This window comes from Bradyrhizobium sp. ORS 111, assembly GCF_045571485.1.
GTDB lineage: Bacteria > Pseudomonadota > Alphaproteobacteria > Rhizobiales > Xanthobacteraceae > Bradyrhizobium.
In genome coordinates, this window is record NZ_CP120701.1 from 1,771,846 (window position 1) to 1,829,516 (window position 57,671).

General features: G+C 64.5%; 51 protein-coding genes (2 of these 51 only partly in view). 41 read left to right on the plus strand and 10 right to left on the minus strand.

Annotation, left to right across the window (positions count from 1 at the left end; genetic code table 11):
* Positions 1-506, plus strand: the final stretch of a protein-coding gene (locus tag P6U30_RS08210; protein ID WP_407168908.1) for a GMC family oxidoreductase. The gene continues 1,132 nt to the left of window position 1, outside the view; the window shows 506 of its 1,638 coding nt (coding positions 1,133-1,638); its start codon lies beyond the left edge, outside the window; its stop codon occupies positions 504-506.
* 86 nt (positions 507-592) lie between these two features.
* Here the strand turns inward: P6U30_RS08210 and hemE are convergent, their stop codons facing one another.
* A complete protein-coding gene (hemE, locus tag P6U30_RS08215) occupies positions 593-1,639 on the minus strand; it encodes a uroporphyrinogen decarboxylase (protein ID WP_407168909.1) in 1,047 nt (348 codons plus the stop codon).
* Between the two features lie 121 nt (positions 1,640-1,760).
* On the opposite strand from hemE, the gene P6U30_RS08220 reads away from it, so the two are divergent.
* Positions 1,761-1,946, plus strand: coding sequence for a hypothetical protein (locus P6U30_RS08220; protein ID WP_407150862.1), 186 nt, complete (start codon positions 1,761-1,763; stop codon positions 1,944-1,946).
* Positions 1,947-2,111: 165 nt separating this feature from the next.
* On the opposite strand, the gene P6U30_RS08225 is transcribed toward P6U30_RS08220, so the two are convergent.
* Together P6U30_RS08225 and P6U30_RS08230 are read right to left on the minus strand one after the other, a co-directional pair.
* Positions 2,112-3,704: a pilus assembly protein TadG-related protein gene (locus P6U30_RS08225; RefSeq protein WP_407168910.1), complete on the minus strand. Its 1,593-nt coding sequence runs from the start codon at positions 3,702-3,704 to the stop codon at positions 2,112-2,114.
* A gap of 78 nt (positions 3,705-3,782) precedes the next feature.
* The gene (locus P6U30_RS08230; RefSeq protein WP_407168911.1) at positions 3,783-4,196 is read right to left on the minus strand and encodes a TadE/TadG family type IV pilus assembly protein; all 414 of its coding nucleotides are present in this window, start codon (positions 4,194-4,196) and stop codon (positions 3,783-3,785) included.
* Here P6U30_RS08230 and P6U30_RS08235 point away from each other — a divergent pair.
* Together P6U30_RS08235 and P6U30_RS08240 are read left to right on the plus strand one after the other, a co-directional pair.
* Positions 4,195-4,362, plus strand: a complete 168-nt coding sequence (locus P6U30_RS08235; RefSeq protein ID WP_407168912.1) for a hypothetical protein — start codon at positions 4,195-4,197, stop codon at positions 4,360-4,362. The two genes, P6U30_RS08230 and P6U30_RS08235, sit on opposite strands and share 2 nt — an antisense overlap.
* Before the next feature lie 210 nt (positions 4,363-4,572).
* Positions 4,573-5,460 carry a LysR family transcriptional regulator gene (locus tag P6U30_RS08240; protein WP_407168913.1) on the plus strand — a complete coding sequence of 296 codons (888 nt, stop codon included), beginning with the start codon at positions 4,573-4,575 and terminating at the stop codon, positions 5,458-5,460.
* Positions 5,461-5,494: 34 nt separating this feature from the next.
* Here the strand turns inward: P6U30_RS08240 and P6U30_RS08245 are convergent, their stop codons facing one another.
* Positions 5,495-5,710 (minus strand): SlyX family protein, encoded by a 216-nt coding sequence (locus P6U30_RS08245; RefSeq protein ID WP_407168914.1) that lies wholly within the window; start codon positions 5,708-5,710, stop codon positions 5,495-5,497.
* The gene (locus P6U30_RS08250; protein ID WP_407168915.1) at positions 5,703-6,455 is read right to left on the minus strand and encodes a rhodanese-related sulfurtransferase; all 753 of its coding nucleotides are present in this window, start codon (positions 6,453-6,455) and stop codon (positions 5,703-5,705) included. The genes P6U30_RS08245 and P6U30_RS08250 overlap by 8 nt, the downstream gene beginning before the upstream one ends.
* 168 nt (positions 6,456-6,623) lie before the next feature.
* Here P6U30_RS08250 and ggt point away from each other — a divergent pair, with 168 nt between their 5' ends.
* The 5 genes from ggt to P6U30_RS08275 all read left to right on the plus strand — a co-directional run bounded on the left by ggt (position 6,624) and on the right by P6U30_RS08275 (position 11,188).
* Positions 6,624-8,210: a gamma-glutamyltransferase gene (gene ggt / locus P6U30_RS08255; RefSeq protein WP_407168916.1), complete on the plus strand. Its 1,587-nt coding sequence runs from the start codon at positions 6,624-6,626 to the stop codon at positions 8,208-8,210.
* Positions 8,211-8,243: 33 nt separating this feature from the next.
* Positions 8,244-8,702, plus strand: a complete 459-nt coding sequence (locus tag P6U30_RS08260) for an FKBP-type peptidyl-prolyl cis-trans isomerase (RefSeq protein ID WP_407168917.1) — start codon at positions 8,244-8,246, stop codon at positions 8,700-8,702.
* A gap of 28 nt (positions 8,703-8,730) precedes the next feature.
* Positions 8,731-9,720, plus strand: coding sequence for a D-2-hydroxyacid dehydrogenase family protein (locus P6U30_RS08265; RefSeq protein WP_407168918.1), 990 nt, complete (start codon positions 8,731-8,733; stop codon positions 9,718-9,720).
* A 163-nt stretch (positions 9,721-9,883) separates the two neighbouring features.
* A complete protein-coding gene (locus tag P6U30_RS08270; protein ID WP_407168919.1) occupies positions 9,884-10,402 on the plus strand; it encodes a cupin domain-containing protein in 519 nt (172 codons plus the stop codon).
* A 48-nt stretch (positions 10,403-10,450) separates the two neighbouring features.
* On the plus strand, positions 10,451-11,188 hold the full coding sequence (locus tag P6U30_RS08275; protein ID WP_407168920.1) for an enoyl-CoA hydratase/isomerase family protein: 738 nt from the start codon (positions 10,451-10,453) through the stop codon (positions 11,186-11,188).
* Positions 11,189-11,568: 380 nt separating this feature from the next.
* Here the strand turns inward: P6U30_RS08275 and P6U30_RS08280 are convergent, their stop codons facing one another.
* Positions 11,569-13,095 carry an amidohydrolase family protein gene (locus tag P6U30_RS08280; protein WP_407168921.1) on the minus strand — a complete coding sequence of 509 codons (1,527 nt, stop codon included), beginning with the start codon at positions 13,093-13,095 and terminating at the stop codon, positions 11,569-11,571.
* Between the two features lie 228 nt (positions 13,096-13,323).
* Between P6U30_RS08280 and P6U30_RS08285 the strand changes: the two genes are divergently transcribed.
* The 3 genes from P6U30_RS08285 to P6U30_RS08295 all read left to right on the plus strand — a co-directional run bounded on the left by P6U30_RS08285 (position 13,324) and on the right by P6U30_RS08295 (position 15,391).
* Entirely contained in the window at positions 13,324-14,337 is a 1,014-nt protein-coding gene (locus P6U30_RS08285; protein WP_407168922.1) for an alpha/beta hydrolase, read from the plus strand.
* Between the two features lie 104 nt (positions 14,338-14,441).
* Entirely contained in the window at positions 14,442-14,873 is a 432-nt protein-coding gene (locus P6U30_RS08290) for a VOC family protein (RefSeq protein WP_407168923.1), read from the plus strand.
* 29 nt (positions 14,874-14,902) lie between these two features.
* On the plus strand, positions 14,903-15,391 hold the full coding sequence (locus P6U30_RS08295) for a VOC family protein (RefSeq protein WP_407168924.1): 489 nt from the start codon (positions 14,903-14,905) through the stop codon (positions 15,389-15,391).
* A gap of 126 nt (positions 15,392-15,517) precedes the next feature.
* Here the strand turns inward: P6U30_RS08295 and P6U30_RS08300 are convergent, their stop codons facing one another.
* Together P6U30_RS08300 and P6U30_RS08305 are read right to left on the minus strand one after the other, a co-directional pair.
* On the minus strand, positions 15,518-16,678 hold the full coding sequence (locus tag P6U30_RS08300; protein ID WP_407168925.1) for a hypothetical protein: 1,161 nt from the start codon (positions 16,676-16,678) through the stop codon (positions 15,518-15,520).
* A gap of 2 nt (positions 16,679-16,680) precedes the next feature.
* Positions 16,681-17,391, minus strand: coding sequence for a FecR domain-containing protein (locus P6U30_RS08305; protein ID WP_407168926.1), 711 nt, complete (start codon positions 17,389-17,391; stop codon positions 16,681-16,683).
* Positions 17,392-17,593: 202 nt separating this feature from the next.
* Between P6U30_RS08305 and P6U30_RS08310 the strand changes: the two genes are divergently transcribed.
* From P6U30_RS08310 to P6U30_RS08340, 7 genes are all read left to right on the plus strand, one after another.
* Positions 17,594-18,925 carry a phospholipid carrier-dependent glycosyltransferase gene (locus P6U30_RS08310; RefSeq protein WP_407168927.1) on the plus strand — a complete coding sequence of 444 codons (1,332 nt, stop codon included), beginning with the start codon at positions 17,594-17,596 and terminating at the stop codon, positions 18,923-18,925.
* Between the two features lie 130 nt (positions 18,926-19,055).
* Positions 19,056-20,219, plus strand: coding sequence for a winged helix-turn-helix domain-containing protein (locus tag P6U30_RS08315; RefSeq protein WP_407168928.1), 1,164 nt, complete (start codon positions 19,056-19,058; stop codon positions 20,217-20,219).
* 188 nt (positions 20,220-20,407) lie between these two features.
* The gene (locus P6U30_RS08320; protein ID WP_407168929.1) at positions 20,408-21,733 is read left to right on the plus strand and encodes an MFS transporter; all 1,326 of its coding nucleotides are present in this window, start codon (positions 20,408-20,410) and stop codon (positions 21,731-21,733) included.
* Between the two features lie 149 nt (positions 21,734-21,882).
* A complete protein-coding gene (locus P6U30_RS08325; RefSeq protein ID WP_407168930.1) occupies positions 21,883-22,989 on the plus strand; it encodes an efflux RND transporter periplasmic adaptor subunit in 1,107 nt (368 codons plus the stop codon).
* Between the two features lie 138 nt (positions 22,990-23,127).
* Entirely contained in the window at positions 23,128-26,268 is a 3,141-nt protein-coding gene (locus P6U30_RS08330) for an efflux RND transporter permease subunit (RefSeq protein ID WP_407168931.1), read from the plus strand.
* 21 nt (positions 26,269-26,289) lie between these two features.
* Positions 26,290-26,898, plus strand: coding sequence for a TetR family transcriptional regulator (locus tag P6U30_RS08335; RefSeq protein WP_407152455.1), 609 nt, complete (start codon positions 26,290-26,292; stop codon positions 26,896-26,898).
* A gap of 167 nt (positions 26,899-27,065) precedes the next feature.
* On the plus strand, positions 27,066-27,689 hold the full coding sequence (locus tag P6U30_RS08340; RefSeq protein WP_407168932.1) for a flavin reductase family protein: 624 nt from the start codon (positions 27,066-27,068) through the stop codon (positions 27,687-27,689).
* Positions 27,690-28,441: 752 nt separating this feature from the next.
* Here P6U30_RS08340 and P6U30_RS08345 read toward each other — a convergent pair.
* On the minus strand, positions 28,442-29,659 hold the full coding sequence (locus tag P6U30_RS08345) for an IS4 family transposase (RefSeq protein WP_407165572.1): 1,218 nt from the start codon (positions 29,657-29,659) through the stop codon (positions 28,442-28,444).
* Positions 29,660-30,459: 800 nt separating this feature from the next.
* On the opposite strand from P6U30_RS08345, the gene P6U30_RS08350 reads away from it, so the two are divergent.
* From P6U30_RS08350 to P6U30_RS08425, 16 genes are all read left to right on the plus strand, one after another.
* Positions 30,460-31,710, plus strand: a complete 1,251-nt coding sequence (locus P6U30_RS08350) for an SMP-30/gluconolactonase/LRE family protein (protein ID WP_407168933.1) — start codon at positions 30,460-30,462, stop codon at positions 31,708-31,710.
* Positions 31,711-32,380: 670 nt separating this feature from the next.
* Positions 32,381-34,648, plus strand: coding sequence for an acyl-CoA dehydrogenase (locus P6U30_RS08355; RefSeq protein ID WP_407168934.1), 2,268 nt, complete (start codon positions 32,381-32,383; stop codon positions 34,646-34,648).
* Complete coding sequence (locus tag P6U30_RS08360; protein ID WP_407168935.1) at positions 34,648-35,931, plus strand: acetyl-CoA C-acetyltransferase; 1,284 nt, start codon at positions 34,648-34,650, stop codon at positions 35,929-35,931. The genes P6U30_RS08355 and P6U30_RS08360 overlap by 1 nt, the downstream gene beginning before the upstream one ends.
* Before the next feature lie 2 nt (positions 35,932-35,933).
* Complete coding sequence (locus tag P6U30_RS08365) at positions 35,934-38,030, plus strand: 3-hydroxyacyl-CoA dehydrogenase NAD-binding domain-containing protein (RefSeq protein ID WP_407168936.1); 2,097 nt, start codon at positions 35,934-35,936, stop codon at positions 38,028-38,030.
* Positions 38,027-38,458: an acyl-CoA thioesterase gene (locus P6U30_RS08370; RefSeq protein WP_407168937.1), complete on the plus strand. Its 432-nt coding sequence runs from the start codon at positions 38,027-38,029 to the stop codon at positions 38,456-38,458. Before P6U30_RS08365 ends, P6U30_RS08370 begins: the two co-directional genes overlap by 4 nt.
* 176 nt (positions 38,459-38,634) lie before the next feature.
* Positions 38,635-38,829, plus strand: a complete 195-nt coding sequence (locus P6U30_RS08375; RefSeq protein ID WP_407150890.1) for a hypothetical protein — start codon at positions 38,635-38,637, stop codon at positions 38,827-38,829.
* Positions 38,830-38,909: 80 nt separating this feature from the next.
* Positions 38,910-39,584 (plus strand): HAD family hydrolase, encoded by a 675-nt coding sequence (locus tag P6U30_RS08380; protein WP_407168938.1) that lies wholly within the window; start codon positions 38,910-38,912, stop codon positions 39,582-39,584.
* A 125-nt stretch (positions 39,585-39,709) separates the two neighbouring features.
* On the plus strand, positions 39,710-40,540 hold the full coding sequence (locus tag P6U30_RS08385) for a DeoR/GlpR family DNA-binding transcription regulator (protein WP_407168939.1): 831 nt from the start codon (positions 39,710-39,712) through the stop codon (positions 40,538-40,540).
* Between the two features lie 173 nt (positions 40,541-40,713).
* Positions 40,714-42,258 (plus strand): glycerol-3-phosphate dehydrogenase, encoded by a 1,545-nt coding sequence (gene glpD / locus P6U30_RS08390; RefSeq protein WP_407168940.1) that lies wholly within the window; start codon positions 40,714-40,716, stop codon positions 42,256-42,258.
* Complete coding sequence (locus P6U30_RS08395) at positions 42,255-43,394, plus strand: ABC transporter ATP-binding protein (protein WP_407168941.1); 1,140 nt, start codon at positions 42,255-42,257, stop codon at positions 43,392-43,394. Before glpD ends, P6U30_RS08395 begins: the two co-directional genes overlap by 4 nt.
* A 12-nt stretch (positions 43,395-43,406) precedes the next feature.
* Positions 43,407-44,492 (plus strand): ABC transporter ATP-binding protein, encoded by a 1,086-nt coding sequence (locus tag P6U30_RS08400; protein WP_407168942.1) that lies wholly within the window; start codon positions 43,407-43,409, stop codon positions 44,490-44,492.
* The gene (locus P6U30_RS08405; protein WP_407168943.1) at positions 44,492-45,394 is read left to right on the plus strand and encodes a carbohydrate ABC transporter permease; all 903 of its coding nucleotides are present in this window, start codon (positions 44,492-44,494) and stop codon (positions 45,392-45,394) included. The genes P6U30_RS08400 and P6U30_RS08405 overlap by 1 nt, the downstream gene beginning before the upstream one ends.
* A complete protein-coding gene (locus P6U30_RS08410) occupies positions 45,394-46,200 on the plus strand; it encodes a carbohydrate ABC transporter permease (RefSeq protein WP_407168944.1) in 807 nt (268 codons plus the stop codon). Before P6U30_RS08405 ends, P6U30_RS08410 begins: the two co-directional genes overlap by 1 nt.
* Before the next feature lie 191 nt (positions 46,201-46,391).
* Positions 46,392-46,718 (plus strand): DUF2160 domain-containing protein, encoded by a 327-nt coding sequence (locus P6U30_RS08415; RefSeq protein ID WP_407168945.1) that lies wholly within the window; start codon positions 46,392-46,394, stop codon positions 46,716-46,718.
* 117 nt (positions 46,719-46,835) lie between these two features.
* Entirely contained in the window at positions 46,836-48,578 is a 1,743-nt protein-coding gene (locus P6U30_RS08420) for an ABC transporter substrate-binding protein (protein ID WP_407170402.1), read from the plus strand.
* 146 nt (positions 48,579-48,724) lie between these two features.
* On the plus strand, positions 48,725-49,435 hold the full coding sequence (locus P6U30_RS08425; RefSeq protein WP_407168946.1) for a hypothetical protein: 711 nt from the start codon (positions 48,725-48,727) through the stop codon (positions 49,433-49,435).
* Positions 49,436-49,725: 290 nt separating this feature from the next.
* Here the strand turns inward: P6U30_RS08425 and P6U30_RS08430 are convergent, their stop codons facing one another.
* The gene (locus P6U30_RS08430; protein ID WP_407168947.1) at positions 49,726-50,547 is read right to left on the minus strand and encodes a tetratricopeptide repeat protein; all 822 of its coding nucleotides are present in this window, start codon (positions 50,545-50,547) and stop codon (positions 49,726-49,728) included.
* Between the two features lie 274 nt (positions 50,548-50,821).
* Between P6U30_RS08430 and P6U30_RS08435 the strand changes: the two genes are divergently transcribed.
* The 6 genes in view from P6U30_RS08435 to P6U30_RS08460 are tightly spaced (at most 46 nt apart) and all read left to right on the plus strand, a layout consistent with a single transcriptional unit that may run on beyond the window.
* Positions 50,822-52,294, plus strand: a complete 1,473-nt coding sequence (locus P6U30_RS08435) for an FAD-binding oxidoreductase (RefSeq protein WP_407168948.1) — start codon at positions 50,822-50,824, stop codon at positions 52,292-52,294.
* Between the two features lie 3 nt (positions 52,295-52,297).
* Entirely contained in the window at positions 52,298-53,377 is a 1,080-nt protein-coding gene (locus P6U30_RS08440) for an ABC transporter substrate-binding protein (RefSeq protein WP_407168949.1), read from the plus strand.
* 24 nt (positions 53,378-53,401) lie between these two features.
* Positions 53,402-54,502 carry an ABC transporter ATP-binding protein gene (locus P6U30_RS08445; RefSeq protein ID WP_407168950.1) on the plus strand — a complete coding sequence of 367 codons (1,101 nt, stop codon included), beginning with the start codon at positions 53,402-53,404 and terminating at the stop codon, positions 54,500-54,502.
* A gap of 10 nt (positions 54,503-54,512) precedes the next feature.
* Positions 54,513-56,279, plus strand: coding sequence for an ABC transporter permease subunit (locus P6U30_RS08450; protein WP_407168951.1), 1,767 nt, complete (start codon positions 54,513-54,515; stop codon positions 56,277-56,279).
* Between the two features lie 32 nt (positions 56,280-56,311).
* Positions 56,312-57,217, plus strand: coding sequence for a 4-hydroxy-tetrahydrodipicolinate synthase (gene dapA, locus P6U30_RS08455; protein ID WP_407168952.1), 906 nt, complete (start codon positions 56,312-56,314; stop codon positions 57,215-57,217).
* A 46-nt stretch (positions 57,218-57,263) separates the two neighbouring features.
* Positions 57,264-57,671 carry the 5' end (the start) of an IclR family transcriptional regulator gene (locus tag P6U30_RS08460; protein WP_407168953.1) on the plus strand. 471 nt of this gene lie beyond the right edge of the window, so only the first 408 of its 879 coding nucleotides appear in the window; its start codon is at positions 57,264-57,266; the stop codon falls past the right edge of the window.

A 57,671-nucleotide genomic window follows, 5' to 3' on the forward strand; every position in this document is an offset into this window, starting at 1 on the left:
TGGGTGAGAATCTCCATCCATTTTCAGGCTTCAGCGCATCGGTCTGCCAGCTTCGGCCCGAGAGTCGCGGCACGCTGCGGATCAAGAGTGCCGACCCCAGCGTGCCGCCGGAGATCCGCATCAACTATCTCGCGACCGAGACCGATCGGCGCGCGTTCATCGACGGCATTCGCATCCTCCGCAAGATCCTGGCGGCGCCGGCGCTGAAGGATTATTGCGCGGAGGAGGTCTATCCGGGGTCGAAGGTCGTCAGCGATGAAGATCTGCTCGCGTTCTGCCGCAGCACCGGCAGCACGGTCTATCATCCGACGTCGACCTGCCGGATGGGCAATGACCCGCTCGCGGTCGTCGACCAGCGGCTCAAGGTGCACGGCATCGACGGCCTGCGCGTGGTCGATGCGTCGATCATGCCGGACTTGATGTCGGGCAACACCAATGCGCCGACGATCATGATCGCGGAAAAGGCCTCGGACATGATCCTGGAGGATGCGAGGTCGGCGATGTAGCCTGGATGGAGCGAAGCGAAATCCGGGTATTTCTGCGCGGCTGAAGGGTCCCCGGATTTCGCTGCGCTCCATCCGGGCTACACACTTCACCCTTTATACGCCCGCACCCGTTTGACCATCTGCTCGACATGGGCGATCGGCGTCTCCGGCAGGATGCCGTGGCCGAGATTGAAGATCAGCCGCCCGTTGCCGAAATTCTCGAGGACGTCGTCCACCGCGCGGTCGAGCGCTGCGCCGCCGGTGATCAGTGCCAGCGGATCGAGATTGCCCTGCACGGCGACGCGCGACTGCACGCGGTCGCGGATCATTGAGGGCTCGGCAGTCCAATCGATCGACACGGCATCGACGCCGGTTTGCTCGGCATAGGCCGGCAGCATGCCGCTGGCGCCGCGCGGAAAGCCGATGATCCGGGCGTTCGGGACCTGCCTGCGTACACCCGCGACGATGCGCCTGGCCGGCTCGATCGACCAGCGCGCGAACTCGCGCGGCGGCAGCACGCCGGCCCAGGTGTCGAAGATCTGCAAGCAGTCGGCGCCGGCTTTGAGCTGCCCGACCAGATACTGGATCGAGTTCTCCACCAGTACGTCGATGATCTCCGCGAACGCGTCCGGATGACGATAGGCCAGCATGCGCGCCGGCGCCTGGTCCGGCGTGCCCTGTCCGGCCACCATGTAGGTGGCGACCGTCCAGGGAGCGCCGCAAAAGCCGATCAGCGTGATCTCCGGTGCAAGCTGGCTGCGGACGCGGCGCAGCGTTTCATAGACCGGCTCGAGCATGCTGAAGTCCGCTTCCGTGGCGAGCGTCGCGATCTGCTCGGGTGTCGCCAGCGGGTCGAGCCGGGGACCTTCGCCGGCCTCGAAGCGTACCGAGCGGCCGAGCGCGTGAGGCATCACCAGGATGTCGGAAAAGATGATCGCGGCGTCGAAGCCGAACCGGCGGATCGGCTGTAGCGTCACTTCGGTCGCATAGTCCGGAGTGAAGCAGAGATCGAGAAAGCTGGCCGCTTTCGCGCGCAACGCACGGTATTCCGGCAGATAGCGGCCGGCTTGGCGCATCATCCAGAGCGGTGGCCTGTTCTGGCGGCGGCCCGACAAGACCTCGATAAGCGGTTTCGTCGCGGAATCCTGGGGCACGCGAAAGTTCCTGAGCACGAAAGAAAGTTGCAGCCCTGATACACGGTGCGCCGCTGTGGGCCAAGTCGGATCTGGAACCCGCATTCAAGCGGGTGCGTTGACTTGGGTAACGGAGGACCACATGGCCGATAAATTCAATCCTGCGGCGCATGACAAGCTCGCAGAGGATCCGCGCAAGGCGGAGGCGGCCGACCGCGAGGCACATATCCGGTTGCAGGCCGGCCTTGAGGACACCTTTCCGGCATCCGATCCGGTCAGCGCGACGCAGCCTGCGCCGTCGCGGCATGATAGCGACCGGGATGGCTAGATTGGAGAAGGCGCGGACAACGGCGCTCGCCTCCTGAGCCGCTGCCGTGGCAGCGCTCGCCGTTCTGGCGACACTGCCGACGTGATGCTGCGCGCCTGCCTACATCGGGGCCTCGTGTCTTGTCAGCGCCTAACCCGGCCTTGCTCGGGGCGCCGCGGACGTCCCCTAGTTGACCAGCACCGCACCATCGCAACGAATACCCATGACCCACAGATCGGCCTGGCCGATGCTCACGCCGAGCGTTGCGAGCAGGGATGCCAGCACCTGATCGACCGGAGAGGTCACGGCGTTCAGGATGCTGGCAACCGTCGCGCCAAGCCCCGGGATGGGCAGGGCGAGCGGGCCGACATTGACGTTCAGCGCCAGGTTGCCCAGCAGGCTCGACGTTAGCGACGAGGTGAAGTTGGTCGTCGTCACCGTCTTCATGTTCAACGACTGAATGTCGCTGTAGCTGAAGTTCACGCTCGTCGGCGTGGTGTTGCCCATATGGGCGTTGGCCCGGCCCGTGACCGTGACGCCGAGGACGGTGACCAGCGTTGCCGGGGGCGGGCTCGGCGTGGTGGTGAAGTTCGTCATATCAGCGGTGGTGACGCCGCCGATCCATGCATTGACGATTCCCGGCGCGGCGCCGAGCGTGACCTGCGAGGTGTTGATGTTCGGATAGCCGCAGGACACTGCGTTGAGCGTCGCAGTGCCCGAGGCGACCTCGACATAAACCGGCAGGTTGATGGCCGGGACGCTGCCGCTGCCGAGCACCTGGACCGTCGCCAGGAGCCTGGTCTGTGCCGTATGGACGCTCGCGCCCTGGCTGCCGAGTGCCACCCAGCTCGATCCGACCGGTCGCTCGCCGACGGTTGCGAGCACGGTGACTTTGGCAAGGCCGGGCAGGGTGAGGTCGATCCCCGTCGAGATCTGGTTCGTGCCGTTCGCGAGCTGCGCGACCGTGGACAACAGGTCGAAGAGCGAAACGGTGGCGCTGAGCTTCGGCTTCTGCCCCACCGTAAGGTTGGCGAAGGGCCCAAGGTCGATCAAAGAGCCGGTCGTGATCTTGGTCGTGAGGCTACTCACGGCCTGGGAAACCGTCGACAGCGCGGTCGTCGCGGAGTTCGCGCCGTTGGTGGCCTGTTGCGCCGCCAGCGCGGCAGCGATGATGTCAGGAAGCTTGATGTTGCTGCTCAGCAGCGTGTTGTAGGTGACGCCGGTCATATTGATCCGCGTCGCCAGTGCCGACAGGAAGTCCAGCGCGTCGATCTTCGCACTGAGCAGGGCATTATAGTCCATCACCGAGAGGGATAGCGTCGTGCCGAGCATGCTCCCGAGCATGGCGTTGATCACGCCGCCATTGAGCGAGAGCAGCCGTGAACCTATCGCGAAGGAGGCCATGGCGGTCGAACTCGCTGTAGCAGACGTGCGGATGCTGTAGCTGTTCGCGCCGGTCAGATAGCGTGCGAAATAGAGCGGCGTCTGCGTGTTCAGAGTGACTCGTGCGGCGTTGGCGGTGCCGACTGCAGGTGTCACGAACCGGGACTGCGGCGCGATCGCGCTATTTGCCGTGTAGGTGCCGAGCTGCACGCTGACGAGCGCGCTGGCTGGATAGTTATTCTGGGTCACGGTTGCGGTGGCGGCGTTGACCGCATTGTTGAGGTTGGCGGCGGCAGTGATCGCGGCAAGGTCCGCAGTGGACTGCGTCTTGCGCCGGTCCGCGAAGATTGTGCCGAGATCGACAGCCAGTCCCGCGCAGCCGACGACGAGGGTCATGAGAGCCGCGCTCATGATGGCAAAATTGCCTCGATGATCAGCGCGGAAGCGTCGCAGCAGGGTCGGGATTGCGACCATCTAGAATCCTCCGTACTGGATCGCGGCCGAGCGGATGATCGTTGCAGAAGGAGCAGGGACGAACGGCAGGCTGTAGATGAAATTGCCAGACGCGTTGTAGTTGACGGTCACGACGTAGACATTTGCGTTCGATGGCGATGGCGCAGCGCTGACGGTGAGATTGTTGGGGACCAGCAACGGATATGTTGAAGCATTGGCGGCGATGTATCTGGCCGCCAGGCTGCTGCGTTCGCTGTCGGTCATTCCGGCCACCGACGAGCGTGCTGCTTCGGCGGCGAGCTGCTGCACGCCGTGCACCATTGCGAGATACGAGCCGAACACGACGATGCCGAATATGAAGGCGAGAAATAGCGGCAACATCAGCGCAAATTCGACGGCTGATGCGCCACTTCGGCAGCGGAAAAACCTGGTCATGGACACCTCGACACGCAATACGGTTCCGCATCGTGGCGAGGCGTTGATTAAGGAAAACTATGAGAACACTTTCACGAATCGGTGCCAGCTATCGGCGCAAATAGCCGCACCGGCCTTTATGGGATGCTTTCTGCTTTATGAGGAAATCAAAAACTTTGATGCTTGATCCGGAGAAATGCGGGGGAGATCCGGTATGCCATCGCCCGTTCGGTCATTCGATACCATGGCGACGGGCGGCAATGCACGTAACGATGCATATGAGCGCACATTGCTGCAAATTGAAACGAATGCGATCTGCAACCAAATGTTAGCATAGCTCGATCACATAATGTGGAGATCGTTTTTTGCGTCCCGTGCTAGGATTGGAGGGCTCGCGATGCACAGACCACGTCAGTATTTGAATATTCCTACTGAGATTATTCGCACCGTTGTTGCCATTGCCGAAACCGGAAGCTTGTCGAAGGCTGGCGAGCGTCTTGGCCTCAGTCAGCCGGCGATAAGCTCGCAGGTGAAGCGCTTGCAGAATCTGGTCGGCGGTGCGCTTTTCGTCAGGACGGCGAACGGCACGACGACCACCGAACTCGGCAAAGTCGCCGTGCAACAGGCGAGGCGTATCCTCGAAGCGAACGATCAACTGTTGCGGCTGGGCGGCAACAACGAAGGTCCGCAACCGCTGCGGCTCGGGATCAGCACGCTACTCGCCGAAGAATTCCTCAAACTGCAGCCAGTCGACGCGCTCGCTGATATGCTGGTTCATGCCGACATGTCGTCGGCTATCATCAGAGGACTGATCGACGGCTACATCGATATTGCACTCGTCTATGGCAATCCGTTGCTTGAGGCGGAAGACGAAGTCACCATCGCCAATGAGGCCGAAGAGCGCTCGATGTGGGTGCGGTCGCGGGACTTCGTTCTGCGTCCGGGCGCGCCGATCCCGATCCTGGCCTGGCCGGGCGACGACTGGATGATCCGTACGCTCACCAAGCACAACATTTCGTACAAGATCGTCTTCAGGAGCCCGAACCATCAGTTGCGGCTCGAGGCTGCGCGGGCCGGATACGGCTTGACGGCGTGTTCGGAGCGAATGATCCCGCCGTTCCTCGTTTCGGCGAAGGATTACTATCTGCCGGAGCTGCCGCCTCACAAGCGCTTGCTCTGCGTGCGCCCGGGCCTCGAAGGCAGCCGTGCGACCGCCGTGGTGCAGCGGTTGTCGAGCCTGTTCTTCAGTGGCACGAAGTCGATACGCAAGGTGAGCAGCATGTAGCTCGGCCGCTGCCGCGGTGTCGAAGCGACACCGGTCAGTAGTGCGGCGGGCGCTCGTTGGCTGGGCCCGGCGTATGGCGCTCCGCTTCCTGCAGCCGGTCGCGCAGCTCGGAGATCTGGCGCGTCAGCGCGTCGATCTGCTTCCACTGTGCGGTAATGGTCTGGTTCAGCGTTTCGATCGTCTCATCCTGGTAGGTCAGCCGCACCTCCAGTGCATCGATCCGTTCGCCGAGTTTCGTGGCGTCATTCATGGGGCGTGCCTTCGGATCCGCGCTCGCGCAAGCCGTGACCAAGCGCGACACGTGCGTCGAACACGAAGCATTCGCCGCGCCAGCGGCTTTGCTGCTCCGGCATCGCCTCGAGATATTTCAGAATTCCCCCCTTGAGGTGATAGACCTCGGCAAAGCCGTGCGCGAGCAGATAGGCGCTCGCCTTCTCGCAGCGGATTCCGCCGGTGCAGAACATCGCGATCCTGCGGTGCTTGGCGGGATCGAGGTGACGTGCCGCAAAATCCTTGAACTGTCCAAAGCTCGCGATCTTGGGATTCACCGCGCCCTCGAAGGTGCCCATCGCGACCTCGAAGGCGTTGCGGGTGTCGAGGAGCAGCATGTCGGGGGAGGCGATCAGCGCGTTCCACTCGGCGGCATCGACATAGGTGCCGACGCGCCGCGTCGGGTCGACCGTGGTGTCGCCAAGCGTGACGATCTCCTTCTTCAGCCGCACTTTCAGCCGCTGGAACGGCATCTGCGCGGCGTCCGAAAATTTCAGCTCGAGATCGTCGAGGCGGCCACCGAACAACGGTCCGCGCTGCAGCTCTGCGACCAGCGCATCGATGCCCTCGGCGGCGCCCGCAATGGTCCCATTGATGCCCTCGTGCGCCAGCAGCACGCTGCCCTTGAGACCGAGGCCGGCGCAGAGTGCGCGCAGGGGCTCGCGCAGCACGCGGAAATCGGGCAGCGCAGCGAACTGGTAGAAGGCGGCGACCTTGAGGGGCATTGCGGGGGTTTATCAGGCTGGTCAGGCCAGTGAAACCCCGCAAAGCCATGCGTTATCGTGATCATTCCTCTGGCATGCCAGGCATTGCCCTGCCGGGGACGAATGTGTCATGTACTCCGCCTCCGCCGCGGCGGCATCAGAAGATCACGATCAAGCGAGCTCCCCGTTATGAGGAATTTCCATTTCGCCGGCCGATCCACGGTTCATGCCCAGAACGCGATGGTGGCGACCTCGCATCCGGAAGCGGCGCTCGCGGCCATCGAGGTCATGCGCGAGGGCGGCACGGCGGCAGATGCGGCGGTTGCCGCCTGTGCATTGCTCGGCGTCATCGAGCCGCAATCGACCGGTATCGGTGGCGATTGCTTCGCGCTGGTCCAGCCGAGGGGCGAGGGCAAGATCGTTGCCTATAACGGGTCCGGCCGCGCACCGATGGCGGCGAACGTCGACTGGTATCTCGAGCGCAAGATCCATTCGGTGCCGTTGACCTCGGCACATGCGGTCAGCATTCCCGGCGCGGTCGATGCCTGGGACGTGATCCTGCGGGATCACGGCAAGTTCGGCTTCGACCGGCTGCTGCAGCCGGCGATCAAGGCCGCCGAGGAGGGATATGTCGTCGCCCCGCGTATCGCCTTCGACTGGAAGAACGGCTTCGAGAAGCTGAAGAACGGCACCAATACCGAGCGCTACCTATTGCCGCACGGCAAGCCCGCGGTGGCCGGCGACGTGATCCGTCAGCCCGAACTCGGCAAGACGCTGCGCGCGATCGCGCAAAAGGGCCGCGATGCCTTCTATAGCGGCGAGATCGCCGCCGACATGGTCGACACGCTGCGCAGAATCGGCGGTCTGCATACGCTGGAGGATTTCGCCGCGCACGCGACCGAGACGACCTCGCCGATCGGCACGATGTACAAGGGTTACGACGTCTGGCAGTGTCCGCCGAATGGCCCGGGCATCACCATGCTGGTGATGCTGAACATCCTTTCGCGCTTCGACCTGACGAAATTCAAGCCGCTCAGCGTCGAACGCTTCCATCTCGAGGCGGAGGCCGCGCGCATCGCCTACATGATGCGCGAGCAGCATATCGCCGATCCCCAGCACGTGCATGTCGACGTCGCCGGCATTCTCTCCAGGGAGTTCGCCGACGAGCACATCAAGAACATCCGGATGGACCGGCTGCTCGATCTGCCCAACGTCGCGCCGCCGATGAATCCGTCGACCGTCTACATCACGGTGGTCGACAAGGACCGCAACGTGTGTTCGTTCATCAATTCGATCGCGCATTCCTTTGGTTCGGCGATCGTCTCCGACAAGACCGGCATCCTGCTGCAAAACCGTGCCGGCGGCTTCCGCATCCAGCCCGGCCATCCCAATTGCATCGCGCCAGGCAAGCGTCCGCTGCACACTATCATCCCGTCGCTTGCGACGAAGAACGGCCGCGCGGTGATGCCGTTCGGCGTGATGGGCGGGCAGTATCAGCCGGTCGGCCAGACCCATGTTTTGACCAACATCCTCGACTATGGCTGCGACGTTCAGGAGGCGATCGACATGCCGCGCGGCCTGCATTACGAGGGCGTCTATCAGCTCGAGGACAGCGTGCCGGCGGAGATCGTCGAGGGATTGAAGAAGATCGGCCACAAGACCACCAGCGTGGTGCCGCCGCTCGGCGGCGGCCAGGCGATCTGGATCGACTGGGACAAGGGCACGCTGACCGGCGGCTCGGACCCGCGCAAGGACGGTTGTGCGCTCGGCTACTGACCGGCCATCATCAATCAAGAGAAGGATATCTCGATGCGATCGTCGCGACGCACCATCATCAGGACTGCATTCGCTGCCGCCGCGGCGGCGATCTCCACGGCCGCTGCCATCACCACGGCAGCGGCCCAAACCGCAGGAAAGCCCATGACCACGTCCTCAGGCCTCCAGATCATCGACGCTAAGGTCGGCACCGGCGCCTCGCCGAAGCCCGGCCAGATCTGCGTCATGCACTACACCGGCTGGCTCTACGAGAACGGCCAGAAAGGCAAGAAATTCGACTCCTCGGTCGACCGCAACGAGCCGTTCGAGTTTCCGATCGGGCAGGGGCGCGTGATCAAGGGCTGGGACGAAGGTGTCGCCACCATGAAGGTGGGTGGCAAGCGCACGCTGATCATTCCGCCCAATCTCGGCTACGGCGCGCGCGGCGCCGGCGGCGTGATCCCGCCGAACGCGACGCTGATGTTCGACGTCGAACTGTTGGGCGTGAAATAGCCGGCACCCAAGGACAGGAGGCGCAGCGGTGAAGATCACCATCCTCGACGACTATTTCGACACGCTGCGCACCCTCGATTGCTTCCGCAAGCTCGACGGCTGCGACGTCAAGATCTGGAACGACCACGTCCAGGACGTCGATGCGCTCGCCGAGCGGCTCGGCGACACCGACGTGCTGGTCTTGATCCGTGAGCGCACGCAGATCCGCGCGCCTTTGCTGGAACGTCTGCCGAAGCTGAAGCTGATCAGCCAGCGCAGCGTGTATCCTCATATCGACATCGAGACCTGCACCCGGCTCGGCATTATCGTCTCATCGAGCCAGCATGCCGACACGCCGTCCTACGCCACCGCCGAGTTCACCTGGGGGCTGATTCTCGCCGCCATGCGCGCGATCCCGCAGCAGATGGCCGCGCTGAAGGCAGGCAAATGGCAGATCGGCGTCGGCCACACCCTGCGCGGCAAGACGCTCGGCATCTATGGCTACGGCCGCATCGGCGCGGTGGTGGCGGGCTATGGCAAGGCTTTCGGCATGAACGTGCTGGTCTGGGCGCGCGAGGCGGCGCTGGCGAAGGCGCGTGCCGACGGCTACGAGGCGGCCGCCAGCAAGGCGGACTTCTTTGCGCGCTGCGACGTGCTGTCGCTGCACATGCGGCTGGTCGACGCCACCCGCGGCATCGTCAAGGCGGAGGACCTGGCGCGCATGAAGCCGACGGCGCTGATCGTCAACACCAGCCGCGCGCCGCTGATCGAGCCGGGCGCGCTGGTCAACGCGCTGCGCGCAGGCCGGCCCGGCATGGCCGCGGTCGACGTCTACGAGAAGGAGCCGCTGCGCGACACCTCCGATCCGCTGCTGAACATGGACAACGTGGTCTGCACGCCGCATCTCGGCTATGTCTCGCGCGACGAGTACGAAATCCAGTTCACCGATATCTTCGATCAGATCACGGCCTATGCCGCCGGAACACCGACCAACGTGGTCAATCCGGATGTGCTCGCAAAGGCGCGCCCGAGACCCTGACCGCGGCGCCTGCATCACCGTTGGGTCGGTCTTTTCGTTGTCGGCTGCAGAATGCATCGCGCCAATGCGCCGCGACATGGGAATGGTCCGATTTTCCGCTCGCGTGCAGGAGTGCTTTTCGCTAGCGTTTCCACACGAAACCCAACTTTCGAAAGCAAGAACGATGAGCGGTTCCCACGATCACACCCATTCCCACGACCACCATCATCACGACGATGAGCGCTGGAAGCACGATGGCGTGCGCGTGATCCCTGGCAATCAGCTTGATCCGAACGTGCCGTCAACCGCTGGCATGGACCGCAAGGCCGCGATCAATTTCGCCCGCGTCGGTGCGCAGAAGCTGTGGGCGGGCACCGTCAGCATCAAGCCGGACGCCAAGACCGGCGCGCATCATCACGGCCACCTCGAAAGCATCATCTATGTCGTGAAGGGCAAGGCGCGGATGCGCTGGGGCGAGAAGCTGCAATTCACCGCGGAAGCCGGTCCCGGTGACTTCATCTTCGTTCCGCCCTACGTGCCGCACCAGGAAATCAATGCCAGCCGCGACGAGGTGCTGGAATGCGTGCTGGTGCGTTCCGACGGCGAGGCGGTCGCGATCAATCTCGACATCGAGCCGGTCGAGAAGCCGGAGACGGTGCTATGGGTCGATCCGGTGCACCGGCACCCTGACGAAAGGAAGTAATGGCGCGGCCTGGGCCGCGACTGAATTATAACGGCCAGGGAGGCCAGCATGACGTTCGTCCGCTACGAGAGCGCCGACCACGTCGCGACCATCACGATGAACCGTCCCTCATCGCACAACGCGCTCAACAACGCGTTGTGCGACGAACTGCGCGAGACATGGCGTCGCTTCCGCGACAGCGATGATCGCGTTGCGGTGCTGGCATCGGCCGAGGAGAAATACTTCTGCGTCGGTGCTGATGTCAGGGACTTTCCCGCCAACATGTGGCAGGCCGTGCCCGGCCTCGGCGTCGAGCTCGACAAGCCGGTGATCGCGGCAACGTCCGGCTGGGTCGTCGGTGGCGGCTTTGTGCTGGTCCAGATGGCGGACATCTGCGTCGCCTCGGAGACGACCCGGTTCGTCTATCCGGAGGCGAAGATCGGCACCACCGGCGGCGGCGTCTCCTCGGTGCTGGCGCGGATGCCGCACAAGATCGCGATGGAATTCCTGCTGATCGGCGAGGAGCTCTCGGTCGAGCGCGCCTATCAGATCGGCTTTGTCAACCGGATCGCCCCGCAGGGGCAGCACGTCGCGGTGGCGCAGGAGATGGCGGCCAAGATCGCAGGCAATGCGCCGCTGGTCGTGCAGACGCTGAAGAAGCTCGCCCGCGATGCCATGCCCAAGGGGCCGCTGGAGACAGTCGCCGAGGTGCGCAGGCTGCTCGACGCGATCAAGGACAGCGAAGACCTGAAGGAAGGCGCCAAGGCGTTCAGCGAGAAGCGCAAGCCGAACTTCAGGGGGAGATAGGATTCCGTCCTCCCGTCATTGCGACCCAACGGGTCGCGCGAACGCGCCCGACCGGTGTCATCACCCGCGCATGCGGGTGATCCAGTATTCCAGAGAAGCTGGTGGTTGAACCGAGAGGCCGCGGCGTACTGGATGGCCCGCCGGAGCCTGTCATCGGGCGCGCGTTCGCGCGACCCGGTGGCGGGCCATGACGACAGAGAGAGAACGGGCGTCCGCATTCTCGCGACATGATTTGTCCGAGCTTTGCATCTCGTTCCGCCCTCTAGGAAGAAAGTGGTGAGTGCCAGGTCAAGTTCGGTCCAGTGCACCCACCCACTTTCGTTCAACGCGGCTCGACGACTTCACGCCGGTCCGAACTCGCAAATGACGGGGTTAGGGCCTCAAGCAAACACGCTGTGATCGATCGGGCCGTTTGGCACCACGTAGCCGTAGCGCCGGTTGGACGGCTCGGGGCCGGTCTTTTCGTATGTCGCCTTCATCATGGCGAAGCGATCGCCGCCCAGCTCCAGCATCGCGCGCTTCGGCTGGATGCCGTAGAGCCGCGCATTGTTGTCGCCGAAGATCGCTGATTTCACCGGACCGTCGGCGGGGCCGAGCGGTGCATAGCCGAACTTCTTCTGCATCATTTCGGGGATTTCCAGCCGCCGCAAACCCTCGATCTGCCATTGCGGCGCGCCGGTCCAGAGCGCGTCGGTGCCCCAGCAGACGTGATCGACGCCAAGGCCCTTGATTAGCGTGCCCATCAGTGCGGCGCAGACATTCGGCTCGGCGACCAGCGTGGTCGCGAACAACTGGCCAACATCGCCATAGACATTGCTGACGCCGTATTGCTCGGGAATGTCGGCGAGGTCGCTGGTCCAGGCGATGCGGCCGGTACGTTCGAATTCGGCGAGTGCCACCCTGGGATCGCCGCCGACATGGCGATAGGCGGAGTGATAGATCACGAAGTTGAGCTGCGGCCAGTCCTTGGCCGCCTGGCCGACATCTGCGACGTCGGCGAAGCCGCGCAGGTTCGGATACTGCTTCTCGATCCCCGGCGGGAACAGGCCCTTGTGGATGCAGACATTCTTGATGCCCGCCTTCACCATCTTCTCGTAGCCTTTGTAGGCGACTTTCTCGTCGTCCATCCGCCAGGGGTAGCGGCTGATGTCCTTGTGGGTGTTGTCGCCGATCGTGTAGCCCTTGCAGGACTCCGGTTTGAGCGCCAGCGCGGCGTCGAGCTTGTCGAGCCAGCCGGGTTGTCCGGGCGTGAAGATCGCGTGACAGAATACCCGCCGCGTGCCGGCCTCGTCGTTGATCTTCTTGCGGGCGTCCGCCATCTGCTCATTGGTCAGGAACCAGTCCTGCTCGATGTCTGACGGCGCCGACGAGATCAGCGCGATCTTGGTGTCGGAATCGAGAAACATCTCCTTTTTGTAGTTGTTGAACTTCAGATCATCGATGGTCTGCTCGTGATCGCTGAGCTCCTTATTCCAGCCGGCCTTGCCGACGGCCTTGCGCATTTCGAGGAAACCCGTGATCCGGGTGTCGTCGCGCAGGAAATGCGTGTGCATGTCCATGATGAACTGGTTCTTCAGCCCGTTGGCGCGCTGGTCGGCCATCGCTGGCGTTGCGGCCTCAGCCGGCGTTACGTCGAACAGCGAGCCATAGACCTGGTTCATTGCAACGAAGGAGGCCGCCATGCCCGCCGCGGTCTGGAAGAACTTGCGGCGGTCGAGGCCCTGCTTGCTGCCGAGATCATCGGCCATCGCGAGCAGCCGCGCCTCGACCTCGCGCTGCCGCTCATTCTGTGGGTCGGGATAGAACTCGTCGCTGGAGACGATCTGGGTCGGGATCGGCGTCTGGTACTGACACAGTTCGGAGGGCATCAGGGCGGCAAGTTCTTCGTCGGTCAGATTGCTGCTCATAGTTCGCTCCCGCTTCGCGCCGGATGTTTCCGGTCGGACCGCTGCGAAGACTAGGCTCAACTCCATCCGTCGTCCGCGCCGAACTCCGGCGGTTGCATTCACAAAATCGTGCAGCGAATTTGCCGTTGTGAGATGCCGGCGCCGGGCGTTTGCTCGCGGCGTTGCGTGTGGGCTGCTATGCTCGATCGCACCTGCTCCGACGAAGAAATCCAGCAACGGAGGCGAGCCATGACGCATTCAGGCCGATCACGCCGCGCGGTCATCAAGGGCATCGGCGTCGCAACGGCAGCAGTGCTCGGCGGAGCGCCGGCGCAGGCCGCCACGGCGGTTCCCATCGAAGGCGAGATCTGGAGCAGCGAATACTGGGCCAAGAAAGGCGATATCCCCTTGTGGATGTTCCGCAAGCGGATCGGCGCGCCGAAGCCGGGCGAGGCCGCCCGGCCGGTGGTGTTCTTCGTCCACGGCTCATCGGTGACGTCGCGGGTGTTCGACCTCACGGTCCCGGGCAAGGGCGAGTATTCGTTGCTCAACACATTCGCGGGTTATGGCTTCGATTGCTGGACCATGGATCATGAGAACTACGGCAAGTCGGGCCGCACCTCCGGCAATGCCGATATCGCCAGCGGGGTCGAGGATCTGAAGGCCGCGGCGGAGGTGATCGCCCGTGAAACCGGCCAGACGAGATATCACTTCGTCGGCGAATCCTCCGGCGCGCTCCGTGCCGGCGCCTACGCGATGGCGGCGCCCGAGCGCATCGACCGGCTGGTGTTCGCCGCCTTCACCTATAAGGGCGAGGGCTCGCCGACGCTGGCGAAGCGTGCCGAGCAGCTCGCTTATTATCGCACGCACAATATGCGCAAGCGCGACCGCGACATGATCCGCTCGATCGCAACCCGCGACAAGCCAGGCACCTCGGACCCCGCGGTGATCGAGGCGCTGGCCGATGTCGAAATGCAGTTCGGCGACCAGATCCCGACCGGCACCTATCTCGACATGACCGCCAACCTGCCGGTGGTGCATCCGGAGAAGGTGCTCGCGCCGGTGCTGCTGGTCCGCGGTGAGTATGACGGCATCGCGGCGGTGCCTGATCTCGAGGAGTTCTTCAACAAGCTGCCGAACGGCGACCGGCAGTTCATCATTCTGCCCGGCACGGCGCATTCGGTCGCGCTTGCGATCAACCGGGAGCTGTTCTGGCACGTGACGCGGGGCTTCCTGACCATGCCGACGCCGATCGCCACCTGACGCCGGCCAGCGACGGGACGCCGCAAGAAAAAGTCGCCGGGCGATGTCGGGAGCCTGTCGCCGGCTTCGTCCTTGGGGCACAGTTTCGCCCAAAGGAGTGCCTCATGGCCAAAATGATCTTCGTCAATCTGCCGGTCAGCAATCTCGCCCGTTCCACCGCCTTCTACGAGGCGATCGGTGCGACCCGGAATCCGCAATTCTCCGACGACACCGCCTCCTGCATGGTGATCTCGGAGACTATCTACGTCATGCTGTTGACGCACGACAAGTTCCGGCAGTTCACGCCGAAGACGATCGCCGACGCCAGGGCCACCAGCGAAGTGCTGATCTGCCTCTCCGCCGATGGCCGCGATGCGGTCGACGACACCGTGACCAAGGCCAAGGCGGCCGGGGGCTCCGCCGACCCGGGCCCGAAGCAGGACTACGGCTTCATGTACGGCCGCAGCTTCGAGGATCCGGACGGTCACATCTGGGAAGTGATGTGGATGGACGTCGAAGCCGCGACCAAGGCGCAGTCCGCCGCGGCCACGGCCTGATCGGATTCGCCGGCGTAAGGAGTCCATCCATGTCAAAAGTGTCCCCCTGCCTGTGGTTCAACGGCGAGGCCGAGGAGGCTGCGAAGTTCTACGTGTCGCTGCTGCCCGACTCCCGGATCGAGACGATCCAGAAGAATGTTATCGACAGCCCCGGCGGAAAGGCCGGCACCGTGCTGGTGGTCGAATTCACGCTAGCCGGTCAGCGCTTCATGGCGCTGAACGGCGGCATGAAGATGGAATACACCCACGCGGTCTCGTTCCGGATCGACTGCGTCGATCAGGCCGAGGTCGATCGCCTCTGGGACGCGCTGCTTGCCAATGGTGGCACGGCCGAGCAATGCGGCTGGCTGCGCGACCGCTATGGCGTGGCTTGGCAGATCGTGCCGACGGTCGTCGGCCAATACTTTGGCGGGCCCGACGCCGCCGCTGCCGCGCGCGTGATGCAGGCCGTGCTCGGCATGATCAAGCTCGACGTCGAAGGCTTGCGCCGCGCCTATGAGGGGAAGAAGGCGGCGTAATTTCGCGCATGTGTGGAAAATGCGTAGGGGTGGGCAAAGGCGCACGTGCGCCGTGCCCACCTTCAACCGCTCCACTCGTGGCGGTGGGCACGCTTTGCTTTGCCCACCCTACGAATTCTCACCGGATCAATAGTTGATCCTTAAGCCTACGCCGCCGTGGACGGTGTTGCCGACCGGCTGCGGGCCGGCGGTGCCGTTGAGGAAGAGGTCGGCGACCCAGCCGTTGGTGATGCGGAAGCCGAGCCGGCCGCCATATTCGAACCAGCCTTGATTGCCCATCGTGGGCACGATGGTGCCGTCGCCGGTGACGGTGGCGACGATGCCGGAATGGCTGGCAAAGGATTGCACGTAGCCGCCATTGACGTTGGCTTCGACGCTTGATCCGAACAGGTGCGTCCACTGGCCGCCGACCTTGACCAGGTTGGTGCGATCGGTGCCGTCGGCGATCGAGGCGCCGAACGGATTGAACGCCACGAGAGGGTCATTGTAGCCCTTGACCCGCTGCCACAACTGCCAGACCTCGATCGAGGCTGCGACCTCGTCGCGCGGCGACATCCGGCTGATCCAGCCCGCGCGTCCATAGACGCCATAATTCTCGCTCGACGTCTCGCCTGTGACCGACACCGCGCCGAGACTCGTCGTATAGCTGCGGGTGTAGCGCACTTTCTCGAACGGCGAGAGGATGGCGCCGATATCGAAGAACGGGCGGGAGGAGCCCCAGTCGACGAAGTCGTAGCGCAGCGCGAAGGCGCCGATCGGCGCGCTGGTGACGTTGTAGCCGCCTTCGCCATATTGCGTGTAGGCGATGCCGGCGAGCAGCGACAGATTGGGCGTGATGGTCTTGCGGCCGTGGATGCCGGCCGAGAACGAGCCGGCCGAGCCGAAGGCGCTGACACAGTCGTTGCAATTGACCTGCTCATTGACGCCGAGCAGCACCGAACCGAGCACGCGGTTGGTGATCATCTGGTTGAAGCGCTGGTCGGCGAGACCGGTGATCGAGTTGCCGCTGGACGGCGCACCGGTGACCGGGGGCGGTGACGGCGATGGGCTCGGTGTCGGGGTCGGAGTGACCGTCGGGGTCGGCGTGGGAGTAGGCGTCGGCGTGGGCGTGGGGGTGGAGGTATATGACGGGGTCGGCGTCGGTGTCGGGGTTGGGGTATAGGTCGGCGTGGGCGTTGGTGTCGGCGACTGGGCCCGCGCCGGCGCCGCCAGCGCCTGCATGATCGCAAGCGACAGCAGTACGGTCAGTGCGGCGGCCGGAATCCGGTTGCGCATGCCCCGTGCCATGGTCATCGCCCGCACAATATGCCGGCGGGATCGTCGACCGACGGCGACACCGGCGTTGCATCCGCGTATTGCGTGACCGAACAGAGGCCTGCCGACGTGCTGCAAATCGCGGCAAAGGTCCAGGGCGCATTGTTGGTCTTCTGGATCGTGGTGCGGCCGCCGGTCGAGGTGATGATCGCAGTATCGCCCGGCTGAGTCAGATCGAGGCACTGCTGGCTCGTGCTGCAAACGGTCGATGCGCCTTCCTGCAGCACCACCGTGGTCCGGCCGCGCTGCGACAGGATGTCGAGCACGGTACCGCGGACCCCGATGGTCGCAAGCGGCGTGGTGATCCTGTAGGCTGCCTTGTCCGAATGCCCGGTGACGAAGCGGAATGCGCCCGATGTCAGGCGGATCGCGACATCGCGATAATGATGCTCGTCGTCGAACACGGTGCGGTCGAGCTTGATCGTCGCGCTCGGCCCGAGCGAGAGATTGGTGCTGTCGGCCATCACCAGGCGTGTGGCACTGTTGAGACCGGTGCGAACGACCTCATCGCGGAGCAGGGCGTCGCCGACACTGATCTGCGTCGTCGATGATGCGGCGACGCGAACGACCTCGTTCTTGACGACGGCGGCTTCGCCCACGCGCGTCTGCGCCTGAACGGGACGTGCCGTCAGCGCGGCTGCAAATCCGAGTGCAAGGATTGGGAAAAAACCGTGGCGCCAATGCATTTCAAAACCAATCGATCTGTCCCATCATCGTACCGGATCGCGCCCGCATCAGATATTGTATATTTGTCACAAGCAGCGCCGAGCTCATTGGATGGTTGGTGCCGGTGGATTCGAAATCGTTCAACGGAATGGTTATGAAAGTGAGCTTCGATCACACACGCCACATGCGACAACATCAGCGTAGCTCACACTTCGATCACACATGCATCCGTCGCGGCGTCGTCGATTCGTGAACACAGTACCCGGGCCATATTCCGTTCTGCGGCGTTCGGCCGCGCGTACGGCGATCGTCGCGGCCGCCATCTTCGTCGTCGCCCAGGCCGTGCTGCTGCTCGGGATCACCACGCCGGACAAGCTCTATTTCGACGAGGTGCACTACGTGCCGGCGGCGCGGCAGATGCTCTTGCCTGACATCCAGCAGCCGATCCTGAACCCGATGCATCCGCCGCTCGCCAAGGAGATCATTGCGCTCTCGATCAAGGCGTTCGGCGACGGGCCGCTGGGGTGGCGTTATCCGGCGACGCTGTTCGGTGCGCTCGCGCTGGTCGGCGTCTATCTCGCTGGGCTTGCGCTGTTCGCATCGCAGTCGTGCGCGCTCGCGGCGGTGCTGCTCGCCTTCTTCAACCAGATGCTGGTCGTGCAGGCGCGGATCGCGATGCTGGATATTTTTGCGCTGGCCTTCAGTCTGTTTGCGATCGCGGCGTTCGTCCAGGGTTTCAGGCAGCAACGGCCGCAGCTTGCCTTCGCGCTGACCGGGCTTGCCGCCGGTCTCTCGATTGCCTGCAAATGGAGCGGGTTGTTCGTGCTCGCGACCTGCATCGCGGCGGTGGCTGCGATCCGTCTGATGCAAGGCTGGCGCACGCGCTTTGCCGATGGCAACGCCGAGGATTGGTACCGGCCGGACCTTTGGCCGGATTTCCGCCTCCATCACGTCATCGCCTGCTTCGTGCTGATTCCCGCGGTCGTCTATCTCGCGACCTTCGTGCCGCTGTATGGTTTGTCGATCGCCGACCTCGTGGAGGCGCAGCGCCGCATCTTTGCCGACAACACGACGAGCGCAATCGCGGGCCACACCTACATGAGCTCGTGGCCGTCCTGGCCGTTCCTGGTGCGGCCGGTCTGGTATCTATTCGACAAGCTGGACGATGGCCGCATCGCGGCGATCGTGTTTCTCGGCAACCCGCTGATCCTGTGGCCGGCATTGATCGCATTGCTCATCGCCTTGCGCGACTGGATCGTCGCGCGCCGGCGTGATGCGTTCCTGGCGCTGGCATTTTATCTCGGCCCATATCTCGCCTGGGCGCTGCTGCCGAGGATGCTCGGCTTCATCTACTACTATCTGCCCGCTGCGACCACGGCGAGCTTCGTGCTGGTCTATGCGTTGACGCGCAAGCCCGCGCCGCGCTGGCTGCTCTGGGCCTTCGTGGCCGTCGGGGGCGCGGGGTTCATCGCGATGCTGCCGATCACGGCGGCCTTCGTCGAGACGTCGATGGCGACCTTCAACCGGCTGATGCTGTTCCAGAGCTGGATCTGAGAGGGCACCGACAAGCCCGGCCGCTTCAGCCAAACGCGCGGTGCTGGCCGGCGGCGCTGGGCCGCCCGCAAGGCTGATATTCGCGCGTTCGCTCTCCACGGATGCGCGAATCTCGCTACATTACACCAACATGCCCCGCGCGACCGAACCTCTTCCGTTGAGCAACGCCGACGCCCGCCGCATCTGGCTGCGCGCGCAGCGGCTCGACACCAGAGTGCCGTTCGGCGAGGGGGCTTCGGCGGTCGCCGCGGCCGTCGGCCATCTCGGCTACGTGCAGATCGACACCATCAACGTGATCGAGCGCTGCCATCACCACATCCTGTTCTCTCGCATTCCGGATTATCGCCGCGCCGACCTCAAGCAGGCGCAGAGCGCGGACCGAAGCGTGTTCGAGTACTGGACGCACGCGCTGTCCTACATCCCGTCCAAGGACATCCGCTTCTTCCTGCCGGCGATGAAAGCGCACAAGCGCGACGGCCACAAATGGTTCTCGTCGGTGACGCCGGCCGACACCCGCAAGGTGATGCGGCTGGTGCGCGCCGGTCCGCTCACCATCCGCGACATCGACGACGACGTGCTGACCGAGAAGGAGCATCTCTGGGCGAGCCGGAAGCCCTCGAAGCGCGCGTTGCAACTCGCTTTCTATGGCGGCGTGGTCACCATCAGCGAGCGCAACGGCATGCTGAAGACCTACGAGCTGACGACCCGGCATTTCGGCTGGGAAAAGCCGCCGAAGCCGGCCTCGGCGTCCGGGATCACCGCCTATCTGCTCGACCGCGCGCTGCGCGCTCAGGGCATCGTCAGCCTGGACTCGGTCTGTCACCTCGACGCGCCCAGCAAGACGGCGGTGCGGCGCCTGATCGAGACCCGTGTCCGCCGCAAGGAATTGGTTCGGATTGCGCTGGAGGGCGCCGGCAAGCAGGAGCACTGGGCACGACCAGATGTGCTGGAGCTGGCCGGCGAGGGCGATCCCGGGCTGGTCCACATCCTCTCGCCGTTCGATCCTCTGATCATCCAGCGCAAGCGCACTGAGCTGTTCTTCGGCTACGGCCATCGCTTCGAGGCTTATGTGCCGAAGGAGAAGCGCGTGTTCGGCTATTTCGCGCTACCGGTCCTGGTCGGCGACGAGATCGTCGCCGCGCTCGATCTGAAGACCGACCGGCAGAACAGGAAGCTGCTGATGCAGAAATGGAGCTGGGTCGGCAACGGCCGGAAGCAGGCCGCGCGCAAGGAGCTGAAGCGCCGGATCGAGGAGGAGCTCGACCGCTTCGAGCGCTTTCAGCTCGCGGAGTGATATCTCCGCCGTCATTGCGAGTGCAATCCATCCCCGCTTGTGGCGCTATGGATTGCTTCGCTCCGCTCGCAATGACGGTAGCACTTGGTCGGTTCCCGTTTGACGCTGTGTGCTATGAGATTTTGCCATTGCTCAACGCGCGGCCAGTCAATAATCGTCGGGGCACGTAGATACCTTGGGGGAAACAGATGAGCCAGACCGCGACCATCGCGCCCAGCAGCGGCGCCCGCAGCGAGATCGAGACGTCCACCATCCGCGCGATCTCCTGGCGGCTGATTCCATTCCTGATCCTGGCCTATTTCTTTTCCTATCTCGACCGCGTCAATCTCGGCTTCGCTGCGCTCACCATGAATGCGGAGCTGAAGTTCTCGCCGGTGGTGTTCTCGTTCGGGGCCGGCATCTTCTTCGTCGGCTATTTCATCTTCGAGGTGCCGAGCAACCTGGCGCTGGAGAAGTTCGGCGCCAGCCGCTGGATCGCCCGCATCATGGTGAGCTGGGGCATTCTTTCGGCGCTGATGGCGGCGGTCTATGATGAGCGGAGCTTCTACGCGCTGCGCTTTCTGCTCGGCGTGGCCGAGGCCGGCTTCTTCCCCGGCATCATCCTTTATCTGACCTACTGGTATCCGGCCGAGTATCGCGCCCGCTTCCTGGCGGCTTTCGCGCTCGCTGTCCCGATCTCGACGGTGATCGGCGCGCCGATCTCGGGGCTGCTGCTCGGCCTCGATGGCGTGATGGGATTCAAGGGCTGGCAGTGGCTGTTCATCATCGAAGGCGTCCCCTCGGTGCTGCTCGGCCTCGTCACCTGGTTCTATCTCACCGACAGGCCCGAGAAGGCCGATTGGCTCTCGGCCGAGCAGAAGGCGTGGCTGAAGTCGAAGCTCGATGCCGAGGTCGCGGCCAAGCAGGCGGTCAAGCACGTCTCGCTGGCCGAGGCGCTCACCTCGCCGAAGGTGCTTGCGCTCAGCGCGATCTATTTCGGCTTCGTCGCCGCGCTCTACGGCATGCAGTTCTGGCTGCCGCAGATCGTCAAGGCCTTCGGCCTCACCAATGCGCAGACCGGCCTCGTCACCGCGATCCCGTATCTGTTCGGCACCATCGCGATGATCCTGTGGGCGCGCCATTCGGATGCCACGCGCGAGCGTGTCTTCCATGTCGGCGGTCCGCTGTTGCTCACCGCGCTGGCGCTCGGCGTCTCCAGCTACATCACCGATCCCACCCTGACCATGATCGTGCTGACGATCGCCGCGATCGGGGTGTTCTGCACCTTTGCGGTGTTCTGGACGTTGCCGACCGCGTGGCTGTCCGGCACCGCGGCCGCCGGCGCGATCGCGCTGATCAACTCGATCGGCAACCTCGCCGGTTTCGGCGGCCCCTACCTGATCGGCTGGGTCAAGGAGACGACCGGCAGCACTTCCACCGGCCTGCTGGTGCTCTCGCTGCTGCCGCTGATCGCGGGCCTGCTCGTCTTCCTCGGTAGCCACGAGACCAAGACCGAGTTCGCGGGGGCGGAGTAGACAAAAAGATCGAAAACAACCCCATGCACAGGTCCCGGATTTCGCCGATCCGAGGCTGTTCTCACGAATTGGTGTTCACTGACGAATATTGACATTTATCAGTGATAAATCGATACTCTTCATCAGTCGTCAGCCGATGGAGAGCGTCGATGTTCGTTCGTTCCGTTTTATCCAGCTATTACAGGCTCTTGACGGGCGCATCGTTGGCTTTTGCCGTGTTCGCGCTGACCGGCTGCAATGAGAAAGCGGCTGAAAAGGTTGAGCCCGGACGCCCCGTTCTGGTGGCGACCGTGCATTACGAAGCCGAGACCCCTGAGCGCAGTTTTGTCGGCACGATCAAGCCCCGGATCGAAGCCGATATGGGCTTTCGGGTTGCCGGCAAGGTGGCCAAGCGGCTGGTCGAAGTCGGACAGACAGTCGACGTCGACCAGCCCTTGGCCACCCTCGATGAGGTCGATCTGAAGCTGCAGGCCGAGCAGGCCGAGGCCGAATTCCGCGCCGCCACCGGCGTGCTGGCGCAGGCCGCCGCCGCCGAGCAGCGCGCCAAGGATCTGAAGGCCAAGGGTTGGACCACGGACGCGCAGCTCGATTCCGCCAAGGCCGCCGCCGACGAGGCTAGGGCCCGGCTGAACCGCGCCGAGCGCTCGGTCGAGCTGACCAGGAATTCCCTGTCTTACGCAACGCTGGTGGCCGACACCCGGGGTGTCGTCACAGCGACCATGATCGAGCCCGGCCAGGTGGTTGCCGCGGGCCAGGCATCGATCCGTGTCGCCCGACTTGGCGAGAAGGAAGCTGTCGTCGCGATCCCAGAGACGCTTCTCGCTCGTGCCAGGTCGGGCGTAGCCACGGTGACGCTGTGGTCGGACGCCAACAAGACCTATGCCGCGAAGCTGCGTGAGGTCGCGCCGTCAGCCGATCCCGCAACGCGCACCTATCTCGCAAAATTCTCGCTGCCTGATGCCGACGATGCCGTCTCGCTCGGCATGACCGCGACGCTGACCCTGGCCGACAAGGCGAGCGAGCGCGTCGCCAAGCTGCCGCTCTCGGCGCTGTACAGCCAGGGCGGCGATCCCTCGCTCTTCATCGTCGATGACAAGGGCGATGTCGCGCTGAAGCCGGTCAAGGTGAAATCCTACGAGAGCGACAGCGTCGTCATCTCCGGCGGCGTCGACGAAGGCGCCAAGGTGGTGGCGCTCGGCGTGCAGAAGCTCGATCCGAGCCAGAAGGTCCGGGTCGTGTCGTCGCTGTCGTTCTAGTCTCGCATCATTGAGGTCCGTCATTGCGAGAAGCGAAGCGACGAAGCAATCCATGTCGCCGCAACTGGAAGAATGGATTGCTTCGCTTCGCTCGCAACGACGGTTGAAGTCGAAACGGATTGGACTTTGGAGAGTTCGATGAAGCGCTTCAATCTTTCGGCCTGGGCGGTCAGCCATCCGACGCTGGTGCTGTTTCTGATGATCGTGCTCGCCGCCGCCGGCTATTTCTCCTACGAGAAGCTCGGCCGCGCCGAAGATCCGTTCTTCACCGTGAAGGTGGTGAACGTCTCGGTGATGTGGCCAGGCGCGACCTCGCAGGAAATGCAGATGCAGGTCGCCGATCCCATCGAGAAGAAGCTGCAGGAGCTGCCGTTCTTCGAGAAGGTGCAGACCTATTCCAAGCCGGGCTTCACCGCGATGCAGGTCACCTTCCGCGATTCCACACCGCCGAAGGATGTGCCGTATCTCTTCTATCTTTTGCGCAAGAAGCTGGTCGACGTGCAGGGCCAATTGCCCTCCGGCATCCTCGGCCCCGTCGTCAACGACGAATTCTCCGACGTCGATTCCATCCTCTATATGATGACGGGCGACGGCGCGGACTATGCGCAGCTCAAGAAGGTCGCCGAGGGCTTCCGCCAGCGCCTGCTGAAGGTGCCCGGTGTGACCAAGGTCGACCTCTACGGCATCCAGGATGAGCGCATCTATGTCGAGTTCTCCCATGCCAAGCTCGCCACGCTGGGCATCACGCCGCAGGCGCTGTTCGATTCGCTCGCCAAGCAGAACAACGTGACGCCTGCCGGTACCGTCGAGACCTCGTCGCAGCGCGTGCCGCTTCGCGTCACCGGTGCGCTCGACGGCGTCAAGGCCGTCGCCGAAACCCCGGTCGAGAGCAATGGCCGCGTGTTCCGGCTCGGCGACATCGCAACCGTCACCCACGGCTATGTCGATCCGCCGACCTTCACCGTGCGGCAGGAAGGCAAGCCCGCGCTCGGCATCGGCATCGTCACCGCCAAGGGCGCCAACATCCTCGAGCTCGGCGAGGAGGTCGGGAAGGCGACCGCCGAGTTCATGAAGGCGGTGCCGCAGGGCATCAATGTCGAGCAGATCGCCGACCAGCCCAAGGTGGTCGAGCATGCCATCGGCGAGTTCGTACACTCCTTCGTCGAGGCGCTCGCGATCGTGCTGTTTGTCTCCTTTGTCGCGCTCGGCTGGCGCACCGGCATCGTGGTGGCGCTGTCGGTGCCGCTGGTGCTCGGCATCGTCTTCATCGTGATGAACGCGATGTCGCTCGACCTGCATCGCATCACGCTCGGCGCCCTGATCATCGCGCTCGGCCTCCTGGTCGACGACGCCATCATCGCGGTCGAGATGATGGTGGTGAAGATGGAGCAGGGCTGGGATCGCATGAAAGCCGCATCCTTTGCCTGGGAATCGACCGCATTCCCGATGCTGACCGGCACGCTGGTCACGGCCGCCGGCTTCCTGCCGATCGGTTTTGCCAATTCGGCGGTCGGCGAATATGCCGGTGGCATCTTCTGGATCGTGGCGATCTCGCTGGTCGCCTCCTGGTTCGTCGCGGTGATCTTCACGCCCTATATCGGCGTCAAGCTGTTGCCGAACATCAAGGTTCATCAGAACCATGATCCGCATGCGATCTACGAGACGCGGATCTATCGCAGCCTGCGCCGCGTGGTGCTGTGGTGCGTCGATCACCGCATCAAGGTGGTGGCGGCGACCGTCGGCATCTTCGCCGCCTCGATCGTCGCGTTCGGTCACGTCCAGCAGCAGTTCTTCCCGCTGTCGGAGCGGCCCGAGCTGTTCCTGCAGCTCCGCCTGCCCGAGGGCACCGCCTTCAACGTCACCGAGAAGGCGGTCAAGGAGGCCGAAAAACTCCTGAAGGACGACCAGGACATCCAGACCTATACCGCCTATGTCGGCCAGGGCTCGCCGCGCTTCTGGCTCGGCCTCAATCCGCAACTGCCGAACGAGGCCTTTGCCGAGATCGTCATCCTGTCCAAGAACGTCGAGGCGCGCGAGCGCATTAAGGCGAAGATAGAGCAGGCGGTGGCTGATGGTGCGCTGAACGAGGCGCGTGTCCGGGTCGATCGCTTCAACTTCGGCCCGCCGGTCGGCTTCCCGGTCCAGTTCCGGGTGATCGGGCCGGACGCCAGCAAGGTGCGCGACATCGCCTACCAGGTGCGCGACGTGATGCGCCAGAACCCGAACGTCAAGGACGTCCAGCTCGACTGGAACGAGCAGTCGCCTTACCTGAAGCTGGCCGTCGACCAGGATCGCGCCCGCGCCCTCGGCCTCACCCCGCAGGACGTCTCGCAGGCCCTGTCGATGCTGATCTCGGGCGCGCCGGTCACCACGATCCGTGACGGCATCGAGAAGGTCGGCGTGGTCGCCCGCGCGGTGCCGTCCGAGCGGCTCGATCTCGGTCATGTCGGCGATCTCACCATCACCTCGCGCAACGGGGTCGCGGTGCCCCTGCAGCAGATCGCCAAGATCGAGTACGCCCACGAGGAGCCGATCCTGTGGCGGCGCAACCGCGACATGGCGATCACCGTGCGCTCCGACGTCGTCGACGGCGTGCAGGCACCCGACGTAACCAACCAGATCGCGCCGAAGCTGAAGGACATCCAGGCTCATCTCGAGCCGGCCTACCGGATCGAGCCGGGCGGGGCCTTCGAGGAATCCGCCAAGGGCAATGCGTCGATCTTCGTCCTCTTCCCCGTGATGGTGATGGTGATGCTGACGCTGCTGATGATCCAACTGCAGAGCTTCTCGCGCCTGTTCCTGGTGTTCCTGACCGCGCCGCTCGGCATCGTCGGCGCCTCGCTCGGCCTGAACGTCGCCAACCAGCCGTTCGGCTTCGTGGCGCTGCTCGGGCTGATCGCGCTGGCCGGCATGATCATGCGCAATGCGGTCATCCTGGTCGATCAGATCGAGAGCGATGTGTCGCAAGGGCTGACGCGGCGGGAGGCGATTGTGGAGGCCACCGTCCGGCGCGCCCGGCCGGTGGTGCTGACGGCGCTCGCCGCCATCCTGGCCATGATCCCGCTGTCCCGCTCGGCGTTCTGGGGCCCGATGGCGATCACGATCATGGGCGGATTGTTTGTTGCGACTTTCCTGACCTTGCTGTATCTGCCGGGCCTTTACGCCCTCTGGTTCCGCAAGACTCTGGACGAGTGCGGTCCCAGCGCGCAAACCGATACTGCGCCGCAGCATGCCGGCGATGCGCAACGTGCATTTCCACTTGCTGAGGCGGCTGAATAATTGAACATTGAGATGACCAACATGACGCTGATCTCGGAACACAACGAAACCGACACCCGCGAGCGGATTCTCGTGGTGGCGGAGCGTTTGTTCCGGCAGATCGGCTACCAGAAGACCACGGTGGCCGACATCGCCAAAGAGCTGCGCATGAGCCCCGCCAACGTGTACCGCTTCTTCGACTCGAAGAAGTCGATCCACGAGGGCGTGGCGCGCGGCCTGATGGGCGAGGTCGAGGTCGAGGCGCAGCGCATCGCGCGATCGGAGGGTCCGGCCGCGGCGCGTTTGCGCGAGATGATGACGACCATCAATCGCATGAACACCGAACGCTATGTCGGCGATTCCAAGCTGCACGAGATGGTCGAAATCGCGATGCAGGAGGACTGGGGAGTTTGCGTCGCCCACATGGAGCTGATTGCCCGCATCATCGGCGAGGTGATCGCGCAAGGCGCGGCCTCCGGCGAATTCGAGGTCAAGGACCTCCAGGTCGCCTCGCTATGTGCCTGCACCGCGATGATGCGCTTCTTCCACCCGCAGATGATCGCCCAATGCGCGACCAAGCCGGGCCCGACCATCGACCAGATGATCGACTTCGTCATCGCCGGCCTGTCCCCGCGCGTCCGCGCGAATTGAGCTTGTCAGCACTGACGTTTTCGTCAGTTGACTCTCCCGTCATTGCAGGCAAAGCGACGTTGTAGCCCGGATGGAGCGCAGCGTAATCCGGGTCGTTCGATCCGCTTGCGGGGCCGTCCCGGATTGCGCTGCGCTCCATCCGGGCTACCGAATGAGAGACTTCCACCGTGACCGCGAAAGACTTGCATTTCTACGAGCCGAAGAACGGCCATGGCCTCAAGCACGACCCGTTCAATGCCATCGTCGCCCCGCGCCCGATCGGCTGGATTTCGTCGCGGGACGCCAAGGGCAACGTCAACCTCGCGCCCTACAGCTTCTTCAACGCCTTCTGCTACGTGCCGCCGATCATCGGCTTCTCCTCCACCAACTGGAAGGACAGCGTCGCCAACATCGAGGACACCGGCGAGTTCGTCTGGAATCTGGCGACGATGGATCTCGCCAAGCATATGAACGCGACCGCGGCGCATGTCGCGCGTGACGTCGACGAATTCGGGCTTGCAGGATTGACCCCCGTGCCGGGCAAGCTCGTCAACGTCCCGCGGGTCGCCGAAAGCCCGGTGTCCTTCGAATGTAAGGTGAGCCAGATCATCCAGCTCCAGGGCGCCGACGGCAGGAAAGCCGACGCCTGGCTGACGCTCGGCGAGGTCGTCGCCGTCCATATCGACAAGGCCTTCATCAAGGACGGCGTCTACCAGACCGGTCTGGCGCATCCGATCGTTCGTGCCGGCCGGCGCGGGGATTATTTCGAGATCAAGCCCGAGAACATGTTCGAGATGGTCCGCCCGGATTGAGCCTGTCCACGTAGCCGTCATTGCGGGCCCACGGGCGCCCATTCGTGCGGCCCGCTGGCCCCCTCGCAACGGACGTTTGCCTCACAAATCGCGCAACACACTCAGTGTCTTCCCTGCGAACGCAGGGACCCATAACCACGGGTGTTCATTGTCGCATGATGTTGGAACGACGAGCCCCATTCACAACACCCGCCGCGGCGTATGGGTCCCTGCGTTCGCAGGGACGACAGTCGTGAATGTGGCGCGACATGCGCGTCAACCGACGAAGAGGGCAACGGACGTTTGCCTCACAAAGCGCGCGACACACTCAGTGTCGTCCCTGCGAACGCAGGGATCCATAACCACGAATGTTCATTGTCGCATGATGCCGGAACGACGAGCCCCATTCACAACACCCACCGCGGCGTATGGGTCCCTTGCGTTCGCAGGGACGACAGTTGTGAATGTGGCGCGACGTGCGCGTCAACCGACGAAGAGGGCAACGGACGTTTGACTCACAAATCGCGCGACACACTCAGTGTCGTCCCTGCGAACGCAGGGACCCATAACCACGAATGTTCATTGTCGCATGATGCTGGAACGACGGGCCCCATTCACAACACCCGCCGCGGCGTATGGGTCCCTGCGTTCGCAGGGACGACAGTTGTGAATGTGGCGCGACGTGCGCGTCAACCGACGAAGAGGGCAACGGACGTTTGACTCACAAATCGCGCAACACACTCAGTGTCGTCCCTGCGAACGCACTATGGCATCTACACGTTTGCGGTGCCGTATACGAGGATTTGGAAGCGAGCCATCCCGATGTGGAAGGTGATTGGTCCAGGTGGGCGATGCGAGGCGTAGCCGGTCCATCCGCCGAGCTTTGCGATGATCCACGCCGCCCAGGCGACAGTGTTGGGGCGATGGTGGTTCTTCTGGAGCTCGGTGCGGCCTTTCAGGGTTTTATTGATGGCCTTGAGCGCGTCGATCTCGTCCGGCGTGAACACAAATTCGGCCGGCAATTCTTCACCGCCATTGCGGGCTTGGACAAGCTGGATGACGAGACATGCCACTCTGGTGGCGATCGCCACCAGTTTGATCAGGCCTTCAGCGCTGTCGAGCTGACTATCCTCGATGCGCAGACCCTGGCTCTTCAGCGAGCGGAAGAGCTGCTCGATGATCCAGCGCTGCTTGTACCAGGAGACGATCCGCCAGGCATCGGCGGCGGTGGCGACCGGATGGGTGGTCAGGAGCAACCAATGAATGGGCTGGGCGCCCTTCGGGGGGTGCAACTCGACGACTTCGACGAAGCTGACTTTGACGCCCTCCGCCAAGTCTTTCACGCCGGGGCGCTGCGGCCGTTTGAGCACAACGGTTCCAAAGCACATGGAGAGGTGGGCCTGGCGAGCGCTGCGATCCATCCGCTGCGGCAGATCGATCACCGCCTTGCCGCAGAAGCCGGCCCGCCCGACTGCCTGATAAAGCGTGCCGCCATCGACCAGCGCATGGTCGTGCATGGCGCGCGACAGAAGGTGGACATTGTCAGCGGGCGTCAGCGCCCAGTGGGCGAAGAAATCTCCCTCGCGGTCGTTGACGACGGTGATCATACCAGCTGCGGCCAGAACATCGCGGCCTTGCTCAGCGGTCGTCACCCAGCGCGCCGACTCCTTGTCGGCCAAGGCTCGCTTCTCGTGAGCGATCTTCGCCGTGCGCTTGCGCGTCCACACCTTGCCGCCAGTGAGCCCGAGACAGACCCCGCTGTCGGCATCGACTGCCATCATGGCATGCAGCAGCACGCCACGCGCGTTGCCTTTGCCGACCTTGCCCAAGCCGCGCCGATGTCCCGGACGGGTGTGGAACTTGATCTCGCTGGTATCTTGGATTGCCAGCACATGTCGCCCGCTGACCGCGGCTGACGTCTGCAGGCTCCAGCCTTCAACCAGCTTGTCGGTCGTGACCCGTGGATTGTTCACAAACCGCCAGAACGCCATGTTCGCAGCCCAGTCGCCCTGCGCCATCTGGCGCAAACAGACGTTGCGCGTGCAAAGCACAGCCCGGAGAAGCGCCGCCCCCTTTTATCAAGGCGAACGTCTCCAAACTTGCCAAGGGACAAATCCGGTTCCTGCTGCATCTCTGGCGCTCCTTCGAATCAAAACGCCAGACAGAGAATCATACAAGTCGCTGCGGCGACCGCACATCATGCCGTCCCGAGTCAATCTGTCGCGCCCCAAAGATGTGTAGATGCCCTAGTGCGAACGCAGGGACCCATAACCACGAATGTTCATTGTCGCATGATGTTGGAACGACGAGCCCCATTCACAACACCCGCCGCGGCGTATGGGTCTCTGCGTTCGCAGGGACGACAGTCGTGAATGTGGCGCGACATGCGCGTCAACCGACGAAGAGGGCAACGGACGTTTGCCTCACAAAGCGCGCGACACACTCAGTGTCGTCCCTGCGAACGCAGGGATCCATAACCACGAATGTTCATTGTCGCATGATGCCGGAACGACGAGCCCCATTCACAACACCCACCGCGGCGTATGGGTCCCTTGCGTTCGCAGGGACGACAGTTGTGAATGTGGGCGACGTGTGCATCAAGCGACGAAGAGGCCTATCGCGAGTATAGCGCTTTGCCTTCTCAGGCCGCGATGATGGAGGCGGAAACCACAACAATGTGAGCTTTCCGCGCGCGGACATGAAAAACCGTCACTCGCAACCTTGCCGGGAGCAGATTAACCTCACACCCCGCCAGGCCGGATCAACGGCCGGCCAACAGTGGGAGGATGCGATGACACGCCAAGAGCGCAACGGTCAGAACGAAGCGCGGCGCGATCCGAGGACGGCTCTTTCACGACGAACCCTGGTCCAGGGTCTTGCAGTCTCGGCGGCCGCCGGCGCTGCGGGCATCGGCAATGCGCTGGCCCAGACTACGCCCGCGCCGGTCGGGCCGCCGACAACCATCACGACCCCGCCGCGGGACTTCAGCCCGCGGGGTGCGCCGACCACCTATTTCTGGGATCCGGACGTCATCGCCGTCGATCCGTCCTTCAACAACCTCGCGCAGCCGAACACCTCGATCAAGCGACTCTATACCGGGGTGCTGTGGGCCGAAGGCCCGGCCTGGAGCTCGCAGGGCCGCTACCTCATCTGGAGCGACATTCCCAACAACCGGCAGATGCGCTGGTCTGAGGATGACGGCCATGTCAGCGTCTTCCGCATGCCGTCCAACTACAGCAACGGCAATTCGTTCGACTTCCAGGGCCGCCAGCTCTCCTGCGAGCACCTCACCCGCCGCGTGGTGCGTTATGAGAACGACGGCACTGCGACCGTGCTTGCCGATTCCTACAACGGCAAGAAGCTGAACTCGCCGAACGACATCGTCGCGCATCCCGACGGCAGCTACTGGTTCACCGATCCGCCCTATGGCAGCCAGCTCTATGAGGGCGAACCCGACGCCGCGGGCGGCCCGGTCAATCCGGCCGGCAAGCTCAATCCGCGGATCGGCCAGCCGCCGGGTTTCGAGCCGTTCAAGCGCGAGTTGCCGACCAACTGCTATCGCATCGATCCGTCCGGCCGCATCGACCTCGTGGTGAGCGAGGACCAGGTGCCCGATCCGAACGGCATCTGCTTCTCGCCGGACTACAAGAAGCTGTATGTCGTCTCGACCGGCAAGGGACCGGGCGACACTGGCCCGGGTGGCAAGGGCGACGTGTTCGTATTCGATGTCGGCCCCGACAATAAGCCCTCCAACGGCAAGCGCTTCAGCGATTTCATGATCGATGGGGTGAAATGCGGACCGGATGGCATCCGCTGCGACGTCAACGGCAATGTCTGGTGCTCGAGCAACGCCGGCCGCGCCGTCGGCTACAACGGCGCGACCTGCTGGTCACCGGAGGGCAAGCTGCTCGGCCGCATCCGCCTGCCGGAGGTCTGCGGCAACATCACCTTCGGCGGCCCCAAGCGCAACCGCCTGTTCATGGCCGCGAGCCAGTCGCTCTATGCGGTCTATACCGCCACGCAGGGGGCAGGGCCGGCGTGAGACGGGGGGCAGATTAAGCGGAGTTGCAACCGCATCGGCAGTCGGCTCCCTCTCCCGCTTGCGGGCAGGGCTATCGCATATGCCGCCTTGGGTGGCTGCGCACGTCCTCGGCCTCGTGGTTCGAGACGCGCCGCAAGCGGCGCTCCTCACCATGAGGGTCTACTATTGTGCCGCGAAACAAGACCTCATCCTGAGGAGCCCGCCAAAGGCGGGCGTCTCGAAGGATGGGCCACAGGGCGTTTTTCTCCCAAATGCGATTGCCCTACGCTTGCGGGAGAGGGTTGGGGTGGGGGCTCTCACCCCGAGTCGACTCGTGGAAAGAGCCCCCACCCGCGTCGGCCTCCCCCGCAAGCGGGAGAGGCGAAGGGAGCCGCGGATAACCTCCGCAGACGTCATATGCGATTGCCCTGCCCGCATGCGGGAGAGGTGCAGGGAGCCTGCCGCGAGATCGATCGAGCTTCATCCCGCTTTGGCGATTCGAAGACGCCGCCATCCCCGGCTACCTGATTGTCGCAGCTCGGCTTTCGGAACTGAAGGTGCGGCTTGCCGTTAACAATCGGCGCTCCGCCGCGTCAATTTCGCTTTATTTGAAGGGGGAAGTATTCACCCGTGACCGGCACTTTCCGCTAGGATCAGCACATCCGCGCCGCCGATCCATGAGGACCTCACCATGAGCTTCCGCCGCGACTTCATCACCAAGCCGATCTTCTCCTGGGCGCGTGGCGCGCTGCCGACCATGTCGGCCACCGAGCGCGAGGCGCTGGAAGCCGGCGACGTCTGGTGGGACGCCGATCTGTTCACCGGCAATCCCGACTGGTCGAAGCTGCTGGCCTTCGCGCCGGCGAAGCTGACCGACGAGGAGAAGGCCTTCCTGAACGGTCCGGTCGACGAGCTCTGCGCGATGCTCGACGAATGGAAGATCAATTGGGAATGGCGCGATCTGCCGCCCGAGGTCTGGGACTTCATCAAGCGCAACAAATTCTTCGGCATGATCATCCCGAAGGAATTCGGCGGCCTCGGCTTCTCGCCTTACGCGCATTCCGAGGTCGTGCGCAAAGTCTCCTCGCGCTCGCTGACCGCCGCCGTCACCGTGATGGTGCCGAACTCGCTCGGGCCCGGCGAACTCCTGATGCGCTTCGGCACCAGGGAGCAGCAAGAGAAATGGCTGCCGCGCTTGGCCTCCGGCCACGACATTCCCTGCTTCGGCCTGACCAGCCCCGAAGCCGGCTCGGACGCCGCCTCGATGATCGACACCGGCATCATCTGCAAGGGCAACTTCGAGGGCCGCGAGGTGCTTGGGCTGAAGCTGAACTGGCACAAGCGCTACATCACGCTCGGTCCCGTGGCGACGCTGCTCGGGCTCGCCTTCAAGGCCTATGATCCTGACCACCTGGTCGGTCAGCAGGAAGAGCTCGGCATCACCGTTGCGCTGATTCCGACGCATCTGCCGGGTGTTTCGATCGGCCACCGCCATCTGCCGGCGATGCAGGTGTTCCAGAACGGCCCGAACTGGGGCCGCGATGTCTTCATCCCGCTCGATTACATCATCGGCGGTGACGCGCGGCTCGGGCAGGGCTGGAAGATGCTGATGACGGCGCTTGCCGCCGGACGCGGCATCTCGCTGCCGTCGCTGTCGGCGGCCGGCGCCGCCTACGCCGCGCGCACCAGCGGCGCCTATGCCCGGATCCGCGAGCAGTTCGGCATCTCGATCTCGAAGTTCGAGGGCATCGAGGAGCCGCTCGCCCGCATCGTGGCGACCGCCTATCTGCTCGACGCCGCGCGGCGGCTGACCTGCGCCGCGCTGAACCAGGGGCATCATCCGGCCGTCATCTCCGGCATCATGAAGCTGCATGCCACCGAGCGGATGCGGATCGCAATCGATGACGCGATGGACATCCATGGCGGCAAGGCGGTGATCGACGGGCCGCAGAACTATCTCGGCCAGCTCCACCGCTCGGTGCCGGTCGGCATCACGGTCGAGGGCGCCAATATCCTGACCCGCAACCTGATCGTGTTCGGGCAGGGCGCGATCCGCGCGCATCCCTATCTGTTGCAGGAGATGAACGCGCTCGGCGAGCCCGATCGCGACAGGGGCCTGACCGCCTTCGACACCGCGTTCTGGAAGCATGTCGGCCACAGCTTCGCGACCCTGTTCCGCGCCTGGGGCCGGAGCTGGACCGGCGGCCTGTTCGCGCCGGCGCCCGATGCCGGCGAGGCCACCGAATTCTATCGCCAGCTCTCGCGTTATTCGTCGGCGTTTGCGCTGTGCGCCGACATGGCGCTGCTCACGCTCGGCGGCGCGCTGAAGCGCAAGGAGATGCTCTCCGCCCGCTTCGGCGATATCCTGTCCGAATTGTATTTGCTCTCGGCCGCGCTGAAGCGCTGGCAGGACGAGGGCCGGCAGAAGGAGGACCTTGCCGCGCTCGAATGGTGCATGGCAACCGGCTTCAAGACCATCGAGCACCGCTTTGCGGAAATCTTCGCCAACCTGCCGAACCGTGTCGTCGGCTGGATGCTGAAAGTCCTGATCCAGCCCTTTGGCGCGCGCGTCACGGGCCCGTCGGACCGCGCCGTGCATCAATGCGCGCAGCTCGTGCTGTCGCCGTCGGCGGCGCGCGACCGCCTGACGCCGGATCTCGCCTTGGTCGAGGACGATCGCGGCGTCGCGCGGCTGGAGAAAGCCTTCCGTCTTGTGGCCGACGCCGAGGATGCGGCCAAGCAGCTCCGCGCCGCGCGCCTGCATGATTGGAAGGATGCGGTCGCCAAGGGTGTCATCACCCAGAGCGAGGGCGAGAAGCTCGCCGCCGCCCACGAGGCCATCGCCAAAGTCATCGAAGTCGATGATTTCGCGCCGGAGGCGCTGTCACCGATTTACAAGAAATCCGCCAATGTGCATCAGTTCTTCCAGGAACTGGGAGAGCAGAGGGCGGCGAGCTGATGGCGCGACCAGTCTTTATCGTCGACGGCAGCCGGACGCCGTTCCTGAAGGCGCGCTCCGGCCCCGGTCCGTTCACCCCGGTCGATCTCGCGGTGCAGTGCGGACGGCCATTGCTGGCGCGCCAGCCCTTTAGCCCCACCGCCTTCGATCAGGTGATCCTCGGTTGCGTCAACGTGATCGCGGACGAGATGAACCCGGCGCGGGTCGCCGCGCTTCGGCTCGGCATGGGCGAGAAGATGGTCGCCTTCACGGTGCAGATCAATTGCGGCTCCGGCATGCAGTCGATCGACACCGGCTACCGTTACATCCGCGAGGGCATCTCCGATCTGATCCTCGCCGGCGGCGCCGAGGCCTTGAGCCACGCGCCGCTGGTCTGGTCGAATGCCGGCGTGCGCTGGTTCGCAGGCCTTGCCGGCGCCAAGGGCATGGCCGCCAAGATCGCCGCCGCGCTGAAGGTGAAGCCGAGCTATTTCAAGCCGATCATCGGGCTCGAGCGCGGACTTACCGATCCGATCACCGAGCTCAATATGGGCCAGACCGCCGAGAAGGTCGGCCATCTCTTCGGCATCACCCGCGCGCAGTCCGACGCCTATGCCGCCGAAAGCCATCAGCGGCTCGCGAACGCACAGAAGCAGGGCTTTCTCAAGGGCGAGGTCGAGACCGCGTTCTCCCGCGACGGCAAGTTCTACGATCACGACGACGGTGTCCGCCCCGACTCGACGCCGGAGACGCTGGCAAAGCTGAAGCCGGTGTTCGAACGTCCCTGGGGCCAGGTCACCGCCGGCAACTCCTCGCAGATCACCGATGGCGCCTCCTGGGTGATTCTCGCCTCGGAAGCCGCCGTTGCGAAGCATGGGCTGACGCCGAAGGCCGTCATCCTCGACAGCCAATGGTCGGCGCTCGATCCCTCGATCATGGGCCTGGGTCCGGTGCTGTCGGCGAGCGCGCTTCTGAAGCGCAACGGGCTAACCTTGCAGGATGTCGAGACCTGGGAATTGAACGAGGCCTTTGCCACGCAGGTGCTCGGCTGCCTCGCCGCCTGGAACGACGACAGGTTCTGCCGCGAGATCCTTGGTCTCGACGGCGCGGCCGGCGCGATCGACCGTGCCAGGCTCAATGTCGATGGCGGCGCGATCAGCCTCGGCCATCCCGTCGGCACCAGCGGCAACCGCATCGTGCTGCATCTCGTCAATGCGATGAAGCGGCTCGGCACCCGGCGTGGCGTCGCCACCGAATGCATCGGCGGCGGGCAGGGCGGCGCGATGTTGATAGAGACGGTGTGATCATGGACTCTGAGATCATGGACGTCCTTGCCGATCGCGTGCTCGAACTCGGGCCGACGCCTGCGGCCGACAGCCCCTACCGGAATTTCAAGCTGACGCGCGACGAAGACGGCATCGCCTGGCTCTTGTTCGACCGTGCCGGCGTCAGCGCCAACACCATCTCCGCCGATATGATCGACGAGCTCAACGCGATCGTGTCGGCATTCGAGACCCAGCGGCCGGCCGGTCTCGTGATCCGTTCGGCGAAGCGGAGCGGCTTCATCGCCGGCGCCGACGTCAACGAATTCCGCGGCGTCAGCGATTCGCGCGCGGTCGAAGCCGAGATCGGCCGGGCGCATGCGGTGATCGACCGCTTGGAAGCGCTGCGGGTGCCATCCGTTGCGGTGATCCACGGCTTCTGCCTCGGCGGCGGGCTCGAGGTCGCGCTGGCCTGCCAGATGCGGATCGCAATCGACGATGCGCGCTTCGGCTTCCCCGAGGTGCTGCTCGGCCTGCATCCCGGCCTCGGCGGCACCGTGCGCTTCACCGAACTGATCAATCCGATCGAGGCGATGACGCTGATGATGACCGGCAAGACGATCGACGCGCGCCGCGCCAAGGCGCTCGGTCTGGTCGATGCCGTCACGCAGGAGCGCCACGTCCGCAACGCCGTGAGGGACGCGGTGTTCGGCCGCCTGAAGCGCGCCAGGCCGGGCCCGCTCAACTCGCTTCTCAATCTCGCCCCCGTGCGCGGCTTTCTTGCGACCCGCATGCGCCGCGAAGCCGGGAAGGCTGCGCCACGTGCGCACTATCCCGCGCCCTATGCGCTGATCGATCTCTGGGAGAAGCACGCCGGCAACCGCGCAGCGATGCTGAACGCGGAGAAGACCTCGTTCTCCAATCTGATGGTGACGCCGACCGCGCAGAATCTGATCCGCGTGTTCTTCCTGCGCGAGCAGATGAAGAAGGCGGCGGGGGGCGGCAACAAGGTACAGCACGTCCACGTGATCGGCGCCGGCGCGATGGGCGGCGACATCGCCGCATGGTGCGCCAATCAGGACATGCGGGTCACGCTGGCCGACATGAAGGCCGAGCCGATCGCGGGTGCGATGAAGCGTGCCGCCGATCTGTTCAGCAAGATCATGCGCAAGAAGATCGACCAGCGCGACGCGCTCGACCGCCTGATCCCCGACATGGCGGGCGAGGGCGTTCGCAACGCCGACCTGATCATCGAGGCGGTACCGGAAAAGCTCGAGCTGAAGCAGAAGGTCTATGCCGCCCTCGAGCCGAGCATGAAGCAGGGCGCGATCCTCGCTACCAACACTTCGAGCATCCCGCTGCAGGATCTGCGCACCACGCTCGCAAGGCCGGAGCGGCTGCTCGGCCTGCATTTCTTCAATCCGGTGTCGCGGCTGCAACTCGTCGAGGTCGTCAGCCATGACGGCACCGACGCGACGCTGCTGAAGGAGGCGCTCGCCTTCGTCGGTGCGATCGATCGCCTGCCGCTGCCGGTGAAGAGCTCGCCCGGCTTCCTCGTCAACCGCGCGCTGACGCCCTACATGCTGGAGGCGATGGTGATGCTGGACGAGAAGACCGACCAGCGCCTGATCGATGCGGCCGCGGTGGAGTTCGGCATGCCGATGGGACCGATCGAGCTCGCCGACCAGGTCGGCCTCGATATCTGTCTCGACGTCGGCGACATGCTACGCTCGAAATTCGGCGACCATCTGCCGCCGACGCCGGCCTGGCTGCGCGAGAAGGTCGCCAAGGGCGAGCTTGGGCGCAAGACCGGCAAGGGCTTCTACACCTGGAAGGAAGGCAGAGCGGAGAAGACCCCGCTGCCGGAGACCGGTCCACGAGTGACCGACGAGATGATCGACCGCCTGGTGCTGCCGATCTCGAACGTCTGTATCGCGGCCTTGCGCGAAGGCATCGTCGACGATGCCGACATGGTCGATGGCGCGATGATCTTCGGCACCGGCTACGCGCCGTTCCGCGGCGGCCCGCTCAATTATGCGCGCACCCGCGGCGTCGACAAGGTGGTGTCAGCATTGCGCGCGCTCGCGGAGAAATTCGGCGATCGTTTCACGCCCGACTCCGGCTGGGAGAGCTTCAAGTGACCGACACCCATGTCCACGCGCCGCCGATTAGCGGGAACGAGCCGCAAGGCGATCTCTGCATTCGCACGCTGGCGATGCCGGCCGACACCAACGCCAATGGCGACATCTTCGGCGGCTGGCTGCTCAGCCAGATGGATCTCGGCGGCGGCGTGTTCGCCTCCAAGGTGGCGAACTCCCGCACCGTGACGGTCGCGATCGAGGCGATGAATTTCCGCAAGCCGGTCTATGTCGGCGATCTCGTCTCGGTTCACGCCAATCTGGTGCGGGTCGGCCGCACCTCCATCACGGTACATCTGGAAGCCTGGGTGCTGCGCCGCCGCGATCAGCAATCGATCCTGGTGACCGATGGCAACTTCACCTACGTCTCGATCGACGATCAGGGCCATCCCCAGCCGATCCCGCGCGACGGCGCGACGATCAAGAGGTGAGGCATCGTCGCGAATCAGACACCGGAACGCTTCGAGGAAACGTGTCAAAACCAAGCCCGGTTCTGATCAATTCAGGGCCGAGACCCATATCGCGGCGCATCGCCGCCTGCGAAAATGTCTGAGGAACAAACGGGCAGTGATGCCGTTGTCGGGCCGGAGTCCAACCGAGGCCGACAATGTCCGACAGCTACGTTATCGAAGTAAGTTCACAGACCGCGGGTATTGTGGTGCGCGATACGCGCGGTTACCAGTTCTTTGCAGCATCGCCCCGCTTCGAGGCCCTCGAGGGCCGGATCTTCCGCAACGCGCGCGAGGCCGAGCGTGCGGCGCGCCGCCTCCTCACCGGCCAGGATCTGCAGATGGCCTCGTGAGAGGCCGCCGGCGCCATGTCGGTTGCGCGCGCCGCCAGAGCCTGTATTGATACATCCGGGCCCACGGAACTGATGCTCGGATGTTGCAGGAACAAGGCAAGGCGCTGCTGTTCGACATTGACGGAACGCTCGCCGATACCGATCCGCTTCATCTTGCCGCCTTCAACGAAGTGCTCGGCCCTCATGGACATGAGTTCGATCATGCGCGCTTCGGCAAGGAGCTGCAGGGCTTTTCCAACGCGTCGATCGGCGAACGTTTCCTGGCGCACGAGGCACCGGAACGCCGCGCCGTCATTCTAGACGAGAAGGAGCGGATCTTTCGCGAGCTGGTCAGCGGCCAGATTCAACCGGTGCCGGGATTGATGGCGCTGCTCGACCAGGCGGATCGCGCCGGCGTTCCGATGGTCGCGGTCACCAACGCACCGCGCCCGAATGCCGAACTGCTGCTGTCGGGACTTGGCATCGCGCATCGCTTCAGGGGCGTGGTGATCGGCGACGAACTGGCACACGGCAAGCCGCATCCGTTGCCCTATCTGGAAGGGTTGCGGCTCGCCGGCGCGTCGGCGCAAGCTGCGCTCGCATTCGAGGATTCGCGCTCCGGCATTCAGTCCGCCACCGCCGCCGGGATCGCGACGATCGGGATGCGAACCGGCCTCGGCCACGCCGATCTGATCGCGGCCGGCGCAGTCGCCAGCGCCCGTGCGTTCGACGATCCCGAACTGATCAGGCTGGTCACCTTGGCGATGGCGTGGTGAGGCACTCTCGCATCGAATGCGCCGGCGGGGCTGGGTCCGGCGTTGGGCTTTTGGCGACGCTTGCTCGTTGACCTCGGTGCCGAACGGTCGCACGATGGGTTACTCGCCATTTCAAGGATGCCGCCGTGGCCGGACTCTCGCATCGCCAGACCGAAATCCTCAACATCGCACGCGCCTTCGGCCGGGTGATGGTTGAGGACCTCGCCAAGCGATTCGAGGTGTCGGCGCAGACCATCCGCAAGGACCTCAACGATCTCTGCGACCAGCGCTCGCTCACCCGCATCCATGGCGGCGCGATCATCGCTTCCGGCGTGGAGAATCTCGCCTACGAGGCGCGCCGCTTCGTCGCGGCGGAGGAGAAGAAGGCGATCGGCGCCGCCGCGGCCGCGCGGATCCCGAACGGCTGCTCGCTGTTCATCAATATCGGCACCACGACCGAGGAGGTCGCGAGCGCCCTGACCTCGCACGAGGATCTGCTGGTGATCACTAACAACCTCAACGTCGCGATGCTGCTCTATCGCCATCCGCGCATCGAGGTGGTGGTGGCGGGCGGCACCGTGCGCCGTGCCGACGGCGCCGTGGTCGGCTCGACCGCAACGCAACTGATCGGCCAGTTCAAGGTCGATTACGCCATCATCGGTGCGTCCGCGATCGACGAGGAAGGCGCGCTGCTCGACTTCGATTATCGCGAGGTGCAGGTCGCGCAGGCGATCATCGCCAATGCACGCAACGTCATGCTGGTGTCTGACGCGACCAAGCTCCGCCGCAGCGCGCCGGTGCGGATCGCCCATATCAGCCAGATCCAGACCTTCGTCACCGATTCGCCGCTGCCGGCCGGCCTCGCCAACATCTGCCATTCGCGCGGCATCGAGGTGGTCGTGGCGATGGACAAGCCGGCCGTCGATCTCGACGACAACGGCTCCGAGACCGCGCCGGTCACGCTGCGCAGCGTGTAGCGCCCCGTAGTCCTCCGTTCCCGTCATTGCTGTCGATACGGAGCGATATCCGGTCGCCCCAAAGAATTTCCGCGGGTTCCTTATTTTCGGTTTGCTTTCGTTTTCGGTTGTGATCTAATTCAATCCGAAAGTAAAATCGTCGAAGCGAAGACGGTTTCTGGGGGAAGCGTTCGTTGGATCGAATTTACGACCTCGCCATCATCGGAGGCGGCGTTAATGGCTGCGGCATCGCGCGCGATGCAGCGGGCCGGGGTAATTCTGTTTTCCTTTGTGAAATGAATGACTTGGCGAGCGGGACGTCGTCCTGGTCGACCAAGCTGATCCACGGCGGCCTGCGCTATCTCGAATATTACGAGTTTCGTTTGGTGCGCGAGGCGCTGATCGAGCGCGAAATCCTCTGGCAGATCGCGCCCCACATCATCCGCCCCTTGCGTTTCGTTTTGCCGCACCATGCCGGCCTGCGCCCGGCCTGGCTCTTGCGGCTCGGGCTCTTCCTCTATGACCACATCGGCGGCCGGCATCTGCTGCCGGCAACGCGCTCGGTCGATCTCACAACCAGCGTGGTCGGCAAGCCGCTGATCGCCGGCCGCTACACCAAGGGCTTTGAGTATTCCGACTGCTTCGTCGATGACGCGCGGCTCGTTGCCTTGACCGCGCGCGATGCCGCCGATCGCGGCGCCGACATCCGCACCCGGACCCGCGCTGTCGAGATCAGGCAGGTCGACGACATCTGGCACGTCACAGTCGAGGACCGCGCAAGCGGCGGCCGCGAGACGATCAAGGCCCGCGTCGTGGTCAATGCCGGCGGTCCCTGGGTGGAGCAGGTGCTGGCATCGGGTGCCGGCGTCAATGCGCGCGCCAAGGTGCGGCTGGTGCAGGGCTCGCACATCGTGGTGAAGAAGCTCTACGACCACGATCGCGCCTACATCTTCCAGAATGCGGACGGCCGCATCATCTTCCTCATTCCGTATCAGGACGACTTCACGCTGATCGGCACCACCGATCGCGACTATGACGGCGATCCGGCCAAGGTGAAGGCGACGCGGGAAGAGATCGAGTATCTGTGCGTCTCCGCCAGCGAATATCTCGCCAAGCCGGTCAAGCCCGAGGACGTCGTCTGGGATTATTCCGGCGTGCGTCCGCTCTATGACGACGGCGCGAGCGAGGCCAAGGCCGCGACCCGCGACTATGTGTTCGAGCTCGACACGCCCAGCGGCGCGCCGCTGCTGTCGATCTACGGCGGCAAGATCACCACCTATCGCCGCCTGTCCGAGGAGGCGCTGGAGCGGCTGGCGCCCTATCTGCGCGGCGCCAAGGCGCGCGAGGGCTGGACCGGCAAGGAGCCGCTGCCCGGCGGCAACATGGATGTCTCCGCGGTCGCGGCTCTGATTGCGGAACTGACCCGCAACTATCCCTTCCTGGCCCAGCCGCACGCGAAGCGCCTTGCGCATGCCTATGGCACCCGCGCGGCCAAGCTGTTGGGCAATGCGAAATCCGCAGGCGACCTCGGCCGTTCGTTCGGCGCCACCTTGACGGAAAGCGAAGTCAGGTACCTGATGGCCAACGAGTGGGCTCAGACTGCGGAAGACGTCGTCTGGCGGCGATCCAAGCTGGGCTTGCGGATGACGGCGAGTGAAATCGCCGCGCTCGACGAGTGGATGGCCGCCAACCCCGTCTCAGGTGAACGTCCCCTCCGCGAAGCGGGAGGACGGCCATGAGCGTCACACTGCAGAACGTCACGCGGACCGTGGACGGCATTCCGACCATCCGCGACGTCACGCTGACGCTGGAGCGCGGCACGCTCAGCGTGCTGCTCGGGCCGACGCTGTCGGGCAAGACCTCGATCATGCGGCTGCTCGCCGGCCTCGACAAGCCCGCGACCGGCCGCGTGCTGGTCGACGGCAAGGACGTGACCGGCGCCGATGTGCGCCAGCGTTCGGTCGCGATGGTCTACCAGCAGTTCATCAATTACCCCTCGCTGACGGTGTACGAAAACATCGCCTCGCCACTTCGGGTGCAGGGCAAGCCGCGCGCCGAGATCGAGAAGCGCGTCGGCGAGGCTGCGCGGCTATTACGGCTCGAACCCTATCTGAAGCGCACGCCGTTGCAGCTCTCCGGCGGCCAGCAGCAGCGCACCGCGATTGCGCGGGCGCTGGTCAAGGGCGCGGACCTCGTGCTGCTCGACGAGCCGCTCGCCAATCTCGACTACAAGCTGCGCGAAGAGCTGCGCGCTGAATTGCCGCGCATCTTCGAGGCCTCGGGCGCGATCTTCGTCTATGCGACGACCGAGCCGTCGGAAGCGCTGCTGCTCGGCGGCAACACCGTGTGCATGTGGCAAGGCCAGGCGTTGCAGGTCGGCGAGACGCCGAAGGTCTATCGCCATCCGGATACGCTGCGCGTCGCCCAGGTGTTTTCCGATCCGCCGCTCAACATCATCCCCATCGAGAAGAAGGGCTCGCAGGTGATCTATGCCGGCGGCGAGCAGGCGCCGGCGGCGGGCCTTTATGCCGGTCTGCCCGACGGCCGTTACCGGACCGGTTTCCGGGCGCACCAGCTCGAGGTCGGCAGCGCCGCGGCCGGACGCCACAAATTCTCCGCCGCCGTGACGGTGACCGAGATCACCGGCTCGGAGAGCTTCGTGCATCTCCACGTCCACGGTTCGAACTGGGTCGCGGTGCTGCACGGCGTGCACGAATATGAACCCGGGCAGGTGATCGACGCCGCGCTCGACCCCGACAATATCTTTGTGTTCGACGCGGCCGACCGCCTGGTCGCGTCGCCAGCGACAGCGTTTTCAAGCGACGTGCCTGGCGCTTCGCGTGAAGCAAACGCCTCAACAAACAAGAGCAAGTGAGGGAGATGCCCCATGGCCCGCATTGACCTCGTCGATCTCGCCCATTCCTACGCCGGCAACGATGCGCCGCAGGACTCCTTTGCGCTGAAGCCGGTGACCATGACCTGGCGGCAGGGCGGCGCCTATGCGCTGCTCGGGCCCTCCGGCTGCGGCAAGACCACGCTGCTCAACCTGATCTCCGGCATCGTGACGCCCTCGCGCGGGCAGATCCTGTTCGACGGCCGTGACATCACGCCGCTGTCGACGCAGAAGCGCAACATTGCGCAGGTGTTCCAGTTCCCGGTGATCTACGACACCATGACGGTCGGCCAGAACCTGGCATTTCCGTTGAAGAATCGCGGCGTGGCGAAGGCCGAGGTCGATGCGCGCGTCAAGCAGATCGCCGATCTGCTCGACCTCTCGCAGTATCTCAAGCGCAAGGCGACGCGGCTGACTGCCGATGCCAAGCAGAAGATTTCGCTCGGCCGCGGCCTGGTGCGCTCCGACGTCGCCGCCGTGCTGTTCGACGAGCCATTGACGGTGATCGATCCCGAACTGAAATGGCAGTTGCGCTCGAAGCTGAAGGCGCTGCATCGCGAGCTCGACCTCACGATGATCTACGTCACCCACGACCAGACCGAGGCGCTGACCTTCGCCGACACCGTCGTCGTGATGCATGACGGCCGTGTGGTGCAGAGCGGCACGCCGGCCGAGCTGTTCGACAAGCCGGCGCATACCTTCGTCGGCTACTTCATCGGCTCGCCCGGCATGAACATCGTGCCGGCGGAGGTGAGTGGGCACGAGGCGCGGATCGACGGTCATGTCATCGGCCTGCATCGCAACTACGGCGTCCTGCTGGCCGGCAAAAAGATCGAGATCGGCGTGCGGCCTGAATTCGTCGATATTGGCGCACCCGCGTCGGGCCTGCTGTCGGCGACGATCGAGCGGATCGACGATCTCGGCCGCATCAGGTTCGCGCGCGTCCGCGTCGGCGATACCAAGTTCGCCGCGCGCGTGCCGCCCGGATTCTCGGTGTCCGGCAACACCGCCGGCCTGATCTTCGATCCGGCGCACGTCCACGTCTATGCCGATAGCCATTTGGTCGAGGGGGTCGCCTGATGGACAAGACCGTCAATCAGAAAGCCTGGTTCCTGGTGCTGCCGGTGTTCCTGGTGGTGGCGTTCTCCGCGATCATTCCGCTGATGACCGTCGTGAACTATTCGATGCAGGACACGTTCGGCAACAACCAGTTCTTCTGGAACGGCGTCGGCTGGTTCAAGGAGCTGCTCGATCCCTCCACCGACCTCGGTGGCCGCTTCCTGGCCTCGCTCGGCCGCAACCTGTTCTTCTCCGCCGTCATTCTCGCGATCGAGGTGCCGCTCGGCATCGTGGTCGCGCTGTCGATGCCGCGCGAGGGCTGGAGCGTCGCGGCCTGCCTCGTCATCCTGGCGCTGCCGCTCCTGATTCCGTGGAACGTGGTCGGCACCATCTGGCAGATCTTCGGCCGTCCCGATATCGGACTGCTCGGCTATGTGCTGAACAGCCTGGGGATCAACTACAACTACGTCTCCAACGAGGTCGATGCCTGGGTCACGGTGATCGTGATGGACGTCTGGCACTGGACCAGCCTCGTTGCGCTGCTCTGCTACGCCGGCCTCAAGTCTATCCCCGACGCTTATTATCAGGCAGCGCAGATCGACGGCGCCTCGCGCTGGGCGGTGTTCAAGGCGATCCAGCTCCCGAAGATGCACCGCGTGCTTCTGATTGCCGTGCTGCTGCGCTTCATGGACAGCTTCATGATCTATACCGAGCCGTTCGTCGTGACCGGCGGCGGCCCGGGCAACTCCACCACCTTCATCTCGATCGAGCTCGTCAAGATCGCGCTCGGCCAATTCGACCTCGGCAAGGCCGCGGCGCTGTCGCTGGTCTACAACCTGATCATCCTGATCGTGTGCTGGGTGTTCTACACCGTGATGACCAACGCCGGCGCCGAGCGCCCGGCCAAGGAAGGAGTGGCGTGATGCACTCGATCCCCGGCCGTCGCCTGATCATGGCGCTGTTCCTGGTCTTCCTGTTGTTGCCGATCTACTGGCTCGTCAACATGAGCTTCAAGACCAACAGCGAGATCGTCTCGACGATGACGCTGTGGCCGCATGCGCCGACCTTGCAGCACTACAAGCGCATCTTCACCGACGAGAGCTGGTACTCCGGCTACATCAACTCGCTGGAATATGTCGTCATCAACACCATCATCTCGATCGCGGTGGCGCTGCCGGCGGCGTATGCGTTCTCGCGCTACCGTTTCCTCGGCGACAAGCATCTGTTCTTCTGGCTGTTGTCGAACCGCATGGCGCCGGCGGCGGTCTACGCGCTGCCGTTCTTCAACCTCTATTCGGCGATCGGCCTGTTCGACACGCCGTGGGCGGTGGCGCTCGCGCACTGCATCTTCAACGTTCCGCTGGCGGTGTGGATCCTCGAGGGCTTCGTCTCCGGCGTGCCGCGCGAGATCGACGAGACCGCCTTCCTCGACGGTTATTCGTTCCCACGCTTCTTCATCAAGATCCTGGTGCCGCTGATCGCGAGCGGCATCGGCGTCGCCGCGTTCTTCTGCTTCATGTTCTCCTGGGTTGAGCTGCTGCTCGCGCGCACGTTGACGTCGGTCGCGGCCAAGCCGATCGCCGCGGTGATGACGCGCACTGTATCAGCGGCCGGCATGGACTGGGGCCTGCTCGCGGCGGCCGGCGTCCTCACCATCATCCCGGGCGCACTCGTGATCTGGTTCGTCCGCAACTACATCGCGCGCGGCTTCGCGCTCGGCCGGGTATGAGGATCATCGTGAGAACATCGGGAAGCAGCATCGATGTCGGTCTTACCTCTCCCAGAGGGAGAGGTCGGGTTTGGCGCGGAGCGGCAAATCCGGGTGAGGGGTCTTGCTCGTCCGAGAGAGCGTACCCCCTCACCCCAGCCCTCTCCCCGTGGGAGAGGGAGTGCAACGCGTCGTATGGAGGGAGATGAGGCATGGACAGCATCGCATGGATGGCCTGGACCTGGCCGACCGCGATCTTCTTCGTGCTGCTTGCCTGCACGCTGGGGGTGATGACCTGGCTCGGTATTGCCTATCCCGAAGCCGAGCGCGTCGGGGTGCTGCGCATTCCAACGACGCGCGGCGATCGTTTGTTCATTTCACTCGTGCTCGCTGCGGTGATCCACCTGGTGTGGATCGGCGTCGTCGGCACCGACCCGATCGCGACACTGCCGATCGGGGAGGGCGTGGATATTACGAGCCTGTGGCTCGCTACACTGATTTCGCTTGTTTCAGCCGTGGTGATCTTTCGCACCGTCTGAAGCAGGCGAAGAAGAGCAGATCCGGGGTCTACCCGGGCCTGGGGTACTTAGTTTGTCGCTGCAACCGGAGGAATCAACATGCGACACGTGAGAAGGACCAAGGATAGTCTTCTGGCCATGACGAGCGCGCTCGCGCTGGTCGCGGCATCGGTGGCTATCGCCGCGCCGGCGCGCGCGGACGAAGCCGCCGCGAAGAAGTGGATCGACAGCGAATTCCAGCCGTCGACCCTCTCCAAGGAAGACCAGATGAAGGAGATGGAGTGGTTCATCAAGGCCGCTCAACCCTTCAAGGGCATGGAGATCAACATCGTCTCGGAAACGCTGACGACCCACGAATACGAGTCCCGCACGCTCGCCAAGGCGTTCGAGGAGATCACCGGCATCAAGGTCAAGCATGACATCATCCAGGAGGGTGACGTCGTCGAGAAGATCCAGACCCAGATGCAGTCCGGCAAGAATGTCTATGACGGCTGGATCAATGACTCCGACTTCATCGGCACCCACTTCCGCTACGGTCAGGCGGTCGACCTCACGGAATGGATGAAGGGCGAAGGCAAGGACGTCACCGATCCGATGCTCGACGTCGACGACTTCATCGGCAAGTCGTTCACGACGGCGCCGAACGGTCACCTCTACCAACTGCCGGATCAGCAGTTCGCGAACCTCTACTGGTTCCGCTATGACTGGTTCACCAACCCGGAATACAAGGCCAAGTTCAAGGCCAAGTATGGCTACGAGCTCGGCGTGCCCGTGAACTGGTCGGCCTATGAAGATATCGCCGACTTCTTCACCAACGACGTCAAGGAGATCAACGGCGTCAAGGTCTACGGCCATATGGACTATGGCAAGAAGGACCCCTCGCTCGGCTGGCGTTTCACCGACGCCTGGCTGTCGATGGCCGGCAACGGCGACAAGGGCATCCCGAACGGCCTGCCGGTCGATGAGTGGGGTATCCGCATGGAAGGCTGCCGTCCGGTCGGCTCGTCGGTCGAGCGCGGCGGCGACGTCAACGGCCCGGCGGCGGTCTATTCGATCGTCAAGTATCTCGACTGGATGAAGAAGTATGCTCCGCCGCAGGCACAGGGCATGACCTTCTCCGAGTCGGGCCCGGTGCCGTCGCAGGGCAACATCGCCCAGCAGATCTTCTGGTACACCGCCTTCACCGCCGACATGGTGAAGCCCGGCCTCGCGGTGATGAACGCGGACGGTACGCCGAAGTGGCGTATGGCTCCGTCGCCGCACGGCGCGTATTGGAAGGACGGCATGAAGCTCGGCTATCAGGACGTGGGCTCGCTCACCCTTCTGAAGTCGACCCCGGTTGATCGCCGCAAGGCGGCCTGGCTCTATCAGCAGTTCATCGTCTCCAAGACGGTCAGCTTGAAGAAGAGCCATGTCGGTCTCACCTTCATTCGTGAATCCGACATCTGGGACAAGTCGTTCACCGAGCGTGCGCCAAAGCTCGGCGGCCTGATCGAGTTCTACCGCTCGCCCGCGCGCGTGCAGTGGACCCCGACCGGCAACAACGTGCCCGACTATCCGAAGCTCGCTCAGCTCTGGTGGCAGAACATCGGCGATGCGTCGTCCGGTGCGAAGACGCCGCAGCAGGCGATGGATGCACTCGCGGCCGCCCAGGACTCGGTGATGGAGCGTCTGGAGAAGTCGGGCGTGCAGGGCGCCTGCGGTCCGAAGCTCAATCCGAAGAAGACCGCTGAGTACTGGTACGACAAGTCCGCGAAGGACGGCAACATCGCGCCGCAGCGCAAGCTCGCCAACGAGAAGCCGAAAGGCGAGACGGTCGACTACGACACCCTGATCAAGTCGTGGCCGGCGTCGCCGCCGAAGCGTGCCTCGGCGAACTAAGCCGCAGCATCGTCAAGTGGCCGGGCCTTCCGGCCACAACGCGACAAGGCCGGGAGCGATCCCGGCCTTTTTGCCTTGCGCGCGGGATTGCCGTATCGATGCTTATGACCTGAATTCACGGCCGCAGTTCGGCCAGGGAGTCCGCCATGCGCATGACGTTCCGTTGCGATCCGAGGCTCGCCGATCATCTGGTGCGGCCGTTTCCGGCGCGCAGCGCGTTGCCCGACTGGCTGCGGGCGATGCCGGCGAAAGCGCATTCCGATATCCACGGCCGCGAGATCCGCACCGTCAAGCAATGTCCGCCCTTCGTCGATGCGATGGCCTATGGGGCGATGATTCCGCTGCCTTGCGACGTGAGGGTCGAGCGCGGCGCGTTCGCTTGGGACTGGGACATTCCGGAGCCCGCGACCGAGGGCCATCCGCGCGCGCCGCTCAGTTTCCATCCCGTGGCGCAGTTCGCCGGCGCGCCGTTCGCCAATGGCCAGGCCGCGCTCAAGTTCAACAGCTTCTGGACCATCGAGGTCGAGCCGGGCTGGTCGCTGTTTGCGACCCACCCGGTCAATCGCGACGACTTGCCGTTCCGACTGATCTCCGGGCTGGTCGATGCCGACCGGTTTCACGACGGCGGCATCAATTTCCCGGCAGTCTGGACGCAGCCGGATTTTGCCGGCGTGCTGCCGAAGGGCACGCCGGTCGCGCAATGCTTTGCGGTGCCGCGCGAGGCGCCCGAGCTGGTGTTCGAACCGTTCGACGCGGCACACCAGCAGGCCTATTCGAAGGTGGTGAGCGAGGTGCTGGCGGCACCCAACGTCTATCGCAAGCACTTCCGCGCCAAGCGTGGGCGGCTAACGACCTAAGCGCGATGAACTAGATCGGATCGGTTTGGCCACGCCTTCGGGTCACCTCTCCCCGACGGGGAGAGGTCGATTTGCGGAAGCAAATCGGGTGAGGGGCCGCGGCGCTAACGAGACACCGTAATCCCTCACCCGGCGCTGCGCGCCGACCTCTCCCAAGGGAGAGGTGAAGCACCGCCGGCGCTCCAGCTCAACCTGATCTCATCACGCTGACGTCCGATCAGTTTTGATTGAACGACTCGCGGCGGTCCCACCTCTCCCAAGGGAGAGGTGACTTCCGACGCTCTTTCAGCTCAACCCACTTCATCATGCTCCAGCACCTTGCGCAGCGCGCTCTCGTCGAGCCACAGGCGGCCGTGTGACGCCGAGGTCAGGGCCATCGCGATCGACCCGAACAGGTGCGGGCGCAGGCCGTAGGCGCGGGCGAATGCGCCGATTGCGGCATCCGGATCACCGCTATCCTGCAACGCGATGCCGAGATTGAGTGCGGCCTCGGCGTAATCCGGCTTGAGCTCGAGCGCCTTGCGGTAGGCGCGCGCGGCGGCGTCGTGATCGCGCAGGTCCTGCCGCGCCACGCCGAGATCAAACCACACAGAGGCCGGCGCCTCGCTCGCAGTGGCGCGCTCGAGCAGGTCCACGGCCCGCGCAAGGTCGCCGTCCTCCCAGGCCAACCGGCCGAGCCGCGCGGTCGCTTCCTGATGCTGCGGGATAACCTTGAGGATCGCCTCCCAGGCTTCGCGCGCCTGTGCCTTCCGGCCAGCCAGTTCGAGCGTGCGCGCTTTTTCGACGAAGGCATCGCGCTGCGGCTTGAGCGTGATCGCGCGGTCGAGATGCGCCAGCGCCGCGTCGAACTCGCCATCGGCGCGCGCAAGGCGGGCCGCCAGCAGGCGCGCAGCCGCGTTGTCGGGGCGCCGCGCGAGGCTCGCCTCGATATGCCTGCGCGCCGGCGCGATCTCGCCTTTGGCAAAGCGCACCGCGGCCGAGAGATGATTCAGCATCGGCTCGCCGGGCTCGCGCGCGAGGCCACGTTCGCAGAGTGAAATCGCCTCGTCGTGCCGGCCAGCATTGAAGGCCGCGGTCGCGCGGCGAACGATATCCTCAGCGGTTTCCGTCATCCCCGCATTAGAGCAAAGCCGGCTCGGCACAGCAATTCGAGGCGCGACATCGACGGGTGCGGCTTCAGCAAATTGAATTGTGTCGACGGCCAGCAGCCGAACAATCCTGCCCAACCACCGGCATCGACGTGCCGGCCAAGCCGCGACCGGTCGCCCCACTGGCGGGCACGGCTTGACTCGGCCTGACCGCAAACTCATAGTCAGCATAATGCGATTGAAATAATCGTATATCGATTAATTTGGGCCGGCCACTGGCCCGTCGAGAGGCTCTTGGATGGCACTGATCGAGGCGTTCAAGCGATTGCTGGGCGATGCGGCGGTCCTGACGCAGGAGGAAGATCTCGCGGGATTGATCGAGGACTGGCGTGGCCGCTACCGGGCGCCCGCGCTTTGCGCCGTGCTGCCGGCAAACACCCAACAGGTTGCCGCCGTCGTGCGCCTCTGCGCCGAACACGGCGTGCCCGTCCTGCCGCAGGGCGGCAACACCAGCCTGTGCGGCGGCGCTGTTCCGTCTGCGGAAGGCAAGCCGCCGGTCATCGTCGCGCTGACCCGCATGCGCCGGATCAGGTCGATCGATCCGGTGAACAACACGATGGAAGTCGATGCCGGCTGCGTGCTTACCGCGATCCAGGAAGCTGGCGCTGCGGCGGGCCGGCTCTATCCGGTCAGCCTCGGCGCGGAAGGCTCCTGCCAGATCGGCGGAAACATCGGCACCAATGCCGGCGGCACCGGCGTGCTGCGTTACGGCAACACGCGGGACAACGTGCTCGGCCTCGAGGTCGTGCTGCCCGAGGGCTCGATCTGGGACGGCCTTTACGCCCTGCGCAAGAACAATACGGGCTACGACCTCAAGCATCTCTTCATCGGCTCCGAAGGCACGCTCGGCATCGTCACCGGCGCCGTGCTGAAACTGCATCCACTGCCGACCGCGGAGGCGGTGGCGTGGCTCGCGGTCGACGATCCGCAACGCGCGCTCGAGGTGCTTGGCCTGTTCCAGGCGGCTTGCAGCTCGCGCCTGTCGGCGTTCGAGCTGATGAATTCCGATCAGGTCCGGCTGGTGCTTGAGCAGGTGCCGGGGCGCCGTTGCCCGGTGGCGCGGATCGAGGGCTGGCATGTCCTGGTCGAACTGTCTGACACCGGCGAGGCGCAGGAGCTTGCTGCCACGATGCAGGCGGTGCTGGAGCGCGCGCTCGAGTCCGGGTTGATCAGCGATGCCGTGGTGGCGTCGAGCGAGGCGCAGCGCAAGGCGATGTGGCTGGTCCGTCACAGCGTGTCGGAAGCCAACAAGAAAGCCGGCGTTGGCCTCACCTCGGATACGGCGGTGCCGGTCTCCGCGGTGCCCGCCTTCATCGAACAGGCAACGGCCGCCGTGCGCGCCATCGTGCCTGGGCTGCCGATGGTGGTGGTCGGCCACATGGGCGACGGCAACGTCCATTTCATCCCGTTCTTCAGCTTCGATGCGTGGAATGCGGTCGCGGATCGCGACGGTCTTGCGGAACGGGTTCGCCGGGCCATCAACGACGTCGCCGCGTCGCTGCGCGGCACGTTCAGCGCCGAGCACGGCATCGGGCGCACGCTGACCGGCGAAATGTCGCGCTACAAGCCGCCGGTCGAGCTCGCCTTGATGCGAGCGGTGAAGCAGGCCTTCGATCCGCTGGGCCTGTTCAATCCCGGCCGCGTGCTGCCTCAGGCAGCCACGCCATCCGCTTCGCCATCACATGCAACCAACAGCCAAAGGGAGACCTGACACGTGAGCAAATCTCCGAACACCGGCATTTCTCGTCGCAGCCTGCTGCTCGCCACCGGGGCCGCCGCGCTGGCGACACCCGCGATCTGGTCTCCGTCCCGCGCGGCCGGCAAGCGCATCATCGTGCGCGACGACGGCGGCATCTACACCAAGGCGTTCGGCGCGGTGTTCTACCGGCCGTTCACGCAGGCGACCGGCATCGAGGTCGTCGGCGTCCAGGCCACCGCCGAGCCGGTCGCGCAGATCAAGACCATGGTCGACACCAAGAACTACACCTGGGACATGGCCAAGATCAGTTGGCCCGCGATCCTGCTGCTGACGAGCGGCAAGACGTCCTATCTTGAAAAGCACGGCCTGGAGTCGGAGCCGGTCATCAAGACCATTCCGGCCGAATACATGTCGCCCTACGGCGTCGGCACCAATGTCTACACCACGGTGCTGGCCTATCGAACGGATGCGTTCAAGGGCCGCAAGGCGCCGCAATCCTGGGCCGACTTCTGGAACGTGAGCGAGTTTCCGGGCCGCCGCTCCGTGCGCAAGCATCCGTTCGACACCGTCGAGGAAGCGCTGATGGGAGCAGGCGTGCCGACCGCGCAGGTCTATCCGTGCGATCTCGACAAGGCGTTTGCGTCGCTCGACAAGATCAAGTCGGCCGTCGCGGTGTGGTGGACCACCGGCGCGCAGGTCGAGCAGATGCTGACCTCCGGCGAGATCGACATGATCCCGACCTGGGTGTCGCGCGCCCAGGCCGCGCAGGCGGCCGGCGCACCGGTCGAGATCGTCTGGAATCAGGGCATCTGGGGCGCCGACAACTGGTCGATCCTCGCCGGCACGCCGAATGCGGATGCGTGCCGCGAGTTCATCAAATTCGCGTCCGACCCGAAGCGGATGGCCGCGCTCACAGAGTTCTTCCCGGCCGGCCTCACGCAGCCGGAGGCCTTCAACTACGTCAAGCCGGAGATTGCCAAGAACTGCCCGACCTATCCGGACAACATCAAGGCCGGCCTGAAGATCGATCCGAAATTCTGGCTCGACAACCAGGCCGCCGTGATCGAGCGCTTCAACAGTTGGATCCTGGCGTAACCGGATCGCACAATCGGAGCAGGCATGGCCTCATCGAGCCTACGCATCTCAAACCTGTGCAAGCGCTACGGCGATTTCGTCGCCCTGGCGCCGACCACCCTCGAGGTCGCCAAGGGCGAATTCCTCACGCTTCTCGGCCCGTCCGGGTCGGGCAAGACGACGCTGCTGAGCCTGATCGCGGGGCTTGCCCATCCGGACGAAGGGCAGATCCTGGTCGATGATCTGGATGTCACGCGCAGTCCCGCCTATGAGCGCGACATCGGCGTCGTGTTCCAGAACTACGCGCTGTTTCCGCACATGACCGTCGCGGAGAACATCGCGTTTCCGCTGAAGATGCGAAAGGTGACCGACGGTGAAGCGCGCAAGCTCACGGCCGAGGCGCTCGAAACGGTGCGGCTGCCGCACGTCGCAAAGCGCTATCCGCGCGAGCTCTCCGGCGGCCAGCAGCAGCGCATCGCGCTGGCGCGGTGCATTGTCTATCGGCCCGCGATCATCCTGATGGACGAGCCGCTCGGCGCCCTCGACAAGAAGCTGCGCGACCAGATGCAGCTCGAGATCAAGCGCATCCATCGCGAGCTCGGCACCACCATTGTCTACGTCACCCACGATCAGGAGGAGGCGATGACCATGTCGGATCGCATCTGCCTGATGAACGCCGGTGCGATCGAGCAGCTCGGCACGCCCGAGGACCTCTACTTCCGTCCCCGCTCGGTCTTCGTCGCAGACTTCCTCGGCGAGTCCAACCTGCTCAGCGCCACGGTGCGGGACGTCGATGCGAACGGGCTCGATATCGTCCTGGCCGACCCGCCGGCGCGGCTGCGCGCCGTCGGCAACGGCAGCGCGTTTGCCGCGGGCGAGCCGATCAAGGTGATGGTGCGGCCGCAGAACCTGATGGTCGAGGACGCTGCCGCCGGAGGCGGCAAGCTCACCGGGCGCCTGACCGATGTCATGATCAGCGGCAGCCTGACCCGGCTCTATATCGAGCCGGAGGCGCCAGGCGTGGCGCAACTCGTCGCCGCCTATCCGACCCGGAGCAGCGCTGCGCCCTACGAGATCGGACAGTTGCTGTCGCTCGGCTGGAACCCCGCCGATGCCGTCGCCATCCGCGACGGTAAGGCAAGCTAGGGTGAGGGCGGTGGCGAAGCTGCGCAGCCTGCAAAGAGCCCAGGTCTGGACCTGGGCCGCGATGGGCGGGCCGCTGGCCTTGCTGCTCGTGCTGTTCCTGGTCTATCCGGTCGGCCAGTTGCTGCTGCTCAGCGTGCACAACGACGCCGGCTTCACGCTTGCGCCGTATCGCCAGCTATTTGCGTCGGCGGTCTATGTCGACGTTCTCTTCATCACCCTGAAGATATCGCTGGCGACGACGTTTGTTTGCGTCGTCACCGGCTATCCGATCGCCTATCTGATCTCGGTGGTCGGCAAGGAGCGCAAGGCGACGCTGCTGTTCTGGGTGCTGCTGTCGTTCTGGACCAGCTTCCTGGTGCGCGCCTTCGCCTGGGTGGTGCTGCTGGGGCGCAACGGCGTCGTCAACAAGCTGTTGCTGTCGCTCGGCATCGTCTCGGCGCCGGTCGATCTGCTCTACAGTTTCGGCGCCGTCCTGATCGGCATGGTGAATGCGCTGTTGCCGCTCGCCGTGCTCACCATGCTCTCCGTGATGGAGAATATCGACCGCAATCTGCCGCGCGCCGCCGCGACGCTCGGCGCCGGTCCCGGCATGGCGTTCTGGAAGATCTATTTTCCGCTGTCGCTGCCCGGCGTCGCCGCCGCCGGCATCATGGTGTTTGTCACCGCGATCGGCTTCTTCATCGTGCCGGCGCTGCTCGGTGGCCGCCGCGAGACCATGATCACGCAGCTCATCATCGACCAGGTCCAGCAGACCATGAACTGGGGATTCGCCGGCGCGATCTCGGTGCTGCTGCTGATCGTCGTGCTTGTCGTCTTCGCGATCTATGACCGGCTGCTCGGCCTTTCGACGATGACCGGGGCGACCACGGCGAAAAAGGGCACGCCGGCACGCCGGTCGCGCTGGTTCGAAAGCATCGGCGACGCCATCCTGACGCTGCTCGGCTCGATCTCCGACCGCGTCCTTCGTCTGCTGCCGGCGCGGCGGCGCGACCGCGGCCCCGATAAGCCCGGCTTGGGTTTGCAGGGCTTCGTCTGGATCATGTTGCTCGTCATCAGCGTGCCGACATTCCTGATGATCCCGCTGTCGTTCGGCACCGGTGGCCTCAACTGGCCGCCGCAGGGCTTCACGCTGCACTGGTACCAGGAGGTGCTGCAGTCTCCGGTGTGGACCCAGGCGGTGCTGCGCTCGCTGCTGGTCGGTCTCGGCACCGGAGCGCTCGCCATGCTAATCGGGACTCCGGCCGCGTTCCTCCTGGTGCGCAGCAATCTTCCGGGCAAGGGCGCCTGGCTCGCCTTCATCCTGTCGCCGATCGTGGTGCCGCGCATGATCATCGCCGTTGGCCTGTTCTATGTCTTCGCGCGCATCGGCCTGGTCGGCAGTGCGCTCGGCCTCATTCTCGGGCACACCGTCGTCGCCGTGCCCTACGTGGTGATGACGATGATGGCGGTGCTGCGCAATTACGACACCCGGCTCGACCATGCCGCGCAGAGCCTCGGCGCGCGTCCGTTCGCCACGCTGCGCTACGTCACGTTTCCGATCCTCGGCGCCGGGATGATGTCGTCGTTCCTGTTCGCGTTCGCGACCTCGTTCGACGAATTGACCATCGCGTTGTTCGCGACCGGCGGCCTGAACGCAACCTTGCCCAAGCAATTCTGGGACGAGGTGACGCTGCAGGTCTCGCCCGTCATCGCCGCCGTCTCGACCTGCCTGTTCATCTTCATGGGCCTGCTGATCTTCGTTGCCGAACGCCTGCGCCGACGCGTGGCTGCAGGCTAGCCGACCCGTCCTGCTAACCAGAGGTTTTCCCCATGCTCACTTCCAGCGCTCTCCGCGGTCTCTTCCCCGCCATCCCAACTCCGGTCAACGCCGATGACACGATCGACACGGCTGCGGTCTCGGCGCTGTTTGCCTGGCTCAACAAGCAGGGGATCGACGGCGTCGTGCCGCTCGGCGGCACCGGCGAGTATGGTGCGCTGGCGCGCCGCGAGCGTATCCGGATGGCGGGCCTGTCGGTCGCGGCCATGGCGGGCAAGGGCCCAGTGATCGCAGGCGTGCTCGACACCGGTTTCCACGACGCGCTTCAGGCCGGCCGGGAGTTCGCCGCGGAGGGCGTGGACGGCGTGCTGGTTCTGACGCCATACTACACCAACCCGACTCAGGCGGGCATCCGCGACTATTTCCTGCGCTACGCCGATGCGTCGCCCGTGCCGGTGATGATCTACGAGATTCCCTATCGCACCCGCATCGCGATCGAGCCCAGGATCCTGCATGAGCTGTCGAGGCATCCCAACATCATCGGAATGAAGGCCTGCAATCTCGACATGTATCACTTCCTGCAGGTGGTCGCCGGCGTCGACCAGAGCTTCACGGTGTTGAGCGGCGAGGACAGCCTGTTTCCGCTTCATCTCGCCGCCGGCGCCAAGGGCGGCATCGTGGTGACCGCGAGCCTGCTGCCGCGGGCCTGGCGGCAGATCTACGAGGCGGCATCCGCCGGCCGCATTGCGGAGGCGCTCGATCTGCATCGCCGCCTGATCCCGCTGATGAACATGGCATTCGCGGAGACCAATCCGGGACCGATGAAGGCGGTGATGGATCTGGTCGGCGTCCATGCGCCGCGCGTGCTGGCGCCATTGGTGCAGCCGGCAGCGGCGCTGGTCGCCGCGTTCCGCACCGAACTCAGCCGCCAACTGGCAGAGACGGAAGGCGTGGGCTGACGATGCACGCCGCGCCGCATCTCGACTTCCATGGAAGGATGGCAGCATGACTGACGGCAGCCGGAATGCAGGTCGTCCCGCGCAGGCGGGAAAGGCGAGGGCCAGCAAGGGCAGCGCCGGCAAGCATACCGGCGAGAGCGCGGCGCCGCAGCGCTCATCGCTGTTCGTCGGCTCCACCGAGAAGGCGTTCCAGGTCCTGCACGCCTTCGACGGTCCGCGACGACACATGACGCTCGCCGATATCGCGCGCGCCGCCGGCCTCGACCGCAGCGCCACGCAACGCCTGGTCTACACGCTGGAGACGCTTGGCTACATCAAGCGCATCGAGGGTACGCGCAACTACGGCCTGACCTCCAAGGTGCTGCAGTTCTCGCACAGCTACCTCAAGGCCAACGAACTGATCGACAAGGCCTCGCCCTATCTGCTCGAGATCAGCCGCAATCTCGGCGAGACC

What these genes read in the sequence shown, in the direction of transcription:
- P6U30_RS08220 (WP_407150862.1), top strand. Translation starts at nt 1,761, where the DNA reads ATGGCCGATAAATTCAATCCTGCGGCGCATGACAAGCTCGCAGAGGAT.
- P6U30_RS08225 (WP_407168910.1), bottom strand. Translation starts at nt 3,704, where the DNA reads ATGACCCTCGTCGTCGGCTGCGCGGGACTGGCTGTCGATCTCGGCACA.
- P6U30_RS08235 (WP_407168912.1), top strand. Translation starts at nt 4,195, where the DNA reads ATGGACACCTCGACACGCAATACGGTTCCGCATCGTGGCGAGGCGTTG.
- P6U30_RS08230 (WP_407168911.1), bottom strand. Translation starts at nt 4,196, where the DNA reads ATGACCAGGTTTTTCCGCTGCCGAAGTGGCGCATCAGCCGTCGAATTT.
- P6U30_RS08240 (WP_407168913.1), top strand. Translation starts at nt 4,573, where the DNA reads ATGCACAGACCACGTCAGTATTTGAATATTCCTACTGAGATTATTCGC.
- P6U30_RS08245 (WP_407168914.1), bottom strand. Translation starts at nt 5,710, where the DNA reads ATGAATGACGCCACGAAACTCGGCGAACGGATCGATGCACTGGAGGTG.
- P6U30_RS08250 (WP_407168915.1), bottom strand. Translation starts at nt 6,455, where the DNA reads ATGCCCCTCAAGGTCGCCGCCTTCTACCAGTTCGCTGCGCTGCCCGAT.
- ggt (WP_407168916.1), top strand. Translation starts at nt 6,624, where the DNA reads ATGAGGAATTTCCATTTCGCCGGCCGATCCACGGTTCATGCCCAGAAC.
- P6U30_RS08260 (WP_407168917.1), top strand. Translation starts at nt 8,244, where the DNA reads ATGCGATCGTCGCGACGCACCATCATCAGGACTGCATTCGCTGCCGCC.
- P6U30_RS08270 (WP_407168919.1), top strand. Translation starts at nt 9,884, where the DNA reads ATGAGCGGTTCCCACGATCACACCCATTCCCACGACCACCATCATCAC.
- P6U30_RS08275 (WP_407168920.1), top strand. Translation starts at nt 10,451, where the DNA reads ATGACGTTCGTCCGCTACGAGAGCGCCGACCACGTCGCGACCATCACG.
- P6U30_RS08280 (WP_407168921.1), bottom strand. Translation starts at nt 13,095, where the DNA reads ATGAGCAGCAATCTGACCGACGAAGAACTTGCCGCCCTGATGCCCTCC.
- P6U30_RS08285 (WP_407168922.1), top strand. Translation starts at nt 13,324, where the DNA reads ATGACGCATTCAGGCCGATCACGCCGCGCGGTCATCAAGGGCATCGGC.
- P6U30_RS08290 (WP_407168923.1), top strand. Translation starts at nt 14,442, where the DNA reads ATGGCCAAAATGATCTTCGTCAATCTGCCGGTCAGCAATCTCGCCCGT.
- P6U30_RS08295 (WP_407168924.1), top strand. Translation starts at nt 14,903, where the DNA reads ATGTCAAAAGTGTCCCCCTGCCTGTGGTTCAACGGCGAGGCCGAGGAG.
- P6U30_RS08300 (WP_407168925.1), bottom strand. Translation starts at nt 16,678, where the DNA reads ATGGCACGGGGCATGCGCAACCGGATTCCGGCCGCCGCACTGACCGTA.
- P6U30_RS08305 (WP_407168926.1), bottom strand. Translation starts at nt 17,391, where the DNA reads ATGCATTGGCGCCACGGTTTTTTCCCAATCCTTGCACTCGGATTTGCA.
- P6U30_RS08310 (WP_407168927.1), top strand. Translation starts at nt 17,594, where the DNA reads ATGCATCCGTCGCGGCGTCGTCGATTCGTGAACACAGTACCCGGGCCA.
- P6U30_RS08315 (WP_407168928.1), top strand. Translation starts at nt 19,056, where the DNA reads ATGCCCCGCGCGACCGAACCTCTTCCGTTGAGCAACGCCGACGCCCGC.
- P6U30_RS08320 (WP_407168929.1), top strand. Translation starts at nt 20,408, where the DNA reads ATGAGCCAGACCGCGACCATCGCGCCCAGCAGCGGCGCCCGCAGCGAG.
- P6U30_RS08325 (WP_407168930.1), top strand. Translation starts at nt 21,883, where the DNA reads ATGTTCGTTCGTTCCGTTTTATCCAGCTATTACAGGCTCTTGACGGGC.
- P6U30_RS08330 (WP_407168931.1), top strand. Translation starts at nt 23,128, where the DNA reads ATGAAGCGCTTCAATCTTTCGGCCTGGGCGGTCAGCCATCCGACGCTG.
- P6U30_RS08335 (WP_407152455.1), top strand. Translation starts at nt 26,290, where the DNA reads ATGACGCTGATCTCGGAACACAACGAAACCGACACCCGCGAGCGGATT.
- P6U30_RS08345 (WP_407165572.1), bottom strand. Translation starts at nt 29,659, where the DNA reads ATGGCGTTCTGGCGGTTTGTGAACAATCCACGGGTCACGACCGACAAG.
- P6U30_RS08350 (WP_407168933.1), top strand. Translation starts at nt 30,460, where the DNA reads ATGACACGCCAAGAGCGCAACGGTCAGAACGAAGCGCGGCGCGATCCG.
- P6U30_RS08355 (WP_407168934.1), top strand. Translation starts at nt 32,381, where the DNA reads ATGAGCTTCCGCCGCGACTTCATCACCAAGCCGATCTTCTCCTGGGCG.
- P6U30_RS08360 (WP_407168935.1), top strand. Translation starts at nt 34,648, where the DNA reads ATGGCGCGACCAGTCTTTATCGTCGACGGCAGCCGGACGCCGTTCCTG.
- P6U30_RS08365 (WP_407168936.1), top strand. Translation starts at nt 35,934, where the DNA reads ATGGACTCTGAGATCATGGACGTCCTTGCCGATCGCGTGCTCGAACTC.
- P6U30_RS08375 (WP_407150890.1), top strand. Translation starts at nt 38,635, where the DNA reads ATGTCCGACAGCTACGTTATCGAAGTAAGTTCACAGACCGCGGGTATT.
- P6U30_RS08380 (WP_407168938.1), top strand. Translation starts at nt 38,910, where the DNA reads ATGTTGCAGGAACAAGGCAAGGCGCTGCTGTTCGACATTGACGGAACG.
- P6U30_RS08395 (WP_407168941.1), top strand. Translation starts at nt 42,255, where the DNA reads ATGAGCGTCACACTGCAGAACGTCACGCGGACCGTGGACGGCATTCCG.
- P6U30_RS08400 (WP_407168942.1), top strand. Translation starts at nt 43,407, where the DNA reads ATGGCCCGCATTGACCTCGTCGATCTCGCCCATTCCTACGCCGGCAAC.
- P6U30_RS08405 (WP_407168943.1), top strand. Translation starts at nt 44,492, where the DNA reads ATGGACAAGACCGTCAATCAGAAAGCCTGGTTCCTGGTGCTGCCGGTG.
- P6U30_RS08410 (WP_407168944.1), top strand. Translation starts at nt 45,394, where the DNA reads ATGCACTCGATCCCCGGCCGTCGCCTGATCATGGCGCTGTTCCTGGTC.
- P6U30_RS08415 (WP_407168945.1), top strand. Translation starts at nt 46,392, where the DNA reads ATGGACAGCATCGCATGGATGGCCTGGACCTGGCCGACCGCGATCTTC.
- P6U30_RS08420 (WP_407170402.1), top strand. Translation starts at nt 46,836, where the DNA reads ATGACGAGCGCGCTCGCGCTGGTCGCGGCATCGGTGGCTATCGCCGCG.
- P6U30_RS08425 (WP_407168946.1), top strand. Translation starts at nt 48,725, where the DNA reads ATGCGCATGACGTTCCGTTGCGATCCGAGGCTCGCCGATCATCTGGTG.
- P6U30_RS08430 (WP_407168947.1), bottom strand. Translation starts at nt 50,547, where the DNA reads ATGACGGAAACCGCTGAGGATATCGTTCGCCGCGCGACCGCGGCCTTC.
- P6U30_RS08435 (WP_407168948.1), top strand. Translation starts at nt 50,822, where the DNA reads ATGGCACTGATCGAGGCGTTCAAGCGATTGCTGGGCGATGCGGCGGTC.
- P6U30_RS08445 (WP_407168950.1), top strand. Translation starts at nt 53,402, where the DNA reads ATGGCCTCATCGAGCCTACGCATCTCAAACCTGTGCAAGCGCTACGGC.
- dapA (WP_407168952.1), top strand. Translation starts at nt 56,312, where the DNA reads ATGCTCACTTCCAGCGCTCTCCGCGGTCTCTTCCCCGCCATCCCAACT.